Origin of the sequence: Agarilytica rhodophyticola (assembly GCF_002157225.2) — a bacterium.
In the GTDB taxonomy this organism is placed as follows: Bacteria; Pseudomonadota; Gammaproteobacteria; order Pseudomonadales; family Cellvibrionaceae; genus Agarilytica; species Agarilytica rhodophyticola.
In genome coordinates this window covers 1-57671 of record NZ_CP021746.1, presented here as the reverse complement: position 1 = coordinate 57671, position 57671 = coordinate 1, and the positions used below count along the sequence as shown (strand labels likewise).

Below are 57671 nucleotides of genomic sequence, written 5' to 3'. Positions count from 1 at the left end.
GACAAAAGTACTGAGCATCTCAGAGCGCGATTTTACTTTAGCGAATTCATTAGCATAGATATTATCGTAGCTATTTTTCATCATCGCATCAAAGGCTTCGATGCGACGTTGCTCTTGAGCGTTACGGCTAGAGCGATTCAAACCGCCCATGGGCACGATACCAGATGAGGACATGGCATAAGGCGAAGTATTGTCTCCCACTTGGAATAAGTTTCTACCGGACATTGAAATATTCATCGACAAGCGCGAGTTTCTATTGGCATCCACCATGGCATCAGCCATACGCCCGGCCCATCCCCGAGGCTGAGGGACATCTGTTTTGAGACTATGCCAAAAATCCTGCTGGTCGTTGTGAGAAAATAAGCGCGGAGGTAATGGCACTCTGCCGTTTTCGTAATCTGTCTTGCTTGTAGGAGCCACTAGGGCACCCACATTACCTACTACAGACAGGTTACCTTGATTAAATAGGGTGCGTACACCTTCCATACTTGGGTGAAAACCATAGTCATTGCCATCTGAGCCACGAGCCGACGCCCGTAAAATATCTGCGCGTGGAATGGCTAAGCCTTCACGAGCATCTGAATATTGATTGTAGGCAGAATTGCTTGTGGGTATGAGCATGTTGTAGGAATCATTACCGCCAAACAAAAATAGACATACTAGCGCTTTATAATCACCGCTTGTTTGGGCGAATGCGTTCATCATCCCCAGGCTAGATAAACTGGCATAAGCACCGGCCCCTGCAACGCTTTTAGATAGGCAGGATTTCAAAAAATTGCGACGCTGTAATTCGAATTTAGACATTGTGATATAACCTTGGTACGTATTCAGTTAGCGTTGATAGGCGAAGTCTGGTGATGCAAAAGCTAAAAATAAACCTTCCCTCACACGCAGGGTGCCATCATCGGTCATCGGTGTCTGATTAATGAAATCTTCTAAAATATCTTGCGTTTGCTGTGACATTTGGCCAGCAAATAAGAAATCATTAAAGTGTTTAACAAGCTCTTCAGGTCTATTGGCCAATCGCTTAGCTCTGTCAAAATTTAAATTAATTTGATGGAGGCCGCTTTCTGCTCGAGTGCCGTTAAGACGACTTCCATTGATATAACTGCGCAACCGATTTTGTGCGGAAATAGCAGTCGTTTCGGTATAGATTTGGAACTCGGGTGACACCATGTTGCCGTTCTCAATAGCGCCAGGTTGGCTAAACGTGGGTGAGAAGAAATTAAATACCGAAGGCGCGGCCAGTGCTTTTTGTGCAAAGTCGCGGTTCGATTGCGAATAGCGCAAATGACCACCAGCACCTTCAGCGCCAAATGCTCGCCAAAGGTGTGTGAGTTTTAACAAAGGCTCTTTTAACTTACCAAAGTTTTGCGGATCATTCTGATAGCCCAGTAGCGCGTCGCTATCGAGTAAGATCGCTCTTACGGTTGCCTGTAAATCACCGCGTACGCCGCGGCCGTTATCATTAAATACAGATGCCACACGGGCTACATAGGCTGGGGATGGATTACTCGTCACCAAACGTTGAATTAACTGCTTACCAATAAATGGGCCGACATTTGGGTGATTAAATAAGTTATCTAAAGCCATTTCTAAATCGGTACGAGCATCCTGGTTAGCGGGCAAAACTGTGCCGTTGAGTAATACTTTCTCACCAGTATCATGGAAATCTTCATAGGGCGTCATGGGTTTGAGCAGTCTTTCACTATCGGGCCTTTCAAAGCCGCTTTGGAATCTGCGTAGATTCTCATAATTCCAGCCGGTGAATACACGAGCAAAAGCCAGTACTTCTGGCATACCATAGGTTGGAATAGATCGGTTTCTGCTATCTAACTTCTCAGTGCCATCGAGGTTTAATTCTTTTAAGCCAATAGTGAACAGCTGCATAATTTCGCGTGCGTAGTTCTCATCTGGCTGAATTGTACCTTCATCATTACCTTTACTATTGCGGCGCATACTTAAGAAGTTACCCATAGCCGGGTGCAGCGTTACTTCTTCTAATAGCTCTCTAAAATTGCCAAAGGCGTTACGAATAAGTACATCATTATAGTTGGCCATACTCCTGGCATAGCCAGTTAATGCACCGTCATTTTCAGACACAACAAGTATTTGGCTCAGTGCAAATGCCACCCGCTGGCGTAACTGATCTTCGCCATTAATAACGGTATCGAACCATGCATCTGAACGACGGAAGCTGCGTAAGAAAACAATATCTCTCGTGTTTTCGTCGATTAGCTTTTTAACAGTTTCTGTTTGATAAGTAGGCGTTGCATCAAATTGTTGCTGCAGCCAAGAGGTGTAATTGGTTGCCTGGAGAGCATCGATCTCTCTTTGTGTGGGGCCAAACGTCGTTCGCAATAAGAATCTGACCGCTTCATCATTATTTCTTGCGCGTCTTGGTGCAGGCGTTGGTGTAGCAGCCACTGGTGTCGCTGTAGGTGTCGGTGTGCCAGTGGGAGTTGCTGTAGGTGTTGTTCCTGGCGTAGGTGTTGGAGTTCCTGGTAACGGCGGTACTGTTTGTGACGGCACTGGCTGATTATCAGGGGAGTCCCCACCGGGATTAGCATCGGGGCTCAGTAAGCTCTCGCTTTCACCGCCACAGGCAACAAGACCTGCCAATACACATGCTAAGGTAAAATTTTTGCTGAATATACTAATTCTAAACATAGATCAAGACACGAGCAATTTTGATGGATAATTGGTAATACAAATATTGTTTCATATTTGTACCGAACTAGATATTAGACTTGTCGTTTCAATCGTCTTTGTGTGGCGGTTAAAAATCAAAAATGTCGATCGAGTCACGTTTTTCTCAATAAGCCCGCCGATACGTATTATTTTTTAAACTCGACGTGTAGATTGAGACAAGCAACATTAGTGGTAGTTTTTATATTAATAATTCCTAGTAATTAATTTTTTATAGCGATTAGGTTATTAGGCGGTAAACACTTCACGGTTTTAATTGATAAGAAATAAACAATTAATTGCTGAGGTTAAAAAATAGTTTAGAGCCTCTAAACATTTGCTACATTCTAAAACATTAATTGACGATAATACTTCAAGCTCGTATTGTTATTGTTTCATAACGACTAATACTGTTTTCTAGATACACATTTACAGTTTGGTAACTTAATTTCCTTGGCTATTTAAACTCTTTCGCTCTCTAAATGACTTTGCAAAAGTGCTGCACTCATCTTACCTTGGCTCAGTACTTTTTCGCGAAGGCTGTAAACTTCTTATCCTTTGACGTAATTTTAATTTTTTGAAATGGATATTTGAAGTCAATACTTTCTTATCGACGAATAGTGCTCTCGCATACATGCCGCTGAATAATTGAGAGGGGTGCCCTATTTTTAGATATTTGGGTTGAAAAATATTCAGTCACCTACTCTCGTGTATGTGCACGCGCTACCGGTATTTCGTTTTTATTCATCCTAGGCTTGGTTTATAGTGTCGCTGCTAATAATTTAAGTTTACTTATGAGTAATGTAAAGAACATAATATTTTCTCAGTGTAAACTTACTTATAAAATACATAGTTGTATTAAACCTCATGGTTGCTTGGCTTATCTATAGTGTAAATAGGTGCCGCACTATTGCTGTTGAGGTGGTTATGAGTAGAATACTGGAAATAATGAGGAGGCGTCGCAGTATTGATATTCTGTCAAAAATAGCTTGCTCTATCGAAAGGCGAATAACTGAACTGACAGATACATCAAAGCTTATATAAGTATTTCAAGTAATATTCTAACATGGTGTCCGTCTTTTCAGTATTAATGCTGTAAACTTTACGTTTATTAACAGTTGGTGTGGTCACAATATACTATAAAATCAAGAATTGTAAGAGTATAAGTTGTAGCAGGATAGTCATGGCTAAAACCGTATGATATTGTAATATTGATTAAGCTATGCAATTTTCAGTTTTTTTTATCATTGTAGATAACAAGCGTGCTTCCTAAAGTTTATAGTTTCATAAATAACTCGTGAAAACTATACTTTATGCAACCTCCTTATTACTCTAGCTGTTATATTGATACAATTCATTTCAATAGACGTATGAACGTTTATCATGACGTTACAATATTTGAATGCTTTGGTATCAGGAGTAGTAATGTTTTGGGAATCGTATAGTTGAAGAGGAATATATGAAGCAACAATATGACACCCGATTACCGCGTTGTCTGGCTAATGCTAGTGACACTGATAAAGATGTATTACGCAACTATTATTTAACAGCATCGTTGCTGCCCAAATATAGTGGTTTAAAACAACAGGTTATCGATGTGCTTGTTGCTCACATGGGCCAAAAATCATTAGATATCTTTCAAATCGCCCAAGTACTTAATATGTCATCAAGGACTCTACAGCGGCAATTGCGCCGGAATGGTAGCAGTTTTACTCAATTAAGGGATGAGGTGCGCCGCTATCATGGTATGCGCTATTTGCTAGAGCAGCGTCTTCCTGTAACGCAAATATGTAATTTGCTTGGTTACTCTGATAGAACATCTGTGACACATGCTTTTCATCGGTGGGTAGGGATGTCTCCCGAAGAGCTCAAAGAGATATTAATACCTTTCAACGAATTGAGCTAATAACCTGTGGATCTTTAAAAGAGAACTCAATATGACAGCAAGCTCTCATTACGTATGGGGCTTTTATTATATGCATGTACGGTTTTATGTTTTTAAACTTATTCATTGATTGTATGAGCAAATACCCGATAATAAAAAATATAGGCGTATAAAGTAGAGTGGCTGTTATGCGCGTACAGCTATGAACAATTTTTCAGAATGACTATATAATAGTCTTGAGTGATGCTTGTGCTGACTATAGAGCCGGCTAGCTGGAATGAGTGGTGTCAAAATAATAATTATGAGGATATGGCGTAAAGTTTATTAAGAAAAGATTAGGCCAAGCTCAGCTAGAGATCCATGTGAAGACATTGTCTATAAAATAAAGACTATATCTTGATGTATTGTAATTTGATTGACTTTGAAGAATCCTCTTTATTAGAAACATGTATTATTGCTATCACTGCTGTCCCGTTAACTTAAAGAAAAATCGGTCTGTAAGCACTCAATGATTTATACTAGTTTCGCCAAAAAACACTATAAAGCAAGAGTGAAACAGACCATGAGCCATCATAATACAGTCATCGGCCAAATGCTAAAATTAATTCCGAGACATGAATTCGAAACGCTAGCCAATCAGCGCCATAGTGGCTGATCCTTTCGCAAAGCATTGCGCTGGTCACAGTTTGTGACGATGATGATTGCCCAACTGTCAGCTCGAAACAGTTTGCGCGATATTGTGGATAATATGACGGCACAAATGCACCGTTTGTATCACCTAGGGTTATCTAAATTGACACGAACGACTTCATCTCGGCTTAAACCATGAAGGGTATTTGCCAGAATTTATCGCGGTGATAGAGGGGAAAACCCATGACATCACAGCAGCAAGAGCAATGAACTTGCCCCAAGGTAGCATCGTTGTGGTGGATAAAGCTTACAATGACTATGCATGGTATAAGCAATTGACAGATAAGGGGGGGGCTTCGTTACTCGCTGAAGAACAATGCCAAATACCGTGTGATTGAACGTCGTGATGCGCTTAAACCCAAAGGGATAACCTCCGATCAGATCATAGAATTTACTGGCAATGTGGCATCAAAAAAATGTCCTACTTTTTTGCATCGCATTGGTTATCGAGATAAAGAGACAGGGAAACACTACGTGTTTTTGACAAACAATACATCCTTAGCCGCCAGGACGATTGCTGATTTATATAAACCCAGGTAGCAGGTGGAATTATTCTTTAAATGGATTAAGTAAAACCTGAAAATTAAATCGTTTGTGGGGACAAGTAAGAATGCTGTGCTGACACAAATATGAATTGCCATGTGTGTTTACTTAGTGTTGGCTTTTTAAAGTTCCAGTCAAAACTAACGCAGAGTATGCAACAAATTCTTCGCATATTGTAGCTTAATCTTTTGAAAAACGAGATTTAATTGCTTTGCTCAGGGGCGACCCTATCAATACCGAACCCCCTGGTCGATATCAAGGGAAACTGTTTTGAAAGTTAACGGGACAGCAATGTATTGCTATATAAACATTTATTCTTGTATTTGCTGGCTGTATATAAGGAGATTAGATATCTCTTGATTTACTTCGGCAAAGCTATATTTACATGTTTTTTTTTCTTACAGCTTCTTTTTCCAGCCGTTTCAAAGTCGTTGGCGATATCCCTAGCCATCGTTTGAATGCACTTAATAAACCCGTCCTATTAGAAAAACCGAGAGTATAACTAATATCGTTAACGGTTAAGCGTTCTTCCAGAAGGTAATGTACGGCGTAGTATCGGCGCACTTCATCATGCAATACGCTAAAACTTGCCTTTTGTCCTTCAAGCCTGCGTTGTAATGTACGTTTAGTCGTGCCTATATCTTGGGCTACATCATGTATCGTCCACTTTCTGTATTCAGAGCTTAGAATACGTCGTGTAATGGCGTCGATGACACGCTTCTTGAGGCCATAATGCCTAGGTAGTTTCGCTTTTTCTCTAAAGCTCTCGTAGAGAAAAATAACATCTTCATCAGATACTCGGTCAAAACCGTCCTTACTAGAATGGAGGGGACTGTCAATAATAGTCACTTGATAACAACTCGTGATATATCGTGGTTATTCTTTTCTTAATGGTTTGGCTGTTTTTATAGAACCGACATGACTCTATGTAAACGGTAAAGTCATTGTAAACTAAAGTTGACGATGAAGGTAATAGAAAGTGCCTTTCATCAACAAGCTGAATAGTTGTCTCTTATGATGACAGTATAGAAAAGCATTCTACGCATGATTTGCCTGAAAGAGCTTATTTTTGAAAAAAGTGTGTACAATTTTATGATTTATATTTATTGTTAGCATCTCACAATATGGAGGATTTAGGCGGTGTATCATTGCACAATGTTACCTCATTTATTGGATGCACCGTCTTTTTTACCTAAGCCTCTAAGGGTAAGACGATAAGCCTTTATCTTCCCATATCCTTTATGCTTTCTCATTTTATACATGCATCTGACCCTGCTTTTTTTGGGATACTGCTATAGTTAATGTATAAAGTGCACGCTAGTATCTATTTATACGAACAGGAAACATGACAAAACCATTAATTGTTGTTATCGAAGTTGTGATAGTAGGGTGGTGTGTTACGACGCTTTTATTATTATTAAAAGAGGATGAAGCGGTGATGCAAGTAGGGAGTTTGCCGCTTACATGTGAGCGTTGTTATCATATGAAAGTGCACGCGAGTGATAACAAAGACATAGTCGGAGCAACAATTCTGCCTATTTCAGGGAAAATAGATATTGAGGCCTTGATTGATCAATATATGAGTGATAATAATAGTATATGTCTTTTGGGTAAACCCTATATCTTTAATTTCAATATACTAAGTATTGTCCCTGACGGGCGGCGGGTAGAAATTATAGAAGATTTACCACTATCTCGTTGTGAAAATCTGTAGAGTGTATCATGTACGATGAAAATAGCAGTGCTCATTGATGCGGACAATATTGGATGTAATAGAATAGGCGAGCTGTTCGCGATACTGTCAGAATACGGTAATGCGGTTATAAAGCGGGCGTACGGTGATTGGAGTAGTCTCCACTCGCGAGGGTGGAAAGATACGCTAAACCAATATGGTATTCGACCTGTTCAACAGTTTGCCTATACACCGAAGAAAAATGCTTCAGACATGGCCTTGGTTGTTGATGCGATGGATCTTTTGCATCAAGGTGATCTTGATATGTTTGTGATCGTGTCCAGTGATAGTGATTTCACTCGATTAGCTGCTCGTCTACGAGAGTCTCAAAAATTTGTTCTTGGCTGTGGATATGTCACGACACCTAAGGCCTTCCAACAGATTTGCGACGCCTTTACGTTCTTGGAACCCAAGCAAGCCACCAGGCCACATCATAGTCAAGACAGTGACGTTGATATAGCGGCCGTATGTATAGAAAAAAGCCGTCTTGCACTCAATGATAAGAGGTTGATTGAGACATTGGTGAATATTGTAAAGAAATACTCGGATGAAGAGGGGTGGGCCCCCATATCAGTATGCGGATCGTTTATCCGGAGGCATTACCCCCATATACAGTATAAAAAGTATGGCTGTAAAACACTAACAGAACTAATCGAAGCCACGCAATCTTTTACCTTATTCAAACCAAGTCAAGACGATACGGTGAGAAAGCAAATTTACATTAGAAATAATTTACCGCTCATAAAGTTATCCACACGAACATGGATTTAAACATTGCAATTTTTGAACAGGTGGTCGATAAATCGAGGTATTCTACTGATACTGTCGTCGCAATTCGACTGATCGTTTTTGAACATTAACGAGTTGTCGGTGCTGCAAAAAAGCAGCAGAAAACGCGGTTATCTTTGAGTAATTCACTATGTTATTTTAAAAATGGTAGTGGGGAGGAGAAAGAGAGGTGTAGCAATTAAAATTAGAAAAAGCATACAGGTATTAACAGGTTGGTAAGGTCAGAAGGGCTTGACTGATATATTTAAAAAATAATTTCACTGTACAAAATAACATTCCTAACGTATTGAGTGGTGATTATTCTATATGTACTAGGCTTTATTACACATGATAAAGGTGATGATTGTGGTGAATGAAAAGGTTTTAAGGCGTCATTAAATTTATTAACATGTTTACTATTATGTGAATTGGTAATACACTGCCAAATACTCTGATTGAGCATTTAGTAATATTTGCGGCGTACACTGATTTTTATCCACATATTTCTCCGGTGCGCCGCGTTTTTTTATATTCTGTGAATTTAAATGCGAAATGTATCAAAACTTACACTGCCAATACAGCCCAGCTTTTAGTTATTAAGTCATCTGACGTTTTAAAAATTCTTGGTTGAGTGTCGAGGCGTTTGGCCTTCGATAGTGTAGCCTGTGTTAGGTTTGTACTTTCTCGGAAATACTAACGAAGTAGGTCATTAGCGTTGTTATGCAATCCTCTTTCTAGTGAGTTGTGAGGACAAGCAAAGCATGTATTGGTTTTAATGTATCACCAAATCCTTCATAGAGAGCAATGCCTTCCTATTGTCGACGGTAATCGTGTAAGTGACTTTTTTGGAGTGATTTCAGTCTAGCAATTGTCGCTACTGCTATCAAGTTAGTGCTTTTATTATCCGCCTGTAAGTATGCTGTAAAATAGGCGATGCGTTCAGCAATAGTGATTAAAGTGCAAAGCGGGTATATAAATAACCTTATCTGTGTATATCTGATCAGGAAAAAAAATGGGTGTTCTCATGGCTATTTGCAGTATCTTGCTTTTCAATGGATCACCTTGATATCTGGCTTTGTTGTTTGTGTGTCTGTTGTGGATAATATTTAATCATTGTTTTGTTTTTTTTGGGGGGGAGGGAATGGGGGCTCAGATTGTTTCAATTGTAGTCGATTTTAATTTTACTAGACGGTGAACTTCAAATTTGAGTGTGTTATTGATGATAAGGTTAAAATAATAATTCCAGTTGCTGTTGGGTATCTTGTGTTTGACATGGTTGAGCTTTTGTTATGGATGGTTTTCTCATGAGGGAGAAGAGTGTTCAATAAGGTTGTCTAAAGCTAACTATTATGATAATAGCGTATTTTGTAGAAATCTTTTTCCTTTGCTTGTCTGATATCATGTTTTCCTATGGTTTTTTATTAGTTTATTTTGCATTAAAGTAATTGAGGATGTCTATTTTGAGGTGTCTAATCTATGTGAGCTGTATTAGTCTAAAAAGCATATTAAGTTGGATGCTGAATATTGTGCGCGGTATTAGAGTTTTCTTTTGGTATGGCAACAATGCCATTAGTGTAATGAGTCAGTTAGTGTTTCATATCGCTCGAATTCTTTGTAACCTAAACAGTCTCTTGTAGAGTAAGAGTGTAGACAGTCTTCTTCCCGATATAGGTACAGATATCCACTATGATTTCCTACCTTAGGAAAGCCCCAGTTTCTTAGAAATTTAAATTCATTATCAATTCTCAATATCTCATCAGCGCTTAGTCTATGCGTCTCATGCTTTTGATGTGGTTGATGATTATTGACCGCGCTAACTTTTGGAAATTTAATTTTACCATTGATTCCATCTTCATCCTTAATAAGGTGGTAGGCATCGCAGCTTCCCAAAAAGGATGAAGCTACACTGCCCAAGCATAAGTGGCTCAATGCTGAGTCCTCAGAATAGCTCGCATTATTTGTGGTTGGTTTTTCTGTGAAATGAATAGAGTTGGAGAATTCATCAGCTTGACTATTTTTATTTAGCGTAAATAGAAGGGCCGCCAGGCATAACGTTATTTTGTTAGTGTTGTAAGGCTTTCTCATTATAGATCTCTGAGGTTGTAGGAGTTAGTTGAGATAGGGTGATTATTGTCTAATTGAGAGGGTATTTTGTAAAATTATGGAATAGTTTAACTGTTTGTAAATAAAAATCAACGCAATTATGTAACATAGTGTTTCTAAAAAGAACAGAACTTTGTATCATTTTTAGGTGTTTAACGTGTCGATCCATGAGTATTATAAAAACAGCTTTAAATTATTAAATATGTTGCCATTTGGGGACACTTGGGTGATTTGGTTCTTTCAAATGTCTATTAGACGGGGTTTATTGAGGTCTTGTTTCCGCCGGAAAGTGAATCAAAAGGGTAGTGGGCAGTCCAAATATGGGAGGGCATGTTATAATAGGTTAGATATTGTGTACTACTGGGAGACTATTAATCAATAGTGGGCTTTAAAATTTGGTGTACTCGGTATCAAGAAAACTGAGCACAGAAGAACAATATTTGATTCGTAAGTTGGCGGTTCAACGCGTACTTGATGGCGCACCAGCTGCAGATGTTACCCGAAGTTTTGGTCTCGGTAAAACAACCATATTTACTTGGCTAAAAATAGCCAGAGAAAAAGGAATAAACGCTCTGTATCCAAAAGCACGAACGGGAAGGAACCGCACATTGTCATATCTTGAAGGGCAAGAAATTAAACATTGGGTTATAGGAAGAGATCCTCGTCAGCATGGTTTTGATTTTGGATTATGGCCGCGTCAGATTGTCGCCGATTTAATACGTGAAAGGTTTGGAGTTGAGCTAAGCCCATCAGGGGTTGGAAATATTCTTCGCTGTCTAGGTTTAACCCCTCGAAAGCCACTACGCAGAGCGTATGAACGGGATGAAGAGGCTGTACAGAAATGGGTTGCTGAAGTCTATCCTAAAGTGAAGAAATGCACTAAAAACAAGGGTGCGGAGATATTTTGATTAGATGAGGCAAGTATCTGTTCAGATGATCCGCTCCAGCGTACATGGGAAGAAAAAGGTAAAACGCCCATTGTTAAAACGAGTGGTCAAAGGTAATCGATCAATGCAATATCAGCTCTATCAAATAAGGGGGGTATCACGTGTTTGAAGGAAAGTTTAATGCAGATAAATGTATTGAGTGTTTTAAAGGTTTCATGAAGGGGCGTAAAAATCCAGCGATATTAATCATTGATGGCCACCCTGCTCATAAATCGAAGAAGGTTGCTGACTATCTTGATTCTTTAGATGGTCAGTTGGAGATTGTTTTTTTGCTCCCGTATGCACCTGACCTGAATCCTGACGAATTAGTTTGGCATCAAATGAGGAATATAGGGACGTCCAAAAAGCCGTTAAAAAAGGGAGAGTCACTAAAAAATCGGGCGATAGTAGACTTGGAGAAAATTAAACGAGATAAAAAATTGATTCGATCCTTTTTCCAAGAGGCAGCGTATTGTTTGCTGCTGCATAGGTAGTAATTTGTTAAACTGAAACAAGGAAAAGTTAATGCTGAGGACTGTGAAAGAGTATAGAAATTTATTCTATAATGTGATCCTCTATAACTATAGTTATTTCAATAGTATCACTGTTTATAGGATGTGGAATTTAAGTGGACTATGACTGTGCTCTTAATCATGTTGGATTCTACTGTTACTGTCAAATAAAGTCTGGAAAAAAATGAACGTTAGTGTTGAGTAACTGATAGAAAATTAATTCATTTTCGAGAGAGTTAGGGGGGCGTACGTACTGGAGAATTTAACATTTGATTCACTTAAGAAAAACTGAAATAAGAAACTAAGCGTTTAGTTTTACTCAGTTAGGACAGAGTCTGGTTGGAGGAATATGAGACGGAAAGTATAAGAATTGTTTGCTTGGGTTACGCATTGTTATATTCGTTTGCAAAAATAATTTATTCATATATTAAAAATAGTTTTGATATTTGTTGAATGGCAGTTTTATAATAACTCTTAATCGATATTGCTACCTTATGTGGATTGACCCCGACCAGATCTGACACATCTCCTTGAAAAATAGAGAGTTACCCGTTTTGATAAAGGTGCGAATCTTAAATCAAAACAAACAAAGGTAACTCTCATGTTGCATACTAACAACCCGATCATAAAACACAAAGTCGGTTTACTGAATTTGGCACAAGAATTAGGTAATGTCTCTAGAGCCTGTAAGGTTATGGGGGTATCGCGTGATACGTTCTACCGCTACCAAGAGCTTTCTGAAGGCGGCGACCTTGATCAACTGATTAACAAGAGTAGACGCACACCGAATGTGAAGAATCGTGTTGATCCTGCCATTGAACAAGCCGTTGTAGATTACGCTTTTGCACAACCGGCTTATGGCCAAGTCCGGGTCATTAATGAACTGAGAAAGAATGGCATCTTCGTATCCGCTAACGGTGTACGATCCATCTGGCTAAGAAATAATTTAGAGAACTTTAAAAAGCGCCTAGCAGCACTGGAAAAAAAGGTTTCAGAAGCTGGGATTGTGTTAACTGAAGCTCAAGTCGCCGCGCTAGAGCGTAAGAAAAATGATGACGAAGCGTGTGGCGAAATAAATACTGAGCATCCAGGCTATTTAGGTTCCCAAGATACGTTCTATGTGGGCAACCTAAAAGGTGTAGGCCGCATCTATCAACAAACGTTTGTCGATACTTATAGTAAAGTGGCGCTCTGTAAACTCTATACAACAAAGACACCTATTACGGCGGCCGATTTACTCAATGATAAAGTGCTCCCCTTGTTTAAGCATCATGGACTACCGATCCTACGCATATTGACAGATCGTGGTACAGAGTATTGTGGTCGCGTCGAGCACCATGATTACCAGTTATACTTAGCGATTAATGAGATTGATCATACTAAAACAAAAGCGATGTCACCCCAAACAAACGGGATATGCGAACGCTTTCACAAGACAATTTTAAATGAGTTTTATCAAATCACGTTCAGAAAAAAACTCTATACATCACTCGATGAATTGCAGAAAGATCTGGACGACTGGGTAGAATACTACAATAATGAACGAACTCATCAAGGAAAAATGTGCTGTGGTCGAACACCACATGATACTTTGGTGGATGGTAAGACTGTTTGGGCAAAAAAGAATTTAGCTCAAATTTAATCTGACAACTACCTTTTAAAAACGGGTAACTGTTAGATCTCATCGGGGTTACTACACCTTATGGTTTTTTGCGAGGCAGCTGTATATTATTGATTCTTGCGCTTCATCTCACCTAAAATTAACGTATTGCTAGTAATAAATTTGAAATAATTGTATCTATTGGCTGTTACTCTTCATTCAATAGCATAAGTGCTATTACTTGCTGATCAGTATATTTGGACTAATGATTTTTGTTTGACCAAAGAGATCTATGTGGATAATTCTTAATATACCACCCATGCAGAAGCTCAAAGAATGATGTTCTTACTATAACGCCTCTATCAAGCAAAAAAGGACGTATAATATTATTTGCTCTTCTCATTCGATAGAAAGGAATGCTGGGAAAAATATGATGTATTAAGTGGCAGTCTCCAGAATCCCATAAAAAAATAACTTGAGAAAAAAGGTTTGTTTTATAGTGTGTCGCAATATGGTAATCGTTGCTAGTGTTTACTTTAGTGTGTTCTAGTATTACGCGAAATGTGCCTGCTATAGGGGTTATTATTATTGAAGGTATTAAAAATCCCAGTACAATATATTTTGGAAAAATAAAGCTAAGTGGCAAAAGACTAATTATAAAAATACGTAAAATGAGTGTTTCAATTTTAGCTTTTTTTAAAGTTTCGAAATCCTGAGAGTCCACTCTCAAATACGGCTTTGTTTGACTAGAAAGCTTTCCTCCGTGTGCTAGTTTTACCCCAATAAAAGTCGAAAAAATAATCCGCCTTAATTTTGTATTTAAATATTGCTTATACTTTTCAGTATCTTTTTCGCTGCCGATGTACCTATGGTGTTTTAAATGGGCCTGCTTATACCTCGTTGGAACTGAAAATCTGACGATTGTTAGTATTATACTTGTTACCCAGGCTAGTGTGTTTTATTTTCCTAATCGACGATGGACAAAAATATCATGGTGAACAAGGGCCATTATCTGAATGAAAAAACCTTGAACAACAATAAGTAATATTTTTACCCATGTCGTTTCGTTTTTCCCTATGATTATAATTAAGGAAAAAAATATCATTATAGTGAAAAGGGTTGTGCATGAGTCGATTAGTTTGTTGGATTTATGTATTTTTTTGTATTCCTTGTCACCAATATAGGATTTTATTTCACGTGAAATACTTATTACATCAATATCTCCATTCATTTCTTACTGCCATGGTTGTGAAAAACTATAATTTCTATATATTTTATTAAGGCCATTCTTTCATAGATATAGCCTTAATAAGTTAGTATTCTAAGCTGAAACTGCTTTCTTTTTCTTGTTTACTAGATAAACTTCCGCAACGTTGTTAAACATAACTCCGGTCATGTACAATGTTGTTCTAGCTACATCGATAACTATTTTCTTTTGAGTATCAGTTTTGACATTTTTTTCTATGGCATCATTTACTTCGGCAGAATGTTTTTCATCAATAGCAGAATGGGCAACAAAAAATGTCATGTTATTATCTTTTAAGTTTAAGTCATCTTTCATATGATCCGTCATTTCAGCAAGATGGCCATATGATGATTCTGCCCAATAGCTATATCCCAGTCTAGCTAGGCCGCCCAGTTCAAGGGCTACATGATATAAGTATCCAACAAGTGCTTGTGTCGCAGGTAGAGCTCCACTGGCTAGGTCTTCTGGGCTATAGAGACCTATACTATCTAAGTCCCTAACTACCATGTTTTCATGACCGAGTTCTTCTAGTGCATGTTTGAAGCAAAACCTTAATAACGGAACTTCTGTATGGTTTATTTTGTAAGTGGCCACCGCTTGATTTATCGCATTGTGCTTAGTGTAATGAAAGATCTGAAGCATCAGTAATTTATATAACTCAGTATTAAAACCTTCTTCTCGCATGATGTTCCAAAAAAGACCTGACTTTATTGTTTCCCACTCTGAAGAAACTTCATTTTCTAATTGTTTTAAAAAACCTGACATTTTAATAACCTCGTTTTATCAATTAATGTTATACAATGGGACTTTCTTTTGATAACCATTTGCCACCGTTTGATCGAGAATTGTAGTAAGTTTTGACAATATTATTTTATAAGGCACGCTTTTCCCTTGAATTGGTAATTTAGCTGAAGCTATGCTGTAAAACCCATATTTCTCATACAGAGGTAGTAATCGACTTCTAATAGGTGCGATAATGTTTTGGCATGTCGTATTGTCTCGTAACCACTCCATACTCATCGCCAAGGCTTCTTTAAATATTCTATTTCCCCGAAATGAGGGGTGTACTACAAATCTACTTCCTTCCCGTGTCGGCAGACTAAACTCACCTTCGTTGAGTGTATTTGTAAAGAGGGACTCGATTACACTTGCGTTGTGCCCTAAAGGAACATATCTAACAGTAGCAATCATATTTTGATCATGAAGGTAGATGAAAACAGTTCCTAAGTTGTCTCTAGCTACTTCTTTTTCATAAAATTGCTCTTCCATTCTTTCTATTACATTTCCATAGTTTTTTCTAAAGTTACTAACAGTGTCAAGATGTGATTTGTCGTTTGCTACAATCAAGCTTGTTTTTTTTAATATAATATTGATCATATAGTACCCCCGATATATCGCAAAACATAAGTTTATATAAACTAAAATTGAATAATATTAGCGCCTGGCAATGCTTCACCATTTATTTTGAAAACCACTTGTTCTTAGTGAACAACAAGACCTAATGGAGTGGAAAGAGTTATTCCATCTCTATTTGTAATATTTACATTCCTTGTAGCTTTTTCAGGTACTCTTGCATACATCGGGTTATCAGAATGATAAGCAGTAGTGACGTAAAGTAATGTGGGGCCATCTGGAGAATTTTCTAATGGACAGAAATTTAATTTCCGTGAAAAGCTACCGTGCCCTTTATCTGATGCTACTATCGCATTGGGTACTCCTCCAAACAGGCTAGCGAACAGTATCAGCTCGGAAGAGTCGGGTAATTTAGTTATCCAGATTCCCCATACAGAATACATACAATTTGGGATTAATTCTCTATAGGAGGATCTAATAAAAGAGTTACCTTTGATATTGCAATTAATATTGAGGTGTCCTTTAGTTGTAAGCCAGTCTCCCAGTGTTAAATTATTACTTAAGACTCCCGGAGGTTGAGGAATAGGATTAGCGGGAACTTCACCCATGCGTGGTAATTGGGTACGGGAACCGTCGAAATTAGAAACCCGAAAAATGTCTTGAATCGGTATGTTAACCAATTTATTGTTGGGAGCTGGTATGCTAATACTATTGAGTATAGGGTTAAAGTAACTTGTTATTCGAACATTTCGACTGCAGTTTTCTATCGATAATGGAATAGCCTCCGTTGCACCGCCTGCTGGATCATACTCTGCAGTCACTGAAAACCCCAACGGAGTACCATCGAGTGGAGCAAGATAATACCATAGTCGTTCACCGCAAACGTCATTTGAGCCTGTCACAGATATACCCCCTATTTGATTAATTAACTCATCACCTATTTTTTTATAATTCTATATTTAAAGTTTTCAGTATTATTAACAGACGTGCAACTTAATAGTGTAAATACCATTGCTTTAATTACTTTTTCACTGGTTTTATCCTGTCGTTAATTTTTTAATTATTAAAAAGTAATCTTCATGTTTCGTATAAGTAACTAAGGTAAACAAGTTTTTAATATTAGTTATCATTAAATTCTAAAGGGGTTATATTTTTAATTACAGTAGATGTTAATTGTTTTTTTTGTGATAGTGTTTTTGATCTTCTAATGGGAAGTGTTGATGGTATTTTATTGTTGATAATAGTTAATTGTAGATAATATGCTGATATGTTTTCTATGCGCATCTTTATTTCTCAGATATCTTGTTTTTGTACGGGTTTTTCACTTTTGTGATAAACTTAATTTTTGCCATCTTTGGTAACTTTAATTGATAATTTTGTATAGGAAATGTATCGGTTGAGGATAATGTATTACTGATCGTTAAAGAATGAGAGCTACATTGGTAGAGTAAATTTTGATATTTTTCAGATTTGAATCTGTGATTTAACCTGAATTCAATTCGTAAGTGCAATTTCTGGGAAAGAGGTCAGTTGTTATAATTCGTGCCATTTTCCCGACGAAGAGAAATTGCCAATGAATTATAAACAATTGACCGAAGTAGAAAGATGCCAGATTCAGTCATCTTTGAAAGCGGGTTATACAAAACAAAAGATAGCCGAAGAATTGGGAAGGCACCCTTCGACTATTGGTCGTGAACTTAACAGAAATACTGAGCTGCGTGGCTATCGCCCTCAGCAAGCTCAACGTTTAGCCAGAGAACGTCAGCAACACCATAAGAATATACAGAATACCGAGTTAACGTGGATGAATGTAGAGACCTTGTTAAAGAGGGAATGGAGTCCAGAACAAATCAGCGGATTGTTAAGCCGTGCGGGATTACAGTCCGTCAGCCCAGAGTGGATTTATCATTATATTCTTTTGGATAAAAAAGACGGGGGCTATTTGTATTCTTACTTGCGTTGCCAGAAGAAACGTAAGAAACGCTATTGTAGCCCCAACAGTCGTGGACAGCTAAAAAACCGGGTGAGTATAGGTAAACCCCGGCCATTGTTGACGAGCGTAAACATGTAGGAGACTGGGAGTTGAAACGGTGATTGTTCGTCTTGGCAGGGCTGTATTGGTCACAGCGGTGGAAAGAAAAACACGCTTTAGCGTGGGCCCCTAACAAAACAGCAGAGGCGGTTAAGAATGCGTTACTTAAAGCGTTCGCCCCTTTAGCCGCTTGGGTAAAAACGCTGACCTATGATAACGGTAAAGAGTTCGCCTTGCATGAGGAGATTGCCTTAGCATTAAATGCCAAAAGTTATTTGCGCATCCCTACCATTCTTGGGAACGTTGTTTGAATGAGAATACCAATGGCTTGATTCGTCAGTATGCACCTAAAGGTTCAAACTTTGACGGAATGACTCAAGTTGACGTTAAAACAATAATGGATAAGTTTAATGACCGACCAAGAAAATGCTTGGACTTTAAAACCCCAAATCAAGTATTGTTTGGGATTCATCAACCGATTGCACTAGCGAGTTGAACCCGTGTAATAATTTACGGTTAAAATCTACAATTAATGCTACGCTATTACTAACTCTATTCGCGAGTGTTATGTAGCTGGGGTGAGTGTAACCCGAACCTATTTAGGAAATTGGGATAGTACTTTAAGCCCTGATTTCTATGCTCCTATACTTGACTTGTCCAATTATCGATAGTGGTATTATTATAAAAGTTTTGATTAGGTGGGTGTCCCAAAAACGCAGCAGTAGCACCAAATTGTCATAGTTATGTAGAACTTCGTTTTGAGTATAGGTGTAGCACAAAGAAGAATTCTCTATTTTACGACTAGCGGGTATTGCAATAGGCAGTTCTGTATGTAATATATCGACTGGAATTGGCGTAGCCATTGGTGTTGTTGTAGGTAAGGGTTGTTTAGAGCTCTTAAGTTGATATTAAGTGCATTACTTTATCGGCAACACTTGTGAATGAAAAAATATCATGATCAGATATACAACTATATACAGACCAACATAAAAAACAGTATCTTACCACTATCTTCACGTTACTCCGTAGTTTCAATTGGATCTTGAGCGTATTTGAGGCGAAAGTCTTAGTTTGCCTAACTAATCTTTTCAACTAAATATTTTTGCCCATAATAGTCTTTCCCGGAAATACCATATCTTTATTTATATCTGAAAGCAGGATAATTCCCTTACGGAGAAGTTGTTGAACACTGTCATCGTATCAGACGGTACCTTTTTAGGGGGGGGCTTTTTACCACTATATGAATATGGTTTACGGGAACTTCAAGTTCAACTAGCTCAAGGTCATAATTGTAAGTAATTTCCCTATGATATGTTTCAATGTTCTGCGATATGGTTCTATAAATATCTTGTGACAATACTTTTGAATTCATACGAAGTTGCGCGCCAACTCTACTCAAGGGTAAGCTGCTAAAACGCCTACTAAGCTGTCAAGTTACTTTATTTTACTATCTTTAGCTACCGATTGAAACCGTCTGGTGTTGGTCTACACTTAGATTCATAATCTTATTTGAGGGCAAAGCAGTGTCACATCAGGGCATATCGAAAAAATGACTTCAATCCGTTCTCAACTACTTTTATCAATTGGAGTTGTTATAGCTCTTGTTGCCGGACAATCTCTAATTATTGCCTATCTAAAATAGTGAGTTGAGTGACGTTACTAAAAAATTAGTTAAAGCAAGCCATATGCGTCTTTCCATTGATTTTACTAGGGATAATGGCGCAGCGATTATCTCCCAGCTACACAGTATCGAACACATGCCTGGAGACAATATCAGAGACTCTATGGAAAGCAACATTTTGCATTTGAAAGAAATAGAAAAAAACATTAATCAAATACTAACGGCTCTTGTCAATCTTAATTTTCAAGAAAAAGAACATGATTTAATAAAAAAACAGTATAATATGATCAAGGTAGAGTTCTCCTCTTTTAATGATGAAATAAACTCAATGGGAGAGGATCTTGATAAAGAACTATTATCTGAATTAACTATCCTGGTTGAGGAGCCTATTTCAGAGCTTATTGAACAATTAGCTATTCTTAATCATGAGCTTTCCAAACTAATTACTGACGCCTCTATGGAAGTTGCTAAAAAACAAGAGCTACCATTAGTTTATGGTATAAGTTTGGCCATCGTTACATCTTTTCTTTTATTTGTTTTAGGGTGGCTCTTCTCTAATCGGCTTGTTGGTGTTATTAAAATAATTGTTCGTCAGACAGAAAAAATTGCTACTGGACACCTAAACTTACAGCCACTCAATATGAAAGGCTCCGACGAATTAACTGCTCTTGCTAATTCTGTAGATACCATGTCAGTAAACCTAAAAAGTTTGGTAATACAAATTCAATCAGAAACATTTGATATATCCGGGGCTTCTATCGAATTAGCTAAAATTGCAGATAATATTAAACTGCAAACACGTGCGCAAAACCAACGTATAGCGGCAGCTGAAAAAATTTTTGATGAAGTATCTGTGGCGATACAGCGTATCGATAATAGCGCATCTGACACCGTAAAAATAAGTCGTAAAGCACACGAAGAATCCAGGAAAGTTAACAATATTGCTTCGGAAATGAATACTGTTATCCATAATCTACAAAATGACATTGTTAGAGTGACATCAGGGATATCAGAGATAAACCAAAAGAGTCAAAATATTGCTACTATTTTAGCTGTAATCACTTCTATATCAGAGCAAACTAATTTATTAGCGTTGAATGCAGCAATTGAATCTGCTCGTGCAGGTGAAGCAGGTCGAGGCTTTGCTGTAGTCGCTGATGAAGTTCGAACACTTGCCAAAAGAACACAAGAATCTGCAATTGAAATTAAACAGATGATAGACGACTTAACTTTGGTTGTTGATCAGTCTAATGAGCTGATAATCACAAGCTCTGGATCTACTAAGAAAACGGTGGCTATTGCTGATAATGTACACCAATCTTTAAAAGTTGTATTCGATATGATTGATAAAATTGATGATGCTAGTGGTGAAATCGCGGATGCTGTTTCTCATCAGAGCAATCAAGTCGGAAATGCTCTGACTGTGATTAGCGAATTAGTCACCGCTGAAGCTGAAGTTGAAAAAGAAGCAGATAACACTATCGATGAAAGTCATAAACTTGTTGACCTAGGGGATAGAATGACTCATACCGTTAGTGAGTTTAATACACGTTAATTAAGGGTATATTATGGGTAATATATTTTTTTCTTTATTAAAAAAAAATGAATCTGAAGATATAGGGTTCTTGATGTGGTTGTCTTATATTAAAAAAATCGTTGTGTTTTTTTCAACAGCTATGTTTTCATGTTATGCGAGTTCTCAAGATGAAAATATCCTGAAAACGAAAATAGAAGAATTAGAAAAAAAAGTGGAAATTCTTAACAGAAAAATAGATGATTCGGGTCTTAGTGATACAAGCTCCTCTTCTGAGCTAGGAGGAGAGAATTCAGAAAGAATTGCTGAGTTAGAAGAGTCTTTATGGTCTATTGAAGAACGTTTGGGACAAAGAGCTATTGTACAAGCTTTTGATGGTATACGCTTAGATATAGGTGGTTTTATTCACACGGCCTATACAAATATAGATGGAGAAGATAATCGGGATTCTTCCTTCGATAGGCAGAATTTTGAGTTACTAATTGGTGCAGAATTAGATGAAGAGTGGAGTGCATTTTTTGCCGGCGGTTTTCTGAGAGAATCCGATCCTTCTTTGTCTTTTGATAATAGAACTAGTCCAGTATTCAATTCGCGAAACAAAAACCCACAAATTATTGGATGGGTTAATTATTCTGCTAGTAGTTTGTTTAATATGCGCATAGGTCGTATGATTACCCCTCACGGAATTATAAATATAGAGCACTTTCCCGCAACGTTACTAGACCCCGAGCAGCCTCAATTTCTTAGACCTTTCAGTGGCGATACGATTTTTCCAAACTTTGCTACTGGCATTCAATTACATGGGAAAAAATACTTTTCTGTCACTAGCTTTGAATATGCAACTTATGTCACAAACATGTCTTCTAATGCCGATGAACTCCAACTCGGAGGACGCATGGCTCTAGGGTTTATTGACGATAAGCTTTCTTTGGGCGTTAATTATGCGAATGGTACGCGGGCTGATGATGTGAATTACGATATGTCAGGTGTTGATTTCAAATTAGATATTGGTGCTTTACTGTTAAAATCGGAATACTACCAAACTAGCGAAGATACTTCAGGCATGGGAGATATGGATAGAAAAGCATTTTATATTCAACCTGCTATTCAACTTTCTAATACATGGATATTATTTGCCCGCTATGACAGACTTGATAGGGGGGAGGTTATTGGCAAGTCGACAGAAATGGCTGCCGGTTTAAACTTTCTTCCTTCTCCTAGAGTTCGTTTGCGTGCAATCTTTACAGCTAGAGAATATGAAGGTGGTGGTCAGGCTAATGCAGACGCAGATATTATGCAAATTTCTGGAACGTTTAGTTTTTAATTGGGGAGATAACATGAATACAAGAAAAAAGACTTCTGGTTCTAGACATACTATTTTTTTGTTTGTGGTGCTTTTATTATCACAATTAACATTAGCAGACGAGTATGCTGTTGTTGTGAATACAGTAAATCCTTACGATACTGTCGATATATCTAAGGCTAAGAAAGATGTACGCTTGTATTACTTGAAAAATCAAAATCAATGGCCTCATAAAGAAAAAGTAAAAGCTTATGGTTTGCCTTCATCTAGCGCTGGACAATTAGCATTTAATGACGGCGTTCTAAATATGTCAGATTCGGAACTAACTCAGCATTGGCTTAATAAGAAACAGACAACAGGAGAAACACCTCCTAAACCTTTGAAGTCTGATAGAGCAGTACTGACCTTGGTGTCAAAGCGCCCAGGAGCTTTTGGTATCGTCAGCCTCGGTAGCACACAATCGCTTCCTGCTAAAGTTAAAGTGTTATTTACATTTTAAAAAGATAAGACAAGTATGCGCTATTGCCCATCTACCGCTGCTTTTTTTGAAAGTAATATATAACTAAAAAAACTATATAATACGGCCATGAAAAATACGAGAAAATCAGCTAGAGCTAAAGTGTGAGGAAAATAATTAAAATGTGGTAAGTGAAAAAATAGTTCATAGTATATCCGCGTAATAATATTTTTTGATTCTTCCAGATAAGAATACCCATAAAACAATATCCAGCTAGTTTTATAGTTATTAAATAAACATTCCACTGCACATTTTGTTCATAAAAAGGAAACTTCTCAAAGTTTCCTTAGTGGCCCACCTCAATGTCGCTTTACAGCATGCTTTGTTTGAAATCACAGTTGTATGGTTATTGTGTAAAGAACTGGCTGGTATATTTACGGCCATGATCCGAATGAAATAATAGTATTTCCTGGTACTATCTTATTTCAAGGCTCATTTGTAGTGTGAGGATAGTTAATATCGTACTTTGTCGCTTAAAAAATATATAAGCCACATTAAAGCGAATAACTAGATATGGCCAATGCATACCCCGAAAATAAACACAAACACCCCAGACATAGTGCATAGGTTAAGGTGTGAGAGGAAGAAGTCTTAGTAAAAATTGTGTTAAATAATTGAGAGAGACGAGAAGAGTAAAAGTCCATAGAAAATATCATTTCCAATAGAATCCGTAAATAATAAATGTAACGCCTTGTGAGCATATTCCTGCCCAAAATCTTAGCATAAGGTGTATTAAAAAACAGTGTTTTAGATGACATATTGCCTATATGATTTTTTTTCATACAACATGGCTCTTTACACACAAGAACATGAATACATCATGAACATGTGAATAATGTTGATGTTAACTATAAGTGTAGGTTGTGATGATTCGTGCCACGTATGCGACTTTGGTCGTAATGTGTAACAGATAAAAAAAGCGTCCTTGCTGAGTGTTCGTCTTCCTTGGTCTTGCTCCCCCATAGATTATTGATTATTGTCCATTAGTCTTCGGCCAAGACTGCCGGGTCTGCTGGAAATGACAAAGCAATATTTTCTTCAAAAACAATGCCGCGCAAGTTATGACGCATAAACGTGTCTCTAAAATCGTGTCGGCAATAGATCCCGAGATAGTTATCGTATTCACATTTAAACAGGGGTAAATGTGTCAGTTTCTCCTCAATAAAATGCAGTGTGGTGACGTAGTCAAACTCATTTTTTGTGGAGTGTTTTGTATCTAGCCCATTAAATTGTTCGGCAATTTTTAACGGGTTATAAAGATAAGCGCGTGTATCGCCGGAATAGATGGGTAAGAATTCTCCATGCTCTGCCAGCATCCCGTAAAAAATACGGTAAGACTTTTCACTCAACAGCATACACCCGTAGTCGACGATAAGATCGGGAATGGGCAGTAGTGGCCCTTCTTCAAGAGAATTATGAAAACGGAACTTAATGGGTTGCCATTGGTGGGTATAATGTACGGCATTAATCTCGATACCAAAAACACTGTAACGGCCTAACTTTTTCAACAGATCGTTGCTATCCAATTGGTAGGTGGCATAACGATAAAAGTTAGGATGAATTCTGTAAATCATGTGAATGATGTCCTTATGGAAATAATATCAAGCCGGTCAGTTGGCAACTTTCGACCATTGCTGTGTTTGTTCCCGACAAAACCGCAGCCCGGTTAACGGTATTGTTTCAATAATATTTTTAAATCGCTGGTGGCAGACAAGCGCGGATGTCTTGTCTTGTATACCTTTAAAGATCAAGGTATTTTTAGTGGTAGAAATGAGCGTTTTTTTTGTGGCTCGTTTAAGAAACAGGGAAGGGCAGAACACATAGCCAATATGGTCGCTGGCATAAACACGAATAAACGTCCCGTATTTCTTAAGCGCACTGGCGATACAAGGGTAGGCGTGAAGACTGAAATACATCGAATGCCGGTGGACAATAATATCCGGTAACGAGGTATTAATAATCGTGCCTTTGTCAGCGGATGAAAATGTAATATGTGCATGCTGTGACATATCGCTCTCCCATGTTATGATACTGAGGCCGAGTAGCCAGTCGCTACGCAGCGAATATTGGATAGGGGTTGGCCTATCTTGATGGATGCTGTAGAACATAATGAAAAAAAATACATTACCCTACGCTATGGCTAGCGTATAAAAGTGTTAGATTCTTTAAAGTAGTGTGCTATTTTTTTATGTTATGTTTGCATTTTTTTTGTAACCCTCGTCTTTCCATGTGTTTGTTGTAGGCTTCTTCCAATAACTCGTTAATAGACACTGTCTCACCGGCATATGTTTTTTTGTCCTCTACAAGCAGCATGACTTCCCATACTTTATCGCAAGGGATATACCCCGATTTTACCCACCGTGCGACAGCACTCACCGAGACATTCATCGCTTTTGCTAACGCCGCTTGATTACCAAAAATACGTAAGACCTTTTTAATTCCCGGTGTTAGGGTTTTAGAGCGATGTGCAATGCTATAGTGGACTGCCATTTGTTTTACTCGCTGTCAAACTTCTACTATTTTTTAATTGGACGATGTTGCTCAACATCTTGTTATTACGACAACTATGTTGTTTTTCTAGGGCGGTATCAAATGCTCTATGAATCTTATATCTACCTTCAAAGTGTAGAGTGATTGTCATTGTGTTCCATTGAAAGATATCAGCATAGTAACCATTGTAGGCGTGTAAAATAGTACAGAGCGTCGATATATACTGAGCAGAATCATCATCTATCTCTAAAGGGAGTAAAGTCTCTCCTTGATACGCTTCGACAGAAAGCTGACAACTAAACGTTTTTTTTCCTGTCTTAAGCACATATAAATGTAACATGAAAAAATCGTCTTTATATACGTGAAGGATCTGCGTCATTATCTTATTGACGAGTCTTTTGGTATAATCATGTTGCATCCCTTCATAAAGTTGATCCGTAAAGGAATGGGTTTCTGTACAGTCGGCTGGCATATAAATTCTCCGTGTGTAGTTCTCTGTAAAAACTCAGTGATTATCGTACTAACTGGATAACCAAGGCCGGGGATGATTATTGGATAAACCTTCCCATGTGCGTATTTTTTTGAAGGTCTCTTCGTCTAAGCGCTTTAATTCTGACTGACCTTGCATCACGCTATAGGCGGCATGTATATCGCGATCAAATTTGTATTGAAAGATATAGCGCTGATCGTCATGGATGATTAAGCGTGCTTTGTTCCACTTTTGATTGAATGGCTTAATTCGGGTGCAATCGTGTAAAATTTCTAGCCGCTTATCGAAATGTGCTTTCTTTTCTTTAGGATAAAATAAATTGCTTAGCTGTAATGAATCATCTAGTTTATTTTTAGCCTCGATAATACATGTATGATTATTTGGTTTGATAAAATAAATTTCTACAGGGTAAATTGTATCTATATTTCTGACCCCTTTTTGTATAAGTTTAATAAGCTCTTGTAATACGCATATAGCTGCGTTAGATGCGATATCAACTAGATTTCCCTTCACTTCAATCATGACTTCTACCATCCAAGTTTTTAAATATAGTGAAATTCTTGCAATGGCTTTAAAAACTATACTTACAGACAGTAGCCACCGTTAAACGACTAAAATTAGTTGTTTAAGCCCACTATATAATTTCGAATATTCTAAATTCCTAAACCCGATATGGAATTAAGATTGGTTAGTCTCTAGATTACCAAAATTGCATTTTAAATGCAATTTAAAGTTGCATTTAAAATGCAAGTTGAAAGCTAAAGGGAGTATGTTAGCCGGTATTTTTACCATGCAGTGCACTTTTAATTGTACTTTCAATAATTGAATGGTCTACGGACAGCAGCTTTTTAATGGTATTGATTTTATGCTTGATAGAAAAGTCAAATAAGAGGGTATTCATTTCTTTTAGCTTTTTGACGTCAAAATCACCGTCAATCTTCTCAATTATGAATACATCTAAATATGACTGGAATAAGTCACTATCGACAAGAGGGATTTTTTGAAATGGGTTTTCAACTCCACGTCCATCGCCAGTAAATAACCAGGCGGCGACACCAATGGGATCAAATTCCCAATCTGTGTTAGATAAGAGAGTATCAACAATATCTGCAACAGTAGGAAAAGTTGGAGGTTTGTCTGTTGTGCACCAGTTTTTGAATGTATTATGGGATGTACCACATATAGAAGCACCTTCCGCATGAAGCCCTCTCTGACGTGGTAAACCTGACAGTACACACATGAATACAAATCTCGCAGAAAAACCACGAACTACATTAGGTTTTTCAAACTTGCTTATCATGCATTACTCCTACATAAAATTTTCAGATGTTATAATACTTTGCAAATACAGATGGTTGACAGAAACTCTAGAGTTAAAGACGGTAGAAATCAATACATATTATGAGGAACTTATTATTTCTTAGTTTAGTACTCTATTTATCGGCTCAAAGTACCGTGTTAGCTAATGTTGAGTTTCTCTATCCGCCAGAATCAGCGAAAGCTTCAAAGTTTGCAGAGCAGATCAAAAAAACAACAAGCAGCCTTAGTTTAGGGAAACATCTTGTGACTGTAACTATAGGAACTGATTCCCTTAAAGCAGCTATTTTGAATAAGCGCCCTAACATTGTAGCTACCTATATAACTTCAATTGACTTCAATAGAATTATCCAATCACATGATAATATTGACGAGCTTAACATAGGCGCAGTTTTTCACAATGCATCACCAAAGTTAGTTATTTCAATAGCAAGTAAACTTTTACCTTATAAGAAAGTCATTGCGCTTAAAACACTACCTGAAAATAATGATTTTTACGACATCTTCGATTCTAATGTAAGCTGGATCGAGCTTAGAGATAAAAGAAAGAGTAGTCTTTTGGATTATATACCAAGAGATCGTTCCGTCTTTATCATTTTTCCTGATTTTCAATTCTTTGATAATAATGTAATTCGGAAGTTTATCCGTGACTTATATTTTGACCGTAATGTATTTACTATAGGATTTAATAAGGATCATACAAAAATGGGAGCGCTAGTTTCCATTTATCCAAAAGAACTTTATCAGCATAAAGAGGTAGTGACACAGATACTACTTGCAAGCGATGGAAAAGCGATCCAAGGGAAATACATTGAGAATATAAATATATCATTAAATCGTGCACTAGCTAATAGTCTAGATATTCCTCTCAAAATAGTAGATCAACTGGAAAAAGCTATTAAAGAGGATAGGCTATGATATCTGCCAATATGACAAAGAACTCAAGCATTCGAAAGATATTTATGGTATTGCTTTTCTTTTCGTTTCTTTTTTCATTGATATCATCGTCAGTTATTGGGTTCCTTAAAGCCCACAAAGATACATTAAGCGAAATAGAAATTATCAGTACTTCAGCATTTAATCAGTTAAAACGAGTATCTACTGACGCAGTTAAAGGCTTCGATATTGATTATTTTGAAGTATTTGCAGAATCTATAATTGAAAGTACTTCAGTGATACAGGTCGAGTTGAGAAATAATAATGGGTTTTTAGTATCAGAAGTTTCATCAGGAGAATTTATATCATTAAAGATTAGTGATGTAATTAACAAAAGATTTGAAGTATTTGAGAAGTCCTCAGATAGCTTAGAAATTGAAGAAAAAGTCGGCATATTAATTGTTCATATCAATAAAGATCAGATTCGAAAGGGGTCTTATTCGATAATTGTATGGCATATCATAACAACCTCTTTAATTTTTGGAATAATTATACTTGTTGTATTCTTATTTTTGGGATATAGACTAGATGCTATACATAAAGCAGAACAACAAAAAAAATCAACAGAAGATTCATATAGCGAATTATTACTCTCATTATATGAAAAAATATCACCGATACAAAGAGGCTTGGTTGATATTCAAGATGCTTTGATTTGTGGAGATTCCCACACTCAAAAGAATATACCTAACAAAATAACAAAGATCACAAGATCCTTTAATGAAATCATTTCATCATTTGAAAAAAATATTTTGCCTGTAAGGGTACATTCCTATGCATATAAAATAGATGAGTTTGTCGACTACATACAGTCAGATTTGTTATGTGTAGTTAACGTTAACGTCAGTGAAGAATTTAGGCATTTGTACTTAAAGATTGATGATCTCTGGACTAAAAAATATATTTTAGCTTTGATCAAATTAGTGAGTGGTTCATTAGATGAACCTAATGTTATTATAAATATATCATTGAAGGCTTCAAAAGAATCAACTGTTTCAAAACTTATCATTGTGATAATGATGCCTAATAGCCGAGTTTGTGATGATAAAACTATCGAATCTTTTTCTCATATTTTAGATACGAAGAAGTTGGTAGCAGTAGGAGGGTGTGATAGTTCAGAAATAATGCTAATTAATTTTTTCAATACTATATTCAATCCAGAAATAAAAGCCCAATTTATAGGCCAGCCAATAGTTGCCGTTTCTTTGACGGTAGCTAGTAGCACAGAAAAAAACAACCTCACTGATGAACTCTCAATACCAAATATTATAATTGTTACTGAAGACCCTTCAATTATTGAGTTGTCGAATACAATTTTAGATACATGTTCTTATCAAGACGCCATCGAGAATCTCGAAGAAATTAAAATGCATTCCTATATAATTTTGGATTGTAGCGATAATTTTAATGAAAGCTTAAAAATTTCCAATTTGTTAAATGAGAAGTCAAGAAGCCTTTTAGGCTGCCTAATTTATAAAACCGAATTGCAAGATAAAGATATTTTATTATCTTTAACGAATTCAAAATTTGATTTTTTGATGAAAAAACCGTTTTCACTAACAACGTTAATTGAAAAAATAAGGCATGTCTCTAAACCAGAATACTCAGGTTTTTATGATGAGCTAAAAGAGTATAGATTAAAAACACCTTTGGTAGTCATAAATAACGACAAAAAAAATTAATTTTTATTGGATTAATGGTAACGTAAATGAAACTAGCAACCTTTATATACAACGATGTGGAAACTTGGGGGATAAACGTCAATGGTAAACTTATAGATATTCCTTCTTGCGAAAGAGAACTTGGAGTTAAACTACCTTTTGATAATGTTTTATCAATGGTGAAATATGGGAAAAATGGTATTAAGTTAGTTGATGAACTAGTATCAAAGGTTGATTTTTCTATTTCCAAATATCTAGTTATAGAGCCTGACGAAGTAGTGTTTTTAGCACCGATACAAGTTCCTGAATCTATTCGTGATTTTGGTTTGTTTGAAAAACATTTAATAAATATTATTCGTTTCTTCGTCTTAGGAAAGTTCTCAGCATTTGATAAAAAGCTTGAAAAACTTACTAATGGTAAATTTTCACTTGCAAAGAAAATAAATAAGAATTGGTATCATAGTCCTTCATATTATAAAGGCAACCGATTTGCAATGATTGGACATAATGCTCATGTTAAAATTCCTTCCGGCTGCAGAGCATTTGATTTTGAACTCGAATTAGGCGTTTATCTCTGCTCTGAAGCAGCTAATATAACCAAAGAAAATGCCAAAAACCATATTTTTGGCGTCACATTATTTAATGACTTTACTGCTAGAGATATTCAAGGTAGAGAAATGGGTACTAGGATGGGGCCAGCAAAAGGTAAAGATTTTGATCGTGGGTATTCTACCGGACCTTATTTAGTTACCACAGATGAACTTGATATTGATGATATTGAATGCCAAGTCTACGTAAATGGTAAGCTTTTTGGAGGGGGAAATACTGACGAAATGCATTGGTCGTTTGAAGAAGTTATTGAATATACTTCAAAGAACGAAACACTATATCCTGGAGAGCTAATAGGATCTGGGACTATTACAGGAAAAATAGGAAGCGGCTGTGGTGCTGAAATTGGTCAATTTTTAAAGCCTGGTGATACCGTCGAATTAAAAAACAGTGTGATCGGAACACTGAAAAATATAGTTGATTAAAGAACATTGGCGGTTGACGAAGATACACCGCCAATATTTGCAGTATCTAATAATCAAATGAAATTGTAAGAACTGCATGCAATTTATCTTCAAATCTTGAGCGAATCAAGCGAAAGTCACTGATATCTTCAGTATTTGTGGTTGCCATCTTAAACTGTTCTTTATTGTCGTAGTACTGAAGAAGTAATGCAATTTTCGGTGAAAAGTTTCTAAACTGGTTGAATTTTTTACTCAAATTGAATGTATACTCTCTATATTCAATATTCGCAATATTGTTATAGTTGATCGAAAAAGCTATACCCCAGGCATTATTTATAAGTTTAGAAATATAAATGCTTCCCGTATTTTGGCTATAAAGAGACTCTTCGAGACGGGTATTCGATTCATTATCTATATAAGCATAAGTGACGCCTACTTTAGTGTTACTATTGAAATCATACCTAAGTTGACTTTCTAAACCGGTTAATTCAACTTTGCCGTCATTTAGGCCGCTCCACAGTGTCGCATCACCCAATGTGCTAAGTAAATTTTTAAGTTTCTCATTGAATAATTTAATATCATATTCAAGCCCAAACTTTGGTAATTTTGCATAATATACTAGTTCTATTGACTCAATTTCTTCAGGCCCTGCATCTGGATTAGCTAGGTTAGTAAATGCGTAAACATTGTTATCATTTATCAGTTCACCTGTTCTACGGTCTGTTAGTCTTACTGTGCGATTTAACTCGGATTCTCTTGTCAAAAACGGTGGAATCACAGTTGATTGTGCACCAATAATTTTTATTGTATGGTTGTTACTGATTAAATAATTAAGGGCTATTCTAGGAGAAAACTCTTCGGCATCAACTAGATCAAAGTGCTCATACATTGCACCTAGATTAGCATATAGTTTATTAGTTAATTGAAACTCCGCATGTAAGAAAGATCGAAATTGGGTTTCACTAATTTCTCGATTACCATAAAGGGATTCTGACTCAGTAGATACTGACGTTCCACCGATTCCAGAAATTAATCTAAACTTTTCCGTAACTTGATAGGCATGTTCATAATTTAAATCGAATGAGCGTTCATAGGTTGGTTCCTTGTAGTAACTACAATAGTCTCTTCTCCTACCTTCTGGGAATGAACTATTAATTCTTGCTTCGTATGCTTCATATGCTATAAGTTGCTCTGGTGTCAGCTCAGATCGATCCTCAATTCCTAACTCAATAGCTCTTGTCCATATACTCGGCCCAAATTCAAATAATCTTGCTTCTTCCTCCCAGTAGAATGAATTAGCAAATCTACAGTTGGTACTTTCTTCAGTTGACTTATTGAAATTTACATTCAAATGGTATTTAGATGTATGATTTTGGTCAAACCTAGTTTCACCCTTTAACGTGAAGAAAGAATTCTGGTTTTCAGTATATACAATTGGGAATGGGTCATCAGCGTATTCTCTGAAAAAGAGTTCCGGACGAGATGTATAATCCAGGTCAGATATTTTTGTATCTATATCCAATGTCGTATTTTTTAACTCAATCTTCAGCGATGAGTTAATATAAACTAGTTCATGGCTATCGTGAGCCGTTTCCCAGCCATTTTGCACATTAGTAATATCATCACCAAATGCTGGATCGCCATTAGCCAAATCATCTGGTATGAAATCTTGATCATAGCCATCATCTTGTCTATGCCCAATTTCAACAACAAATTCTGTTTCATCGTTAGTTATTACATGTTTGAGCCGAGCATGGCGGGTATTATTAGAGCCAGTACGTACCAAAAAGCCGCTTTTATCTCTTGAAGGTTTTTTTAGAATAATATTAATAGTTGCTTGACCCGCGTGAGTACCGTACAACACAGCTAACGGAGATCTTGCTACTTCTATTCTATCAACTCTAGTGATATCAAAAGGCATGGCATTCCAATCGACTACACCATCAGAAGCTGTGTGAATTCTTATGCCGTCGACTAAGACTAAATTCCTCCTAGTCCTATTAGCGTTAGTACCATGATAAGTTACCTTTGGGCCGTTAAAGCCTTTAATAACTTGAAACCCAGCAACATATCGAAAAATATCTTCTAGTTTTACAATACCTAAACTTTCAAAGGTTTCTGATTCTATAACTGTCATTGCGGATGGTGCTTCATGACGTGTTTGTTTAACCTTTGAGGCTGTTACAACTGTATCGGAATATTCGTTGATGTTATCGTCAAGTAATGGATCATTGGCTTGAGATATTGCAGGAAACAGTAGTAATAATACCATCAATCGATTGACTTCTTTTTCCATAGTTTGATCCAGTAGAAACGTCCTAACATTTACGTTTTGCGATAATGAAGAACTTAGGCTGCAAAACTTTGGTTATTATTAAAGCTAAACAATTATTAACAATACAAAATCTATTGCCTTTCATTTTTTATATTCTTTCTAGTTGAAAAATCCGCCGTATATTGAAAAGTAGTCTTCAATGTGTCAAGGCGTCGTCTTTATAAATGGGCTTTGAGAATTTAGAAAGTCGGACTGAAATCATTCTTTTGTCGCAATAATTATTTTTAATGGGTGGTAAGTCTATTTTTTGCTCACCAATATTTTAATAAATTTAATAAGGTTAAATATTCTATGTGCAGGGCAATTCCTAAAAAACATAATATCCATGGGTGAGCAGAGACAAATTGATACTCACAGGTTTGCTTAATACTGTTCAACGAAGCTTGCTGAAGTGCGTAAGCTATGTGTAAGAGAAGCCCGCTAGAAGGCTGTTTATGCTAATGTTTCCCTTATCGCTTTTTTAATCGTAAATTTATGCAATGTATAGCTGTTGGACGAAAATTAAAGCTTATAAATACTCCTAGTTCATTGATTTTATTATATATGTTTTTAAGTTATATAGGCTTTTGTTTAGTATAATTGGTATTCTATTTGTATTTTAATTAATCCCAAAAAGCCCTAATTTTCTCCGTTCTGAGTAAGGTTTGCGTATTTCTTTCTGGGTAGCCATTGCCCTCAAAAAACCATTATAAAAGTCCGTCGCTAAGTTACTGATTTATAAGGAAATAATTTTTCGACATCGACGGACTTCGAAAGTGGTGCCTAGTAGAGTGAGAGAGAATATAGGGGAGAAGAGAGAATTTGATGCTATGAAGTCCGGGATCAAAAAATAGCCGAAGTCCGCAAACCCTTGCCAGTTCTGGGCTGTAGCGAGGCGTACAGCCATAAAAAAAGCCAACCTGATAGGGGTTGGCTTTGTGGTCTTGGTGGAGGGGAGGGGACTCGGTTCAAACCCCTTCTGTGATGTATTTAGGCTTAGCGGTAACTGCTAGTAAGTATTGGTAAGCTCATGAAACGCTACCTTCCTACCTTGGTATATATCTTTTTGGTATATGCTCGTTAGGTGGTTTTTGGCGCAGCGTTATCTACTAAGTGATAGAATTAAATCATTGTATTTGGCTGAGAGTGAGGTAGATTACACACCTCTCGTTGAATATCGGATATATTGTATTTTAAATAAAGGCAATAGATATCTAGATTCAGTATGAATGCAAATAAGATATGAGAGTCGCTTAAAGCGTCTGAGCCATATCCAACGTCAAGCAGAGAGCTTGAAACTATGTTAAACGATAAAGGTGTTTATGATGCTCTGGGTCGAGTTGCCGAAAGTCGTCTACGTAATACATCAGTAGAAGATATAGTGGCAGTCGCTCTCGCTGTATGGCATGAAGGCTTTGTTCCCGATGTTTCATGGGCAAAAAAATTAAACCCCACGAGCCAGCGAGTCGTCGGCTATGCGTTAGAGTTTTTGGCAGGCTTTAATGTGCTTTGTCATGAAGAGCGTGAATGCCTATTGAGCTTCTCTAATCAACTGCGCTCCGCTGATATACCTTATGTTGAGCCTGATCCTCATAGGGATGATCTAGCAACGGACTGGGGGCTTAAGCATGATATAACACCATACTTTGAACACCTTTCTCACTTTCAGACTCGTCATTATGGACATAATTCAGAGTATAAACGCCCATCGCCAAATTTTGTTTTATAACAATAGCTGAATCATTTCCTATAAAATAAATTTCTAATTATCCAGCCAACTTTCATTTTACAGAAAAGTTTTGGCACGCTTTACTGTTTAATATAAGATGCTCAGTATTTTTGTTTTTTATCTGCTTTTATTAAATTAATTAGATAGTATAATTCTAGTTTACGTTGAGACGTCTAAAATCTATGCAAATATAGACGGTGTGGCTAATTCACAACTGTTCAAACTAAAGATTTAATATAACTTTAAATAAATTAAGTGAAGCTTCCCTTAAATTCACTTAATTAGAATAATGCCTATAACCAAGCTGAAACAAAAGTGAGGAAGTATGAGCAAAAAACAATCGTTAGAGAAGTTAAGTAATATTATTGATGAGCAATCGACAATTGATACTCATATATTCTATCGAAATAGTTTCGCTATATCATGTTATCTAGTAGAGCAAGGAGAAGTGGTCGCTGCTAAAAAGCAATTACGATACCTGTTTCGCGTATTGGGTAACGACAATAGAAAAACATATTTTTCTAATATAGTAGATTCAATTGAAGAATATGCAACTGAATATGCATATGAAATTTCAGCAAATTTGGAAATTAACAAACTTTTTACAAACGCAACATGATAAATTACAGTATTAGGCTATAGATAATAGAGTTTTAAAAGTGTGAAATCAAGTTCATCACTATTAACTGAATCATAAGGCGCTGCTTCAGAAAGGTTATAATTTAACCCGCATTGACACTTAAATATATTTAACCACTAAAAAATAGGGGGTAGCTGGGTACTTCCTGTGAACTATTTATAATAAAGAAAGGTTATATTATTAATAAAAAACGCCTAGCGTCTTAATGTTAAAGGCGCTATTTATTATTGCAGAATTTATAAATAGCTTTTATCTGGCATCATTAAAAACTTGAGTTTTTTCCTATATTTAAAATATGTTTTTAATTTAGTGAAGTAAGTTATAGGGTTTATTGATAGTTAATTTTAAATTTCAGGCTAAATGCAGTTACAAAGAATTACCTGATTACCATCAATATTAAGTATGTTTAAAAAAGTATTGCAGCCATAGCGACTAAGTAGTTGAGGGGTGTGTTTCATGGTTAAAAATCAGATCCAATTTCAATTAGAGCTTTTTTATCACAAGCAGACATTTAGTTAACGATAACGAACGGGTGCTTCTTCCACATTACTGCCGCACAAAAACCAAGCTATGGCGTATTAGTATCTACAAAGTGGTCATTCGAGAGAAAGCTAAGTTAACAGGCAATAACACTAAGGTAAAGTGCATAGCACCGTAGTGTTATTGCTCCAGTGAGCGAGTTAAGCTCGCTTATTATGCAGTTTAATCAGTAATTTCTTCTAACATGACTAATCCTTTTTTCACTTCAGAGATTAAGTTAGTTTTTAGTGATAGCCAGTTATGTCTATAAACTCCATCTACCTTACTGGATGTTAATCTCTCATACTGATGAGTTGCATCAAATTGCTCCTTTTTATTAGCTTTTGATAAAAATTTATCATCTGACATTTGTTGGTTAACCTGAATCCCATCAGAAGCCTTATTTTCCACGAAGATATGATATTCATTTGTCTCTTCATAACCCCTATGCCATCCAGATCGACCCAAAACAAATACTGTTGCTAATAGTGCATAATCATTCTCGCTTAGTGAATTAATATAGTCATGCATCTGCCGTGAAGCTATCGGTATTTCTTCTATGGTGCTATAGATCGTATAAATTCGATTCACTTTTTGATAACTCCTTGTTATATTATTTATTAATTTTTGTGATTCTGTTCACTTAACTGCATAACAGATATTGGTCGGAATTCCCGTCTATCCACAACGGCTTTCCGATAGACTTTGTATATAAAACTCTAACAGGTTCAAGGCGTTACAACAATATACTGAAACAGATAATGTCTACAAAGGACGATTTTTTGTCTTTAATGCTATCATTTTTTTATATCGCTAAAGACTTATCTGACGCCATACTATTTTTTGATATTGATGTAAAAACCATACCATTGTTACAGAGAAAGCCAAACACTGAAGCAGTAGTATTTAAAAAACAATCATTCAATATATAACCTAGCGGAGTCTGTTTGGTTAGCAATGTGAGAGCTACAATTAAGAAAATACTTAGTATTGCATTGCTTGACCCTAGGAAAATTACTATTTTTTGACGCGTTTCAGTTGATTTCTTATACCCATTTGAAACTCCCAAGATTTGATTTTTAAGAAAGTAGTATGACTCTAGTTCTGATTCAGTCTTTCCTAAGTTCGAAATATACTTTAATTCTAAACTTCTTATTGCTGAAGGCATACTTATTTTAATTTCAAAGCTGAATAACCAACAAGAGCTAAATTTATCAATGCCCACATTACAAGTGAAATTCTAAGATATTTAATTTTCACTTCTAACTCCTAACGTCTCAAGAAGAGGGCAGTTTACTGTGTATCAGTTGCTTGGCTTGATGTGCCCAGTATGGGCACATCCTTGTGGGGCAAGTCCCCTAGATTAAAATCTAATGATATCGCTGCAAACCCTAAGAGAACAATCCTATCAGCATTTGTTAGTTACATCATTACCGATTATTTTTGAAGTTTATCAGCCATCATTTTGAATCTTTCAGCATGTTGCGGCTTTAATTTGAACTGCATATATTAACACCTTTGAAATCGACGTATTGACCATCCATGTATATTCTCATGTTTTGAATTTTTCTATGTTGTGAAAACGGGAATGGTTGAGAGGTTGATAAGTCAAAATTCATTAAAGCCAGTGCTTTGTCGTTAGGAGAAAACATTCTTTTAGCTGTCTTTCCAGTTGATCTTCCTATTTGTGCAAATACTGCATAAGCCTCACTGCCTTGTTCATCAAGTATTGAGGAATAATCGCTATTTAAGGTGATGCGTTTTTTAGAATTTGCCTTTTTTGTTATTCTGTAAGTGCATTCTAATAGAGAAGACTTCAATACACATTTTAAAACATCGATATTAAAGTCTTCGGTTCTTGCTGTTGGTAACTCCCCATTTATTGCGGTACAAGGCAAAAGAGTATTTTTATCGTTGTCTAAATTTTGAGAGTATCCGAGCAGTCGATTGAGTATTTTATCTATATGCGGCTCCATACAGGCTCGAATATTTTGAAGATTTTCATGTTGAAGTTCATCCCTTAAACCATTGACTATTCCTCTAGCTTCCTCTGATCTAAAATTAAATGAGCCAGATGCGCCTTTTTTTATAAAAGATAGTCCGCCTCCCCCGGATGCTTCAACATCAATACTTTCTCCAGAAGCGCAAGCTGTTTTAAGAAAGTCTATCGCTCCAGCTATTCTTCCAGAATCAAATTCTTCAGCATTCCCTGTAGATACAAAGATAGCTACTAAAAATATCAGTAGTTTATTCATTGACTGTCCTATTGTTAAATGAGTTACATTTTTGCCATTATACATTCATTAAAAGCTGTAAACAGATGTTAGATTTGCTACGGGTGAGCAATATAGTCACAAAGAGAGTCTTTTTGTCGCCAAAGTTTTTTTCGTTAATGGTAGGTTGCCTCAATTGTTAGCTGACAAACGGATTGAAAAATGGTATTTCATGTTGATTTATATAAGAGTATTCCAATTGTGGCAATGGGTAACTACTATCCAGTTAGTTCAGGCTCTGTTGATATTCATAGCCGTCAGATTCTTGATTTTAAAGACGGTAAAGATGAAGCCGTTTCTGTCTTCTCTAACAAACTTATTACCTACTTACGCGGAAAAGGACTAGGTCGTCAACCCGTCTTTGTTGCAACGATTCCATCGTCAACACACGGTAGGTCTCATGCAGGCTTCGCTAAGCTAATTAAGAACCTATCCTTTGAGTTTTCAGTCCAAAACCCTGATTATAATTTAATCCTACGCACCAAGACAAAGCTAGCGGCTCACAAAGGTGGTAGTAGGAGGAAAGAGGATGCACTAGCATCGACAGCTATTCCAATTGATATTGCACGAAAGATTGGAGGTAGATCTGTTATCCTACTCGACGATATAACGACAACAACTAATTCAATAAAAGCAGGCATTGATGTATTAACGGATGCTGGTGCATTAGTTAGAATCGCGGTAGTGTTAGGCAGAACAATGAGAAGATAGAGCAGCCAACTGTGCAGCAAAATACAGAAATACATGCAATAGACCAAGATTCTGATCATTATCCAGACAGTCTTCGTAATATCATGAGTCCCCCACGCATACTTTACGCTCGAGGCAACTTAGATTTGCTCGTGTCTTCTCTAGGTGTGGCGATTGTTGGCACACGTAATGCCACAACTAATGGCTTAAAAATAACAAATAGAATAGCTCGCCACTGTGTTAGCTTGGGAGCGACAGTGGTCAGTGGGCTTGCTTTAGGTATTGATGCTGAAGCCCATAGGGGGTGTCTAGACGTAGCTGGAAACACGATTGCTGTGTTGGCCCATGGTTTACATACGGCGGAACCAAAGGCCAATCAACAGCTAGGCTACCAAATATTGGAATCTGGTGGTCTATGGGTTTCAGAACATCCAGAAGGTGCTCGAGCGAGTAGACAAAACTTTGTGCCACGTAACCGCATACAAGTCGGATTATCTAAGTGTTCCATTATTGTCGAATCTGATGTTAGAAGCGGCACAACAACGCATGCTAAATTCTGTGTTCAGGAAAAACATCCACTGTTTGCAGTTATTCCTCAAGAAGGAAACCCTCTAAAATTACATTGTAAAGGGCCAGAAATGATGGTGAGAGATATGGGGGCGAAAGCGCTTGTTACTAAAGACGACTACTCATTCATTGAAGCGGCTTTGAATTTTTGATAATGGGTAGGAAATACGTTGTATTTTTAATTAATCACTTTTTATATAGAGCTTTAATTTTATGGAGAGAAGTTTAAAAACATCACCCTCACACTCTATTATCTTATCTGTGCTAGCTGCTATCCCAGCAATAGTGGCTTTAAAAATAGAAGGGTTTGCTTGGTTGCTGTATCTTTGCGGCATAATATTATTGTTAAATATTAGTAGTTTTGTATGGGATCTACTTCTAGCGAAAATAGTGAAGAAAACCATTTTATCTATAACATTAAGGAAACACTTAAAAAGTAATTTTGAAGAATATTTAATGATGATTGAGAAATTTAGAATTCTTGAAGACCTGGAATCCGCATTATCATCAAGTCATATAAACTGGAAAGATAAACAACCACCTAGTTATTGCAATATTGGAAATACATTAGGTTCTGTAAAAAATAATCTTAATATAATTCCGTTAGAGCATAGGATTATAGCTACTAATGTTATGTTTATAGAAATAGTTAGGTCGTTTGATCGCTGGCTCTATATTTGCGATGGAATGTTAAGGCAAGGAGAAGCGCATTATAAAAACGAAGAGTCGCAAAATAAGGTTATACGTTTGGCAGATAATTATCATCGATTGACTATAACGCATGATGACTTTTGTAAATTAGTTAATACCAAACTGCGTGATAAAGATTGTCAGATGATTGAATTATATTGCCAAGCTCATGATTTTAATTGGAAAAAAGCTGAACCAAGGCAGGGAGAGTTAAACTAGCTTCTTTATATACAGACCTTTAGAGTTTTGAAAATTTTTCAAATATATTGAGAGTAAGAATATGACATGGGGTTTTCTAAAAGACTTTATAGCTCAGTCAGGGCTAGAAGTATATTTTGCATTTGTAATATTTCTTATGATCAAGTTGTATCCTAGTCTTAAAGTGTATCATAACAAAATTAAAACTCTTGAAAAGGAAGAGTTTGAGATAATGTCAGATATTTTAACTGATAAAACCAAAGTAAATACCAAGTTTATGTTAGAGCAATTAATTGAAAAGAAGTATGGGAGGGCAATTTCTTGGCGTGAAATATCATTTTTGTTTTCTTTGCAATCTCCTTCTGAAGCTCTATCTCAATATATTTCATGTAGAAACTTCTTGGTTTTCAATGTTTCTGATAAAAAACCTAGCTTTAGAGGCCTTTTTCAAAAGAGGTGGTACAGAAGGGTAAGAAAGCTATGGAATGCTATCTGGTATTTTTTCTTCTCATTCCTGGGTTTGAGCTTGATTCCTACTTCTATATGGGTATTAGGAGAAAAAGGAATATTTTGGTTTATGGGAACGTTGATTTTTCTATTTTATTCTCTTGGTGTTGCCTACCTTTGCCTACGGGGCTTTGGAGTATTAACAGACAGTGAAAAATTCATGGACGCAGTTGATCATAATGACAAAACACAGACATGGCTTTACTGAAAGAGTATAATATTATAGCTCTAGGTAGTTAACTGAATCTAATGCCAGTTAGAGTGATTGCCATACAGTTTTTGTGTTGAATAAACTGACTATTATTATCAAAAAAACTATATAATGAAAATCTAGATAATACATAGCTAAAAATATGGTGCGACGTTTATTCTTTGAAATTCATGAAGGTGTTAGGTCGCGCAACCATAAAAAATGACAAATTTAACAACAGCACCGATTGTCTTACTGATAGCAAAGTTAATAACGGCTTTCATTTTAATAAGAAATAGATTAAATAAATGTCTAAAGAATTTATCAAACAACGTATATGTATATATGCTGGGATGGATATTGATCCAACGATTGATAGTCAAGTCGTAGAGATATTGAAAAAGCGATTCAATGTATTATTGCCCCAAAGAGCTTCTTTAGATGAGGCATTAGAAGCTGCTGTATTTTCTCATGAAATTATCAGTTTAATTATCAAATATCGATCACTAGTAAAAAGCCAAAGTAAGCGAAACTGAAGCAATGACATTCTTAGATTTTTTTTCAAATAAAAAAGTACAGCCTGAACCTATAGAAGAAAAATATAATATTATTGATATAGAACTAAGCCAACAAGAGGCCGATACATTCGTTAATAGTGGGGGTGATTATTGCCCATGTTGTGGTTCAACGGATATTGTTGGTGATGGCCCTGAGATGTATGAAGGGCGACACGAGCATATATTTCAATGTAATAGTTGTGAGGCTAATTGGGTGTGTGGCTATAAAATCTGTAGTGTTAGCAATATAACGAAAACGGAAAAAGTATGAAGCGTGGTGTATTTATAATAATATTTTTATATGATAACTAAGTCACCGTAACTACGTGTGGGTTAGGCTTTAAGGTGTACATGACAACAACTAATACTATGTTCTCTCGAAAAATATGGCGCACCAAGTTTTCTTGTTAAGCTTAGCTAGTTTATTGTTTATTTAAAAATAGAGTAGTATATGCAGTTGAATTTATGTTAGTAGAATGATTCCTACTTAATGGTTAGTATATAGGTATAATGTTCGTCAAATTTTGTAATGTATGTAATTTCTGTTAAGCAAATCCTAGTGAAGGAATTTTATGAAAAATCACATCTTTTTAATACTACTTCTTTGTTTACAACTATTCGCTTGCAGTGACACATCTCAAGTTAATACAGAAAGACATCAAGAGCTAACAAGGCTTTATACAGGTAAGAAGGTTCCGTATGCAGAACATGATGTATTAGGGAGTCCTGAAACGTTATCTGGCACCAACAATATGCAGTGGGTAGCGTATTACCCTAAAGCAGATTTTACGATTGTTACAAATAAAAAGACAGATATTGTGCGTACTGTTTACTTGGGGCGACACGAATTGTAAACAAGTATTTTCTGAGCTGGTTATGCAAGTTTTCTCGACTATTACTATTAATAGGTACCTCTTATATTGAAAGCATCTCTATGTGAGGCTTCTATATTAGAGCACTAAAGTTCTACGTCAAACTGCATGATCCTATAATGGCGAATTGGTCATGTCTTCACTAAAGACGAGTCCTTTCAATTCCAAAGCGTCGATTAGGTGTTTAAAGCGCTCTGAGCAATAAATATTCTTATAGCGGTTATATTCTGTAAGAAAGATAAGTTGGTCTTTGACGGCGTTATCTTTGAAGATAATTTTGCTTGCCTCGATATCACCTAATATATTTGTTGAGCGTTCACTTTTTTTTGTATCTACTGCATCAATGCTCATTTTTTTTGTTGCATGCAATAGCCAGTAAGGAATGTGTTCGCATGTTAGCGGTAGCCATTCGCCATAAGCTTCCAGCTCGTCTTTAAGTGCATGGTAAGATTTTTCATTACAGATAAAATTATTTGTTGTCCCCCAGAGTGTAATGTCAGGGGGATGAATTACAGATCCACTATCACTGTCATCAATAAACTCAGTCTTAATGGGCTTCCAAAAATCCGCCCAGTAGTCTTGATCAAGTAAAAAGTAGTCACCGATGGTGTGTTCAATATCATCCACAGAAAGATAGCCATTCATGTAGCGTGTTTTATCTGCTCTGAGCTTATACGTTTTCACTAGGGTAAGCCTTTGCCCTTGGGTAACATGACATATTCTGGCATGTTGCCCGTGTAGAGCATTTGAGAAATCAGCTTGAGTCTATTTCTGAAAGCATCCGCTTGTCGGTGGCTGGAAAGTAGCGAGTTAATCCAGAAATAATAGTTATACCGGTGTATGCGGCTATGTGGGGGTGCTTTAGGCATGGCCGGATGAGGGGTTGCCGCGATATTTTCTGGTAACCAGCAGCCATTATCCACATCATCAATCCCGATTTTAAGCTTCGACATAATAAGTCTTATGGCGGCGGCCAAAGGATGTTTACCTGCTACAATTGCATGGGCGTGTGTTCTCGCAGGGCGAGGCCCAAATTTCTCTTCTAAATGCTTTCCGAGTATGTGTGATTTGTGCTCTTCGCTTCGTAGGCTTTGGCTATTCTTTTTGGCCGTTTCTTCTCGGTAAGACTCAATACCGGATTGAACGCTAGCCATTACTTTAATTTGATTAATCTCACTAAGTGTGAGTTCACCTTGAAGTTTTTCGACAATGTTGATAATCGTGCGATCGACTAAGTTCAATTCATAATATTTAGTGAGTACGTGAGGAACTGGCATGTATATAAATCCTTGGTCAGTGTGATCATACTTCAGACTCTTCCAAAAATGACGCGATTGTTGTAGACACAATCGTCATTGACACCTAACCATAGTATTACCGATGATATGTTGTGGCAACCCTTGGCATTGTTGACATGATTATTCCTGCTGACATAGGCCAAACTTCTCCCTTTGCTCTTCCCATCCCATAGGCGTATCCGCCCCTAACTCTTGAATAGTCAAAGTATCCGGCACCTTTTCATCAAGAATCGCCTGAATAATATCAGGCGCCAATATATTAAGATTTAATATACGACTGACATAACTATTATCCACACCCTCTTTGTTAGCTAACTCTTTTATTGAGCCATAGACGCCGCTGTTGAGTTTTTGCTCCCACTCATAAGCCCTCGCTAGCGCTAATTGAAGTGGCGTGGGCTGGCTATCCCAGGGGCGGTAGTCGCTATCTGTACTGCCAGGGAGGGTAATAATCTTACGGCCACTGCGTACTTTAGGTGTTAACGGTATCTTTATTGAGAGGGAGCCGTCGCTACTTTCAATTATATGAGACATAGGTGTTGATTGATTATCCATTGACCACCTTCTTTTTCAAAGTTTCCGGGGTTATTTCTTGTGCCAGTTGTTCGAGTCCATTTTTTCTTAGTCGTAGATCCATGGCATTGGGGGTGATAATAATTTTCTCAATCATTAGATGAATCAATCGCGCTTGTTCATCAGGAAAGAGTTGCTCCCATAAGGTTGTCATTTTTGTCAGCGCGACTGCTACCATGGCTTCGTCTAATTCATCATCGTGAACCTGAGCGATAGTGGTCACCTCCTTGACGATCTCTGACGACTTTAATAGTGTCATGACTTGTGTTGTCACAGCCGTTTCTAGTTCACTGGCTGGAAACCGGGTTAAATCGGAAGTGCCAGCGCCTTCCTTAGCATCACGTATACTGAGGTAGTAGCGATAGCGTTTACCATTTTTGTGACGACTATTGGCAAATGAAGTAGTGAGGGCACGACCTTCTGTATCAAAGAGCAATCCCTTTAACAAAAAGGGAACCTTAGCACGCGTATTGTTACCTTTGGCCTTATAGCTGTCGGCGAGCTTCTTATGGACGGCTTCCCAGAGTGTCTTATCGATAATGGCATCGTGCTTACCTTCATACCATTGGCCCTTGTGTCCAATCTCGCCTAAGTATGTTCGATTCTGGAAAAGCTTATAAATAAAGCCTTTATCGATAAGCTTCCCAGGGCGATATTTATTATCTTTTGTTGTCCATGACTTTGTGGATATCCCGTCGAGGCGTAATTCTTTTACAAGCAGTGTGGCTGATCCTATCTCTAAAAAGCGAGAAAATATGTGGCGGACTGTCTTAGCCTCATTGCTGTTAACCACTAATAGTCTATCCTTAACATCATAGCCGAGCGGTGGAATACCTCCCATCCATAAGCCTTTACGTTTACTTGAGGCCACTTTATCTCGTATGCGCTCTGCTGTGACCTCACGCTCAAATTGCGCAAAGGATAATAAGATATTTAGCATTAAGCGCCCCATAGAGCTAGTCGTGTTAAATTCCTGTGTGACAGAAACAAAGGATACGTTCATACGCTCAAATATCTCCACTAGCTGCGAAAAGTCATGGAGGCTCCGTGTGAGGCGATCTATTTTATATACCACTACAGTATCAATTTTGTCCTCTTCAATATCTCTCATTAAGCGTTTTAGGGCAGGGCGCTCCAGTGTCCCACCAGAATAGGCGGGATCATCATAGTTATCGTTCACTGAAATCCAGCCTTCACTTCTGTGCGCGGTAATATACGCGTGCCCGGCATCTTTTTGAGCATCAATAGAATTGTAATCTTGATCCAGTCCCTCTTCGTGGGATTTTCGTGTGTAGACAGCACATCGACGTTTAGGTATAACATGTTTACTCATCTATTTTTCTTTCCCTCACTTTTTCTTTTTCGATGGGGTGTTAGGCTTACGCAAACCAAAAAACGCAGGTCCAGACCAATGTGTACCGGTAATCTCTTTCGCAATTTTGGATAAGCTTTTATAGAGCTGTTTTTGAAATTCAAACTGTCCGTCTGATCGCACAATCACCTCGTATTCCACATCGTTATAAAGTCGCTTCAAAATGGTGCCTGGTACAGGGGTATAAGTGCCTTGTTTATTTTTGCTTTTATTGAACACATAGGATTTACTGATGATTTCAATACGTTGTGTATTTTTAGCAACTATTTTCTTATCTTCAGCAGTTAACGCGTTAACTTGTAATGCATAAGCCAGACGTCGTTCAATATAGCTTCGTGCTCGCACTGGGGGTGGTGTCGGGTTGAATTCCTGCCACATGACTAACAGTTCTTTCATGGTCATACTTTCAAGTTGCATGATCTGCGTCAGTGTAGAAGGGGGGGGGGCTGTTATCGGCATGGCTGTCCTTTGGATGTTGATAATAGGTTTTCCATGTACGCTCAGGTAGGCAGACGAAGCAAGCTGTTAGTTAGTCTTCGCTATATTTTGGCGTTTAAAGCTTTTTTATCTGCATGAATCCGCTTATCTTTTTGATATAATGATTGAAATCGTTTACGTATTAATCCATTTGATAGTATTTCAGCAATTTCTTTTATCCGCTCTTCGACTGTCATGTCATGAGGTAATCGCTTGTTGTTTGTCACGTGTTGAGGAACCTTTGTTGTTAACCCATGTTCTTATTGTAGAAAATAAATGAGGAGGGATGCGATAAGACAATTGGTAACGAGTTGCATTGCATTATAAGAGTATGTCACTGCTGGTAAGAGAAAGTAATTCTAGGGAGGTTTTTTAAAGCTTTTATTTTTCTATTTTTAACATACTTTAATGTTAACAAGTGAAATAAAAGCGATTTGGTTTTGATTCTTATTATTTATTTTTTGTTTGCATCATGCTGATATCACGTCGTGGTAGCTTTTCAGTAGTTGGTTTCCAAATTTTTACGCTTTCTTAGATTCGTTTTTTACCATGGACGACAGTATGCCTATGTCTCTTGATCCGTGTACGCGCTTGTTGCACGCTGTTAACACCGATACTTATCATTCACTTATCCATTCTAAAATAGCCGCTGCCTCTCATGATACTCAAGGCGGTGTGAATACCGCGAATATGTGGGCAGACTCGATTTTTTTAGTGGCTCAAAACATTAAGCGCTTTGAGCTTTCCTCGGTAAATTCTGCGATGTCTGACGGAGAACGGCAGACATTCTATTCTATCCACAACGAACATGAGCAAAGCCTTTGGCTCTATGTGCATCATCAACATCTATTTCATGAAGTGGTGGCTGTGTTGTTAGCGGAGGATCATCTTTCTGACCCTAATACCACGGTATTTCAGTTGCCGCCATTGTTGACTCTCAACGAGGGTCAGCACCCCCTTGTGCATTATAAACGCAATTTAGCGGGTATGCTGAGATACGCTGAAGAGGATATTGATATAAAAGTCGTCAAGCGCTTACTCTCAGAGTATGCTTATAATTTTAAAATTCTTGTGTACCTTAATCGCTTACCCAAAGCCAATGACTATCCCATTGATGGGCGCACGGCATTACTTTCTAAATCATGGTCGCAAGCCGTCAGTATCGTCTACGATCCTAGAACAGGAATAACGGATGTGACGGCCAGTACGCTATATACACGTAAAATGAATACGGTATTTTTTGCCCGTTATCTTCTCAATATCAGCGACGTAGGAAAAATACAATACCCTAAGCCCTATCGTTATCAATTGTTGACAGGTAACTCTCACCAAGCGTCGGTGGATAGTCAGGCACTACTCCAGGTTAATCAGGTGCAACCCACTCTTAAACTTGATTACGTTACATCAGACGCTTCTTATCTCCCCGTGCACTATGATGCAGCGAGACGTATCTTAAAAATAAAAGGGAAGCCAGATTGGTATATTGGTGGCGAACGTCGTCCTTTGGCGATTCGTTATATGTATGAGCAAGCCAAAAAAGGACGTTGGGAGTTACCGGCTAAAGAAATTCTAGCTGCAACTAAAATACCTGGACAAAGAGGTGGCGCAACACGCATGCAATCATTATTTAGTAACTCGTTGGAATGGGAAGACTATATCGTGAGTCCTAAAAGAGGATATTATTGTTTTAATATTTAAATAAAAAATTAGCGCGTATGACCACGATAATTTTCACTCGGAGCTAATGTTAAGCAATAGTATCATCATTTAATTTTGTGCAATTAATAGTCGTATACAATATATTTATACGACTTTTTTCAAAAAAAATCGCCGCAGTACAAATTACAGTACAAATTGCAGTACAAAGCCCACTAGACGCCAGTACAAACGCTTCTTCATAATACCTCTTGAATACGTTAGGAGATTTTATGACATTAGCCTCACATCTTAATCAAGAACAACTTGCTCTTCGTTGGAATTTAAGTGAAAGCACGATCGCTAATTGGCGCTCAAAAGGGATTGGCCCTGCCTTTTTAAAATTACATAACCGTGTGGTATATCGCGAGGAAGATATTGTCGCATATGAAGCACAGTCCTTGCGTAAAAGCACCGGTGAAAAATTTCAGGATCAGGAGGTGCGAGCCTAATGTTTCCTCTTATTACTGCAGAACAACGGCGATCACAGCACCGGGGTGTTAAAGGCTGTATTTTTGGTAAAAGTGGTATCGGTAAAACTTCGTTACTGTTAACCCTTCCTACATCGTCGACATTATTTTTTGATATCGAAGCCGGTGATCTTGCCGTGGAGGATTGGAATGGTGATGCCTTTAGGCCCAAGACATGGCAAGAGTGTCGAGACTTTGCTGTATTTATTGGTGGGCCTAATTACGCGCTGCGCGATGAACAATCCTATAGCGAAGCACATTTTAATGCTGTCTGTAAAAAATACGGAGATCCGGCCCAGTTAGATCAATATAACATTATTTTTATTGACTCCATTACTGTTGCTGGTCGCTTATGTTTTCAATGGTGTAAAGGCCAACCGCAAGCGTTTAGTGAACGTACTGGTAAGCCTGATATCCGTGGCGCTTACGGGTTACACGGCCAGGAGATGATTGCTTGGTTAACACACCTCCAGCATACACGGAATAAAAGTGTCTGGTTCGTGGGAATACTCGATGAAAAGGTAGATGAATTTAATCGTCGCGTTTTTGAGCCACAAATCGAAGGGTCTAAAACCGGATTAGAATTGCCTGGGATTGTCGATCAGGTTATTACGATGGCAGACCTGCCTTCTGAAGACGGCACCCCCTATCGCGCTTTTATCAATCATACCTTAAACCCTTTTGGTTATCCGGCGAAGGATAGAAGTCGCAAATTAGATGTCATTGAAGAGCCACATTTAGGCCGCCTCATGGAAAAAATAAAACGGCCTGCAGACATGATGGTTCACCATCTTGACTACGGTCTTAGAGAGCCTGCCCAAACAGACACACAATCACAGTTACAACACAGCAATACACAAAACAACATAAGCAACAATATACACGACAACACCACACACTAATTTATTGAAGGAATAGATTATTTGATGAATAACGACTGGACAAATTTTAATGATGCCGATGATCAAGTGGATTTTGACATTATTCCCAAAGGCACCTTAGCCAAAGTTAGAATCGCCATAAAGCCCGGCGGTTATGATAATCCTGACATGGGTTGGACGGGCGGCTATGCGACACAAAGTCAAGACACTGGCGCTATCTATTTAAATTGTGAATTCACTGTTTTGGAAGGCGAATATGCTCGCCGAAAAATCTGGTCACTGATTGGATTACATAGCCCTAAAAGTGACAAATGGACACAGATGGGACGTGCCTTTGTGAAAGCGATGTTATGTTCCGCTCGTGGCATAAGGAAAGATGATTTCTCTAATCACGCGATGCAAGCGCTGTCGATTAACAGCATTGCCGATTTAGATGGTCTTGAGTTTTTGGCGAAAATAGGCGTTGATAAAGGTGATAAAAATAATGAGCCGCGTAATATTATTGCTATTGCCGTGACGCCAGAGAATAAGCAGTACGCCGCGATTATGGGTAATGTTTCGTTCACAGCGCCTCAACCATCGCCGACACAACAGGTAGGTTATGGTCAGTCGCATACTTCTGTGCCGCCGCAGGTCATGAACCCACAAAATACGACCACATCGAATAGCCGTCCTTCATGGGTGAGTTAATCATTTAACACGTTAGGCACATTAACGCGTTCACGATGTAACACAACAAGGATTTTTACCATGCTACTAAGACCTCGACAAACTACGTTTGTCGAGCGGAGCCTTGCTGCGCTCGAGAAACACAAAAATACGCTGGGTGTGGCACCTACGGGATGTCATGCACCAAGCACATTAATATTAATGTATGACGGCACACTAAAGCCAGTCGAAGAAATTCAGGTGGGCGATACCCTCATGGGACCCGATAGCCGCCCTCGTCATGTCCAACGTTTATATCACGGCATGGATATGATGTACGAGATACGCCCAATAAAAGGCGAGCCGTTTATCGTGAATAAAGATCATATTCTTTCTTTAGTCAAAACAAAGAACGCTAATAGTATTGTGAATATTAGTGTGAGTGCCTACCTTGAACAAAGTACTCGCTTTAAACAGGTGCACAAACTTTATCGAACGGCGATAGATTTTCCATCACAAGAGGAACCTTCTGTCGATCCTTATTTTTTTGGGTTATTACTGGGCGATAAAAACTTAATGCATACGCCGCCGCTGATTCCGCACCATTATAAAACGGGATCACGAAAAACACGTGAAGCGCTGCTATCAGGATTACTTGACTCTGATGGTCATAAAAATAGCTATGCACAAAATGTCATGGCGTTTTCTACAGCATCGAAAGAACTCGCTGACGACGTGGCGTTTATTGCGCGTAGCCTAGGGTTATACCCTTTGTCCAAATCCAAAACGCTCAATGGGATGACGTACTATGGTTTGATGATAGCCGACAGTACTCATGAGGAGGATGTTTTACACACCGGCTTTACCATACACAAGATGGGTATGGGCGATTACTATGGTTTTTCTGTTGATCAGGATCACCTATATGTGATGGGTGATTTCACTGTCACTCATAACAGCGGTAAAACGATCATGCTATCGGGGGTGGTTGGGCAGTGGGCTAAAAAAAATCAAGGCGCTAAAGCGTGCGTACTCGCTCACCGTGACGAATTAACCCAGCAAAATAATGCCAAATTTTTACGTGTGAATCCGACGCTCACCACCTCCGTATTTGATGCAAACGAGAAATCGTGGCAAGGCGATACCACTTTCGCGATGGTGCAAACGCTATCACGAGAACATAACTTAAAGCAGTTGCCTGCGTTAGATCTATTGGTTATCGATGAGGCTCATCATGCCGCAGCAGACAGTTATCAAAAAATTATTGATGCGGCGCGAGCGAAGAATCCCGATCTTGCTTTATATGGTGTCACCGCCACCCCCAATCGTGGTGATAAAAAAGGACTAAAGAACGTCTTCTCCAATGTGGCTGATCAAATTACGTTAACAGAACTTATTAATGCCGGTCACCTTGTGCAACCGGTGACGTATACCATCGATGTGGGGACACGAAAGCAATTATCGAAAGTGAAAAAAAATGTCGCTGACTTTGATATGAAAGCGGTTAACGACATCATGAATAAAAAGCCGATTAATGAGGCCGTGATTCGACATTGGAAAGAAAAAGCCGGTGATCGACCCACCATTATATTTTGTTCTACTGTTGAGCACGCGGATGATGTTGCACGAGCGTTTCAAAATGCAGGCATTAGCACGGAATGTATTCATGGGGATCTCACAACACAAGAACGACAAGCGAGCCTATCCCGTTACGAGTCCGGGGAATCCCAAGTCATTGTTAACGTTAGTGTCTTAACGGAAGGATACGACTATACACCGACAAGCTGCATCATCTTGCTACGACCCAGCAGTTACCATAGTACGATGATTCAGATGATTGGCCGAGGGTTACGCATTGTTGATCCTAATGACTATCCGGGTGTTGTAAAAACGGATTGTATTATTTTGGATTTCGGCACCAGCTCAATTATTCACGGGAAGCTTGAACAAAAAATACATTTAGAAAGACCTCAACCACAGGAAGATGCGCCACAAAAAGAATGCCCAGAATGTGAGGCGAGTATGCCAATACATTGCCGTGAATGCCCGATATGTGGCTATGTTTTTGAGGTTATTTCATCTTCTGCTGACGGTAGCAGCAAACTTGAAATCCAAAACTTTGTCATGACAGAGGTTGATTTACTGACACGTTCTACTTTCCAATGGGTTGACCTCTATCACGACAAGACTTCCACGATGGCTACTGGGTTTAATGCGTGGGCGGGCGCATTTTATTTATATGGCCACTGGTATGCCGTAGCGGGGGCGCGGCTACAACAAACGCGACTGCTTTACGTTGGCGAAAGAACATTATGCATGGCGGCATGTGATGATTGGTTGAACCTGAATGAAACTGAAGGGGGGGCGGGAAAATCTCGTCGGTGGTTGAATGAAGAGGCGACATCACGCCAGCTCAAATATTTACCCCAAAATTACACCCATAACTTTGGTTTAACCCGCTATCACGCCAGTTGTTTAATCGCTTTCAATACGAATAAAAACGATATTCAACGCATTATTTTTAATGCCGCTAAGCAAAAAGAACAGGTGGCGTAATTGTCGTATTGCTGCGCTATTTGCTCTGCCCTACCGGGTGGGTTTGGTTGGCGAGATCCGAATAAAAATTTAAAAAAGAGGCAGCGTTTTTGCTCAAAGCGTTGCCAGGATATTCATTACTATTATTTTAAACAAGGAATCACTTTGACAGAAAACGAAAAAAACGAACTTGAAAAAATAGCAAGAGAAGCCGTCATTAATCCACTTGCTACTTATGTGTGTAACGTTGGTTCAGAGAAACCATTGTTCGACTATACCAAAGAAGAAATACACGGACTGATACATACGATTATTCATAACTACACGACACGATTACAAAATTTATACTCTGACGACATACCATTTTAAATCAGCATTAAAGATATACATTTTATTATGACGATCAATAATTTTTTAGATTTCAGTTCGGCGGATGATCAAATTGATTTGGATGAACAAGAAATAGCACCGTCCGCGCACGAGGTAAAATCACGTTTACTCGATCAATTACCGAATGTACTCAACTATCTATTCCCCGAAGGTAAAGAGAAACAAAAGCAATTTGTTGTTGGCGATATTGATGGCAATAGAGGCAAAAGCCTAGTCGTTGAATTGCACGGAAGTAAAGCCGGTGTCTGGCATGATTTCGCCACGAATGAGAGCGGTGATATTTTTGATTTATGGGCACATCACAAGGGATTTGATATTCGCCGAGATTTTGCTCGTGTGATTGAATCGGCATCACAGTGGTTAGGCAACGTCCCTGCTTTCCAATCAGCACCTAAAAGAAAAAAATCACCCCCTATGGACGACTTGGGGCCTGTCACGGCGAAATGGGATTATCACGATACGACAGGTCATTTAGTTGTGCGTGTCGACCGTTTTGATCCGCCAAGCGGTAAGGTGTTTCGACCATGGGATGTCAAAGCACGTAAGCACCAGGCACCTAAAATACGACCGCTTTATCAACAACCCGCGATAGCTGTGAATGACACTATTATTTTCGTAGAAGGTGAAAAGTGCGCGGATGCATTAATCAGTACAGGGAATATAGCCACGACAGCGATGGGGGGTGCGAATACGTTAGTGGATAAGACAGACTGGTCACCACTAAAAAATAAACACGTCTTAATATGGCCGGACAATGATGAGGCAGGCAGTACCTACGCAAAAAATGTCTCACAAGCCATTGTGGCTGCTGGTGCAGCTTCTGTATCTATTTTAGAGATTCCTAAGGATAAACCGAAAAAATGGGATGCGGCAGATGCTATTAGTGAAGGTGTAGACGTTAATGAATTTATTAAGTCGTGTCGGTTTATTGAGGTAAAAAAGAAAATGGCGAGTCTGCAACTCACAGACTGGCATGCGAGTGATCGATTTAAGGGAGAACCCAAAGCACGTGATTGGCTTATTGAACATATTTTTCCACTAGCGCAAGTCTCATTACTGGCAGCTTCAGGCGGTGTGGGTAAATCGTTTTTATTAGCGCAGCTTGCCCGTGAAGTCGCCGCATTTAATGGTTTACGCTTTAACGCCCCTACTTTGTTTGGTGGGGACTTAATGCGAAAAGGTGCATCGGTGTATATCACGGCAGAAGACGATGCTATTGAAATACACTTACGCCTAAATACCTTAGGAGATATACCTCATCATCTCTACGCGGTACCGTTACCCGATGCTGGGGGTGTTATCCCATTATTTGTGCCCGATCCGGTTAAAAGAATGCCTACCGCTACCGCAGCGTGGTTATCGCTGTTTCGTCAATGTGAAACCATCGCAGATTTACGGGTCATTATTTTTGACCCTTTACAACCGCTATGTGCGTTAGATTTGAATATACCGGAAAATGCACAATTTGTATGTTCACAACTGGCAACACTCGCTGCACAAACGGGCGCCGCTGTTATTGTTTCTCACCATTTTGCAAAACGTGAGGCCACTACCCCAGAACAGGCAAGAGAAGCTATTCGCGGCTCAGGTGGTCTAGTTGATGGCGTACGTTGTGCTTATGCACTTTGGCAACCACCGCAAGATAAAGCGGAAGCTATCTGTAAAATAATTAAGGAAAAATACAGCCGTGGCAGTGTTGTGTTCGGTGGTGTTGTTAAGTCTAATGGGCGTTCTAATCTATCGGTGACAACATTTATACGTGATCATGAATCCGGTATTTTAATGGATCGTACCCGTGAGATCGCCGGTAAAAGAGCGCCCACACCTGAAGACTTAACACCGTTCGTCGATGCCATTGCGAAAGCTGCAAAAGAAGGGAAACCTTACACCAAAACCGGAGTCAACGGTGTCTATGAAAGACGTTTTGAATTACCGGAAACATTTCATCAAATAGGCAAACATAAATTTGTTCGTTGGGTAGAGCAACTGCAAGCTGAAAAGAAATTAGTCGCTGCCATGGCACCCGGCCAGACCTCCGTAAAATGGCTAGATCACCCCTTAGGGCCAGTCGCACTCGGTGACGCTGAATTTATGCCGGGGCATATCAATCGATCAATATCTAAGCGCGGAAAAAAGGGATATTTGCAGCAGGTCAACGAACAAAAAACAACCCGACATTAATCCCGGATTACCGAGTTCCCGGCGGGAACGCCATTTGTAGTAGAACGCTATAAGCCCAGTAACTACGGGGGATTAATGCCTTCCCGGCTAAATGCGTTCCCAGAAAGAGGTGGCTACGCTTAAGGCCACGGCTGACGCGGCGTTCCCGGTTCCCAATTTTTACCCCTCTATATAGAGGGGGAGTATTCCCATTGGATACTCCCCATCTTAGATGAGATTTTACTACACGCGCGCGAGGAATTTTTTTTGAAACAACGACACACACAAAACATACAGCACACTAAAAATTTTATGATGCAAAAAAATATATTATCACTCGACCTAGGAACAACGATTGGATGGGCAATGACATCACATGAATTAATTATCAGCGGCATCGCGAATTTCAAGCATAGTCGTTACGACGGGGGTGGGATGCGATTTTTAAAATTTAATGCTTGGCTACGAGATTTACATACATCCATCGATGGCATAGACGTAATTTACTTCGAGGAGGTTAGGCGGCACATAGGGACAGACGCAGCGCATGTGTACGGTGGTTTTTTAGCAACACTTACCGCGTTTGGTGAGCAAGAAAATATTCCTTACCAAGGTGTACCCGTTGGAACAATTAAAAAATATATCACGGGCAAAGGTAATGCGAGTAAACAGGCTATGATCGATTCGGTTAGACGTTTAGGCTATGAACCTGCTGACGATAACGAGGCAGACGCGCTAGGACTGCTCATGTGGGCGCAGGATCAACAAACAGGGAGACACTAATGCATCGGCATGGCCGGGATAATAAAACCGTAGCACGGCGTTTTGAGGAGTGTGTTAGCGTGTTAAGCAAACTGCCAGGAAACATATCACTGGGCCATAGAAATTATTGGCCTGAAATTAAATACACATCACGCGAAATTGCACGGATGGAAAAAACAAAAAAATACACGATATTACAACCACTCCCCGATGCCATTGATCGCGCTGAAGAAACCTTAGCTTGGATTACGCTAGTCGATCAGCCAGAGCGGCGTAAACTAATTTGGCTTAGAGCACAGCGCATGTCGTGGCGAGCCATTGCGCGAGAGGTGGGCTATCCGAAAACAACGGCACAGCGGTATTGGAATGAAGCGCTTAGTACAATTAGTGATAATTTAGAAGTACCGGTAAGTCGCGGTAACTCCTGGTAAGAAGTCTTAAAAAACGGGTGGGACAAATTTGAGGTTTAGGCGTATAGTTTGCCCTATCCTGAGACAAGTACTAACCAACACCGCACATAATATTTATTTAAAAAATTATTAAACCGCAGTTGAGACTATCGCTGCGGTTTTTTTATGCCTGAAAAAAGTTATGGAAACTACCGCTAGAAAATCACCGATTAAAACTATTCGACAAAAATGCTTGGATTGTGCGGAAACTCGTACTCAGGTAAAACATTGTGAATTTAATTCCTGCCCGTTACACACCTATCGCATGGGTAAGAATATATTTTATGGGAAAGAAAAACCCGAGGGTTATCGTTCACCGCTTAAGGCCATTCGTGCTGAATGCCTTGACTGTGCTAAATCAGCGCATGAAGCGCGATTATGTCCAGCGACGAAATGTACGTTATGGCATTACCGTTTTGGGAAATACCCCAAAGCAAAAAATACGGCTGATATCATTGCTGTCGATGTTGCCTAAAAACCTGCTCAAATAACGGGGATGCAATGTTTTAATCATCTAAGCAGTAGGGTAGCTTAGGTCGACAGGCGTTTATTGCTGAATGTCTGCTGTAGTGGCAGTTTTGAAGCTTCAGTGGCGTTATACACTTGGGTTTAACGACGACATGACAACAACACAGTAACTTAGCTGGAAAAATCTTCTCAGCATGGCGCTCGTTAACATTGCCTCATAACTTACTCAAATAACAGGGGTTGAGCGTTTTGACTATCTGGCCAGTAGGGTAACCTAGGTCAATACGATTAAATTATTTAACCCCCGTTATACTCGTACTTTCCAGGCTTCAGCGGCGTTATAAATTCGGACTTGCAGGGTAATCTAGTTAATCACACACAGGAATCTCCCACATGATTAAACAAACATTTTTCACATTATTAATTTTATTCTTTATCGCGGTGATTGGGGGAGCGGGATTTATTATTTACGATGGGATTAAACATATGTAACATTTGTATTTAGTGGAATATTTTTCTCGCGTTATTTTTTACAGTAATTTATTTACTATTTTCTTAAATTAATATTAGTTTTGAAAAAAAATTAATTCGATTGAAACTTTTATTAATTACCACAGTCTTATTTGTAAACCCACTCTTAATACTTAAACAAACTTCGCTGAACGTCTGCGATCTCCTTCGAAAATTAGCAAAAAGGTACTTGGTTGAAATAAGCGCCAAGCGGGCCTCCACACCGCCGAATTTCGCTAGCGATAGATATTGTTAAGTGGTTCGCAGTTCGCGGTTC

Annotated in this window: 56 protein-coding genes and 2 pseudogenes (1 of these 58 running past the window's edge); 33 read left to right on the top strand and 25 right to left on the bottom strand. The window is 38.1% G+C overall.

Annotated elements, in window-relative coordinates; translation table 11 throughout:
- Window positions 1-804, bottom strand: partial view of a DUF1501 domain-containing protein gene (locus BVC89_RS29150; RefSeq protein ID WP_103654474.1) — the 5' portion only. Its footprint begins 570 nt before the window's first position; only the first 804 of its 1374 coding nucleotides appear in the window; its start codon is at window positions 802-804; the stop codon falls past the left edge of the window.
- Window positions 805-831: 27 nt separating this feature from the next.
- Complete coding sequence (locus BVC89_RS29145; RefSeq protein ID WP_086932915.1) at window positions 832-2670, bottom strand: DUF1800 domain-containing protein; 1839 nt, start codon at window positions 2668-2670, stop codon at window positions 832-834.
- Between the two features lie 1477 nt (window positions 2671-4147).
- Between BVC89_RS29145 and BVC89_RS29135 the strand changes: the two genes are divergently transcribed.
- A complete protein-coding gene (locus tag BVC89_RS29135) occupies window positions 4148-4594 on the top strand; it encodes a helix-turn-helix domain-containing protein (RefSeq protein WP_103654473.1) in 447 nt (148 codons plus the stop codon).
- A 541-nt stretch (window positions 4595-5135) separates the two neighbouring features.
- Window positions 5136-5982, top strand: a pseudogene (locus BVC89_RS30460) (IS4 family transposase); the annotation flags it as partial.
- Between the two features lie 205 nt (window positions 5983-6187).
- Here BVC89_RS30460 and BVC89_RS29120 read toward each other — a convergent pair.
- Window positions 6188-6655 carry a helix-turn-helix domain-containing protein gene (locus tag BVC89_RS29120; protein WP_158658205.1) on the bottom strand — a complete coding sequence of 156 codons (468 nt, stop codon included), beginning with the start codon at window positions 6653-6655 and terminating at the stop codon, window positions 6188-6190.
- A gap of 496 nt (window positions 6656-7151) precedes the next feature.
- Between BVC89_RS29120 and BVC89_RS29115 the strand changes: the two genes are divergently transcribed.
- A complete protein-coding gene (locus BVC89_RS29115) occupies window positions 7152-7520 on the top strand; it encodes a hypothetical protein (protein ID WP_103654469.1) in 369 nt (122 codons plus the stop codon).
- 15 nt (window positions 7521-7535) lie between these two features.
- On the top strand, window positions 7536-8309 hold the full coding sequence (locus BVC89_RS29110; RefSeq protein WP_103654468.1) for an NYN domain-containing protein: 774 nt from the start codon (window positions 7536-7538) through the stop codon (window positions 8307-8309).
- A 1566-nt stretch (window positions 8310-9875) separates the two neighbouring features.
- On the opposite strand, the gene BVC89_RS29105 is transcribed toward BVC89_RS29110, so the two are convergent.
- Complete coding sequence (locus BVC89_RS29105; protein WP_103654467.1) at window positions 9876-10391, bottom strand: hypothetical protein; 516 nt, start codon at window positions 10389-10391, stop codon at window positions 9876-9878.
- A gap of 458 nt (window positions 10392-10849) precedes the next feature.
- Here BVC89_RS29105 and BVC89_RS29100 point away from each other — a divergent pair, with 458 nt between their 5' ends.
- The 3 genes from BVC89_RS29100 to BVC89_RS29090 all read left to right on the top strand — a co-directional run bounded on the left by BVC89_RS29100 (window position 10850) and on the right by BVC89_RS29090 (window position 13489).
- Window positions 10850-11317 (top strand): winged helix-turn-helix domain-containing protein, encoded by a 468-nt coding sequence (locus BVC89_RS29100; RefSeq protein WP_158658204.1) that lies wholly within the window; start codon window positions 10850-10852, stop codon window positions 11315-11317.
- 140 nt (window positions 11318-11457) lie between these two features.
- Window positions 11458-11829 carry a transposase gene (locus tag BVC89_RS29095; RefSeq protein ID WP_103654465.1) on the top strand — a complete coding sequence of 124 codons (372 nt, stop codon included), beginning with the start codon at window positions 11458-11460 and terminating at the stop codon, window positions 11827-11829.
- 619 nt (window positions 11830-12448) lie between these two features.
- Window positions 12449-13489, top strand: a complete 1041-nt coding sequence (locus tag BVC89_RS29090) for an IS481 family transposase (protein WP_103654464.1) — start codon at window positions 12449-12451, stop codon at window positions 13487-13489.
- Window positions 13490-13709: 220 nt separating this feature from the next.
- Here BVC89_RS29090 and BVC89_RS30850 read toward each other — a convergent pair whose 3' ends face one another.
- From BVC89_RS30850 to BVC89_RS29065, 4 genes are all read right to left on the bottom strand, one after another.
- Window positions 13710-14381, bottom strand: coding sequence for a fatty acid desaturase (locus BVC89_RS30850; RefSeq protein ID WP_103654463.1), 672 nt, complete (start codon window positions 14379-14381; stop codon window positions 13710-13712).
- Between the two features lie 387 nt (window positions 14382-14768).
- A complete protein-coding gene (locus tag BVC89_RS29075) occupies window positions 14769-15458 on the bottom strand; it encodes an iron-containing redox enzyme family protein (protein ID WP_103654461.1) in 690 nt (229 codons plus the stop codon).
- Between the two features lie 18 nt (window positions 15459-15476).
- Window positions 15477-16070 carry a GNAT family N-acetyltransferase gene (locus BVC89_RS29070; protein ID WP_103654460.1) on the bottom strand — a complete coding sequence of 198 codons (594 nt, stop codon included), beginning with the start codon at window positions 16068-16070 and terminating at the stop codon, window positions 15477-15479.
- Window positions 16071-16174: 104 nt separating this feature from the next.
- Window positions 16175-16948 (bottom strand): hypothetical protein, encoded by a 774-nt coding sequence (locus BVC89_RS29065; protein ID WP_103654459.1) that lies wholly within the window; start codon window positions 16946-16948, stop codon window positions 16175-16177.
- Between the two features lie 671 nt (window positions 16949-17619).
- On the opposite strand from BVC89_RS29065, the pseudogene BVC89_RS30845 reads away from it, so the two are divergent.
- Window positions 17620-18574, top strand: a pseudogene (locus tag BVC89_RS30845) (IS30 family transposase).
- A 696-nt stretch (window positions 18575-19270) separates the two neighbouring features.
- Here BVC89_RS30845 and BVC89_RS30840 read toward each other — a convergent pair.
- On the bottom strand, window positions 19271-19450 hold the full coding sequence (locus BVC89_RS30840; protein WP_425428408.1) for a transposase: 180 nt from the start codon (window positions 19448-19450) through the stop codon (window positions 19271-19273).
- Window positions 19451-19763: 313 nt separating this feature from the next.
- On the opposite strand from BVC89_RS30840, the gene BVC89_RS30240 reads away from it, so the two are divergent.
- Genes BVC89_RS30240 through BVC89_RS29045 form a run of 3 tightly spaced genes read left to right on the top strand, consistent with a single transcriptional unit; the run spans window position 19764 to window position 23035 of the window.
- Window positions 19764-21254 (top strand): methyl-accepting chemotaxis protein, encoded by a 1491-nt coding sequence (locus BVC89_RS30240; RefSeq protein ID WP_103654458.1) that lies wholly within the window; start codon window positions 19764-19766, stop codon window positions 21252-21254.
- 13 nt (window positions 21255-21267) lie between these two features.
- On the top strand, window positions 21268-22557 hold the full coding sequence (locus BVC89_RS29050; protein ID WP_103654457.1) for a porin family protein: 1290 nt from the start codon (window positions 21268-21270) through the stop codon (window positions 22555-22557).
- Between the two features lie 13 nt (window positions 22558-22570).
- Window positions 22571-23035, top strand: a complete 465-nt coding sequence (locus BVC89_RS29045) for a hypothetical protein (protein ID WP_103654456.1) — start codon at window positions 22571-22573, stop codon at window positions 23033-23035.
- Between the two features lie 1001 nt (window positions 23036-24036).
- On the opposite strand, the gene BVC89_RS29040 is transcribed toward BVC89_RS29045, so the two are convergent.
- The 6 genes from BVC89_RS29040 to BVC89_RS29015 form a co-directional block, all read right to left on the bottom strand.
- Window positions 24037-24627, bottom strand: coding sequence for a hypothetical protein (locus BVC89_RS29040; RefSeq protein ID WP_103654455.1), 591 nt, complete (start codon window positions 24625-24627; stop codon window positions 24037-24039).
- A 36-nt stretch (window positions 24628-24663) separates the two neighbouring features.
- Complete coding sequence (locus BVC89_RS29035) at window positions 24664-25062, bottom strand: hypothetical protein (protein ID WP_103654454.1); 399 nt, start codon at window positions 25060-25062, stop codon at window positions 24664-24666.
- Window positions 25063-25231: 169 nt separating this feature from the next.
- Window positions 25232-25543, bottom strand: a complete 312-nt coding sequence (locus tag BVC89_RS29030; protein WP_103654453.1) for a Cro/CI family transcriptional regulator — start codon at window positions 25541-25543, stop codon at window positions 25232-25234.
- Window positions 25527-26015 (bottom strand): hypothetical protein, encoded by a 489-nt coding sequence (locus BVC89_RS29025; protein WP_103654452.1) that lies wholly within the window; start codon window positions 26013-26015, stop codon window positions 25527-25529. Before BVC89_RS29025 ends, BVC89_RS29030 begins: the two co-directional genes overlap by 17 nt.
- Before the next feature lie 48 nt (window positions 26016-26063).
- Window positions 26064-26555, bottom strand: coding sequence for a hypothetical protein (locus BVC89_RS29020; protein ID WP_103654451.1), 492 nt, complete (start codon window positions 26553-26555; stop codon window positions 26064-26066).
- A gap of 250 nt (window positions 26556-26805) precedes the next feature.
- Window positions 26806-27333 carry a hypothetical protein gene (locus tag BVC89_RS29015; RefSeq protein WP_103654450.1) on the bottom strand — a complete coding sequence of 176 codons (528 nt, stop codon included), beginning with the start codon at window positions 27331-27333 and terminating at the stop codon, window positions 26806-26808.
- A gap of 155 nt (window positions 27334-27488) precedes the next feature.
- On the opposite strand from BVC89_RS29015, the gene BVC89_RS29010 reads away from it, so the two are divergent.
- The 3 genes from BVC89_RS29010 to BVC89_RS29000 are packed head-to-tail and all read left to right on the top strand — an operon-like array spanning window position 27489 to window position 30981.
- On the top strand, window positions 27489-28268 hold the full coding sequence (locus BVC89_RS29010; RefSeq protein WP_158658202.1) for a hypothetical protein: 780 nt from the start codon (window positions 27489-27491) through the stop codon (window positions 28266-28268).
- Window positions 28265-29968 carry a hypothetical protein gene (locus BVC89_RS29005; protein WP_103654448.1) on the top strand — a complete coding sequence of 568 codons (1704 nt, stop codon included), beginning with the start codon at window positions 28265-28267 and terminating at the stop codon, window positions 29966-29968. Before BVC89_RS29010 ends, BVC89_RS29005 begins: the two co-directional genes overlap by 4 nt.
- Before the next feature lie 26 nt (window positions 29969-29994).
- Window positions 29995-30981 (top strand): fumarylacetoacetate hydrolase family protein, encoded by a 987-nt coding sequence (locus tag BVC89_RS29000; RefSeq protein ID WP_103654447.1) that lies wholly within the window; start codon window positions 29995-29997, stop codon window positions 30979-30981.
- A 46-nt stretch (window positions 30982-31027) separates the two neighbouring features.
- Here the strand turns inward: BVC89_RS29000 and BVC89_RS28995 are convergent, their stop codons facing one another.
- Window positions 31028-33256 carry a TonB-dependent receptor plug domain-containing protein gene (locus BVC89_RS28995; RefSeq protein WP_103654446.1) on the bottom strand — a complete coding sequence of 743 codons (2229 nt, stop codon included), beginning with the start codon at window positions 33254-33256 and terminating at the stop codon, window positions 31028-31030.
- Window positions 33257-34574: 1318 nt separating this feature from the next.
- Here BVC89_RS28995 and BVC89_RS28990 point away from each other — a divergent pair.
- A complete protein-coding gene (locus tag BVC89_RS28990) occupies window positions 34575-35003 on the top strand; it encodes a hypothetical protein (protein ID WP_103654445.1) in 429 nt (142 codons plus the stop codon).
- Window positions 35004-35328: 325 nt separating this feature from the next.
- A complete protein-coding gene (locus BVC89_RS28985) occupies window positions 35329-35622 on the top strand; it encodes a hypothetical protein (RefSeq protein WP_103654444.1) in 294 nt (97 codons plus the stop codon).
- A 723-nt stretch (window positions 35623-36345) separates the two neighbouring features.
- Here the strand turns inward: BVC89_RS28985 and BVC89_RS28980 are convergent.
- The 3 genes from BVC89_RS28980 to BVC89_RS28970 all read right to left on the bottom strand — a co-directional run bounded on the left by BVC89_RS28980 (window position 36346) and on the right by BVC89_RS28970 (window position 38417).
- Window positions 36346-36753: a hypothetical protein gene (locus BVC89_RS28980; RefSeq protein ID WP_103654443.1), complete on the bottom strand. Its 408-nt coding sequence runs from the start codon at window positions 36751-36753 to the stop codon at window positions 36346-36348.
- A gap of 214 nt (window positions 36754-36967) precedes the next feature.
- On the bottom strand, window positions 36968-37387 hold the full coding sequence (locus BVC89_RS28975; protein WP_103654442.1) for a hypothetical protein: 420 nt from the start codon (window positions 37385-37387) through the stop codon (window positions 36968-36970).
- A gap of 265 nt (window positions 37388-37652) precedes the next feature.
- Window positions 37653-38417 carry a hypothetical protein gene (locus tag BVC89_RS28970; RefSeq protein WP_103654441.1) on the bottom strand — a complete coding sequence of 255 codons (765 nt, stop codon included), beginning with the start codon at window positions 38415-38417 and terminating at the stop codon, window positions 37653-37655.
- A 180-nt stretch (window positions 38418-38597) separates the two neighbouring features.
- On the opposite strand from BVC89_RS28970, the gene BVC89_RS28965 reads away from it, so the two are divergent.
- From BVC89_RS28965 to BVC89_RS28935, 7 genes are all read left to right on the top strand, one after another.
- Window positions 38598-39146, top strand: a complete 549-nt coding sequence (locus BVC89_RS28965) for a phosphoribosyltransferase (protein ID WP_103654440.1) — start codon at window positions 38598-38600, stop codon at window positions 39144-39146.
- Between the two features lie 11 nt (window positions 39147-39157).
- On the top strand, window positions 39158-39844 hold the full coding sequence (locus BVC89_RS28960; RefSeq protein WP_158658201.1) for a DNA-processing protein DprA: 687 nt from the start codon (window positions 39158-39160) through the stop codon (window positions 39842-39844).
- Window positions 39845-39905: 61 nt separating this feature from the next.
- Window positions 39906-40601 carry a hypothetical protein gene (locus BVC89_RS28955; protein WP_103654438.1) on the top strand — a complete coding sequence of 232 codons (696 nt, stop codon included), beginning with the start codon at window positions 39906-39908 and terminating at the stop codon, window positions 40599-40601.
- Window positions 40602-40662: 61 nt separating this feature from the next.
- Window positions 40663-41295: a hypothetical protein gene (locus tag BVC89_RS28950; protein ID WP_103654437.1), complete on the top strand. Its 633-nt coding sequence runs from the start codon at window positions 40663-40665 to the stop codon at window positions 41293-41295.
- A gap of 290 nt (window positions 41296-41585) precedes the next feature.
- The gene (locus BVC89_RS28945) at window positions 41586-41813 is read left to right on the top strand and encodes a hypothetical protein (protein WP_103654436.1); all 228 of its coding nucleotides are present in this window, start codon (window positions 41586-41588) and stop codon (window positions 41811-41813) included.
- A 4-nt stretch (window positions 41814-41817) separates the two neighbouring features.
- Entirely contained in the window at window positions 41818-42105 is a 288-nt protein-coding gene (locus tag BVC89_RS28940) for a hypothetical protein (protein ID WP_103654435.1), read from the top strand.
- A 301-nt stretch (window positions 42106-42406) separates the two neighbouring features.
- The gene (locus BVC89_RS28935) at window positions 42407-42688 is read left to right on the top strand and encodes a hypothetical protein (RefSeq protein WP_103654434.1); all 282 of its coding nucleotides are present in this window, start codon (window positions 42407-42409) and stop codon (window positions 42686-42688) included.
- Between the two features lie 132 nt (window positions 42689-42820).
- Here the strand turns inward: BVC89_RS28935 and BVC89_RS28930 are convergent, their stop codons facing one another.
- The 6 genes from BVC89_RS28930 to BVC89_RS30035 form a co-directional block, all read right to left on the bottom strand.
- Complete coding sequence (locus tag BVC89_RS28930) at window positions 42821-43390, bottom strand: imm11 family protein (RefSeq protein WP_103654433.1); 570 nt, start codon at window positions 43388-43390, stop codon at window positions 42821-42823.
- On the bottom strand, window positions 43390-43983 hold the full coding sequence (locus BVC89_RS28925) for an AHH domain-containing protein (protein ID WP_103654432.1): 594 nt from the start codon (window positions 43981-43983) through the stop codon (window positions 43390-43392). The genes BVC89_RS28930 and BVC89_RS28925 overlap by 1 nt, the downstream gene beginning before the upstream one ends.
- 141 nt (window positions 43984-44124) lie before the next feature.
- A complete protein-coding gene (locus tag BVC89_RS28920; protein WP_103654431.1) occupies window positions 44125-44559 on the bottom strand; it encodes a LacI family transcriptional regulator in 435 nt (144 codons plus the stop codon).
- A complete protein-coding gene (locus tag BVC89_RS28915) occupies window positions 44552-45910 on the bottom strand; it encodes a recombinase family protein (RefSeq protein WP_103654430.1) in 1359 nt (452 codons plus the stop codon). The genes BVC89_RS28920 and BVC89_RS28915 overlap by 8 nt, the downstream gene beginning before the upstream one ends.
- Window positions 45911-45925: 15 nt before the next feature.
- Complete coding sequence (locus tag BVC89_RS28910) at window positions 45926-46408, bottom strand: DUF2924 domain-containing protein (protein WP_158657846.1); 483 nt, start codon at window positions 46406-46408, stop codon at window positions 45926-45928.
- An 80-nt stretch (window positions 46409-46488) separates the two neighbouring features.
- On the bottom strand, window positions 46489-46653 hold the full coding sequence (locus BVC89_RS30035; protein WP_158657847.1) for a hypothetical protein: 165 nt from the start codon (window positions 46651-46653) through the stop codon (window positions 46489-46491).
- A gap of 334 nt (window positions 46654-46987) precedes the next feature.
- Here BVC89_RS30035 and BVC89_RS28905 point away from each other — a divergent pair, with 334 nt between their 5' ends.
- From BVC89_RS28905 to BVC89_RS28850, 10 genes are all read left to right on the top strand, one after another.
- Complete coding sequence (locus BVC89_RS28905; protein ID WP_086930723.1) at window positions 46988-48124, top strand: hypothetical protein; 1137 nt, start codon at window positions 46988-46990, stop codon at window positions 48122-48124.
- Window positions 48125-48354: 230 nt separating this feature from the next.
- Window positions 48355-48573 (top strand): MerR family transcriptional regulator, encoded by a 219-nt coding sequence (locus BVC89_RS28900; protein ID WP_086930724.1) that lies wholly within the window; start codon window positions 48355-48357, stop codon window positions 48571-48573.
- Complete coding sequence (locus BVC89_RS28895; protein ID WP_103654429.1) at window positions 48573-49493, top strand: ATP-binding protein; 921 nt, start codon at window positions 48573-48575, stop codon at window positions 49491-49493. The genes BVC89_RS28900 and BVC89_RS28895 overlap by 1 nt, the downstream gene beginning before the upstream one ends.
- 24 nt (window positions 49494-49517) lie before the next feature.
- On the top strand, window positions 49518-50162 hold the full coding sequence (locus tag BVC89_RS28890; RefSeq protein WP_216825204.1) for a hypothetical protein: 645 nt from the start codon (window positions 49518-49520) through the stop codon (window positions 50160-50162).
- Window positions 50163-50222: 60 nt separating this feature from the next.
- Window positions 50223-52676, top strand: coding sequence for a helicase-related protein (locus BVC89_RS28875; protein WP_216825203.1), 2454 nt, complete (start codon window positions 50223-50225; stop codon window positions 52674-52676).
- Window positions 52677-53024, top strand: a complete 348-nt coding sequence (locus BVC89_RS28870) for a DUF6511 domain-containing protein (protein ID WP_103654428.1) — start codon at window positions 52677-52679, stop codon at window positions 53022-53024. It begins immediately after the preceding gene.
- A 27-nt stretch (window positions 53025-53051) separates the two neighbouring features.
- A complete protein-coding gene (locus BVC89_RS28865) occupies window positions 53052-55226 on the top strand; it encodes an AAA family ATPase (protein WP_103654427.1) in 2175 nt (724 codons plus the stop codon).
- 294 nt (window positions 55227-55520) lie between these two features.
- Window positions 55521-55988 (top strand): crossover junction endodeoxyribonuclease RuvC, encoded by a 468-nt coding sequence (locus BVC89_RS28860; RefSeq protein ID WP_103654480.1) that lies wholly within the window; start codon window positions 55521-55523, stop codon window positions 55986-55988.
- Window positions 55988-56398 carry a DUF6362 family protein gene (locus BVC89_RS28855; protein ID WP_103654426.1) on the top strand — a complete coding sequence of 137 codons (411 nt, stop codon included), beginning with the start codon at window positions 55988-55990 and terminating at the stop codon, window positions 56396-56398. Before BVC89_RS28860 ends, BVC89_RS28855 begins: the two co-directional genes overlap by 1 nt.
- A gap of 160 nt (window positions 56399-56558) precedes the next feature.
- Window positions 56559-56891 carry a hypothetical protein gene (locus BVC89_RS28850; RefSeq protein ID WP_103654425.1) on the top strand — a complete coding sequence of 111 codons (333 nt, stop codon included), beginning with the start codon at window positions 56559-56561 and terminating at the stop codon, window positions 56889-56891.
- Window positions 56892-57671 lie beyond the last annotated feature (780 nt).

Excerpts from the sequence above, each read along its gene's own strand:
- BVC89_RS29145 (WP_086932915.1), bottom strand. The coding sequence starts at position 2,670 with ATGTTTAGAATTAGTATATTCAGCAAAAATTTTACCTTAGCATGTGTA.
- BVC89_RS29135 (WP_103654473.1), top strand. The coding sequence starts at position 4,148 with ATGAAGCAACAATATGACACCCGATTACCGCGTTGTCTGGCTAATGCT.
- BVC89_RS29115 (WP_103654469.1), top strand. The coding sequence starts at position 7,152 with ATGACAAAACCATTAATTGTTGTTATCGAAGTTGTGATAGTAGGGTGG.
- BVC89_RS29110 (WP_103654468.1), top strand. The coding sequence starts at position 7,536 with ATGAAAATAGCAGTGCTCATTGATGCGGACAATATTGGATGTAATAGA.
- BVC89_RS29105 (WP_103654467.1), bottom strand. The coding sequence starts at position 10,391 with ATGAGAAAGCCTTACAACACTAACAAAATAACGTTATGCCTGGCGGCC.
- BVC89_RS29090 (WP_103654464.1), top strand. The coding sequence starts at position 12,449 with ATGTTGCATACTAACAACCCGATCATAAAACACAAAGTCGGTTTACTG.
- BVC89_RS29075 (WP_103654461.1), bottom strand. The coding sequence starts at position 15,458 with ATGTCAGGTTTTTTAAAACAATTAGAAAATGAAGTTTCTTCAGAGTGG.
- BVC89_RS29070 (WP_103654460.1), bottom strand. The coding sequence starts at position 16,070 with ATGATCAATATTATATTAAAAAAAACAAGCTTGATTGTAGCAAACGAC.
- BVC89_RS30840 (WP_425428408.1), bottom strand. The coding sequence starts at position 19,450 with ATGAATTCAAAAGTATTGTCACAAGATATTTATAGAACCATATCGCAG.
- BVC89_RS30240 (WP_103654458.1), top strand. The coding sequence starts at position 19,764 with ATGCGTCTTTCCATTGATTTTACTAGGGATAATGGCGCAGCGATTATC.
- BVC89_RS29050 (WP_103654457.1), top strand. The coding sequence starts at position 21,268 with ATGGGTAATATATTTTTTTCTTTATTAAAAAAAAATGAATCTGAAGAT.
- BVC89_RS29045 (WP_103654456.1), top strand. The coding sequence starts at position 22,571 with ATGAATACAAGAAAAAAGACTTCTGGTTCTAGACATACTATTTTTTTG.
- BVC89_RS29040 (WP_103654455.1), bottom strand. The coding sequence starts at position 24,627 with ATGATTTACAGAATTCATCCTAACTTTTATCGTTATGCCACCTACCAA.
- BVC89_RS29035 (WP_103654454.1), bottom strand. The coding sequence starts at position 25,062 with ATGTCACAGCATGCACATATTACATTTTCATCCGCTGACAAAGGCACG.
- BVC89_RS29030 (WP_103654453.1), bottom strand. The coding sequence starts at position 25,543 with ATGGCAGTCCACTATAGCATTGCACATCGCTCTAAAACCCTAACACCG.
- BVC89_RS29025 (WP_103654452.1), bottom strand. The coding sequence starts at position 26,015 with ATGCCAGCCGACTGTACAGAAACCCATTCCTTTACGGATCAACTTTAT.
- BVC89_RS29020 (WP_103654451.1), bottom strand. The coding sequence starts at position 26,555 with ATGATTGAAGTGAAGGGAAATCTAGTTGATATCGCATCTAACGCAGCT.
- BVC89_RS29015 (WP_103654450.1), bottom strand. The coding sequence starts at position 27,333 with ATGATAAGCAAGTTTGAAAAACCTAATGTAGTTCGTGGTTTTTCTGCG.
- BVC89_RS29005 (WP_103654448.1), top strand. The coding sequence starts at position 28,265 with ATGATATCTGCCAATATGACAAAGAACTCAAGCATTCGAAAGATATTT.
- BVC89_RS29000 (WP_103654447.1), top strand. The coding sequence starts at position 29,995 with ATGAAACTAGCAACCTTTATATACAACGATGTGGAAACTTGGGGGATA.
- BVC89_RS28995 (WP_103654446.1), bottom strand. The coding sequence starts at position 33,256 with ATGGAAAAAGAAGTCAATCGATTGATGGTATTATTACTACTGTTTCCT.
- BVC89_RS28990 (WP_103654445.1), top strand. The coding sequence starts at position 34,575 with ATGTTAAACGATAAAGGTGTTTATGATGCTCTGGGTCGAGTTGCCGAA.
- BVC89_RS28985 (WP_103654444.1), top strand. The coding sequence starts at position 35,329 with ATGAGCAAAAAACAATCGTTAGAGAAGTTAAGTAATATTATTGATGAG.
- BVC89_RS28970 (WP_103654441.1), bottom strand. The coding sequence starts at position 38,417 with ATGAATAAACTACTGATATTTTTAGTAGCTATCTTTGTATCTACAGGG.
- BVC89_RS28965 (WP_103654440.1), top strand. The coding sequence starts at position 38,598 with ATGGTATTTCATGTTGATTTATATAAGAGTATTCCAATTGTGGCAATG.
- BVC89_RS28955 (WP_103654438.1), top strand. The coding sequence starts at position 39,906 with ATGGAGAGAAGTTTAAAAACATCACCCTCACACTCTATTATCTTATCT.
- BVC89_RS28950 (WP_103654437.1), top strand. The coding sequence starts at position 40,663 with ATGACATGGGGTTTTCTAAAAGACTTTATAGCTCAGTCAGGGCTAGAA.
- BVC89_RS28945 (WP_103654436.1), top strand. The coding sequence starts at position 41,586 with ATGTCTAAAGAATTTATCAAACAACGTATATGTATATATGCTGGGATG.
- BVC89_RS28940 (WP_103654435.1), top strand. The coding sequence starts at position 41,818 with ATGACATTCTTAGATTTTTTTTCAAATAAAAAAGTACAGCCTGAACCT.
- BVC89_RS28935 (WP_103654434.1), top strand. The coding sequence starts at position 42,407 with ATGAAAAATCACATCTTTTTAATACTACTTCTTTGTTTACAACTATTC.
- BVC89_RS28925 (WP_103654432.1), bottom strand. The coding sequence starts at position 43,983 with ATGCCAGTTCCTCACGTACTCACTAAATATTATGAATTGAACTTAGTC.
- BVC89_RS28920 (WP_103654431.1), bottom strand. The coding sequence starts at position 44,559 with ATGGATAATCAATCAACACCTATGTCTCATATAATTGAAAGTAGCGAC.
- BVC89_RS28915 (WP_103654430.1), bottom strand. The coding sequence starts at position 45,910 with ATGAGTAAACATGTTATACCTAAACGTCGATGTGCTGTCTACACACGA.
- BVC89_RS28910 (WP_158657846.1), bottom strand. The coding sequence starts at position 46,408 with ATGCCGATAACAGCCCCCCCCCCTTCTACACTGACGCAGATCATGCAA.
- BVC89_RS28905 (WP_086930723.1), top strand. The coding sequence starts at position 46,988 with ATGCCTATGTCTCTTGATCCGTGTACGCGCTTGTTGCACGCTGTTAAC.
- BVC89_RS28900 (WP_086930724.1), top strand. The coding sequence starts at position 48,355 with ATGACATTAGCCTCACATCTTAATCAAGAACAACTTGCTCTTCGTTGG.
- BVC89_RS28895 (WP_103654429.1), top strand. The coding sequence starts at position 48,573 with ATGTTTCCTCTTATTACTGCAGAACAACGGCGATCACAGCACCGGGGT.
- BVC89_RS28890 (WP_216825204.1), top strand. The coding sequence starts at position 49,518 with ATGAATAACGACTGGACAAATTTTAATGATGCCGATGATCAAGTGGAT.
- BVC89_RS28875 (WP_216825203.1), top strand. The coding sequence starts at position 50,223 with ATGCTACTAAGACCTCGACAAACTACGTTTGTCGAGCGGAGCCTTGCT.
- BVC89_RS28865 (WP_103654427.1), top strand. The coding sequence starts at position 53,052 with ATGACGATCAATAATTTTTTAGATTTCAGTTCGGCGGATGATCAAATT.
- BVC89_RS28860 (WP_103654480.1), top strand. The coding sequence starts at position 55,521 with ATGCAAAAAAATATATTATCACTCGACCTAGGAACAACGATTGGATGG.
- BVC89_RS28855 (WP_103654426.1), top strand. The coding sequence starts at position 55,988 with ATGCATCGGCATGGCCGGGATAATAAAACCGTAGCACGGCGTTTTGAG.
- BVC89_RS28850 (WP_103654425.1), top strand. The coding sequence starts at position 56,559 with ATGGAAACTACCGCTAGAAAATCACCGATTAAAACTATTCGACAAAAA.